The organism is Kamptonema formosum PCC 10802 (genome assembly GCF_000332335.1).
Classification (GTDB): domain Bacteria; phylum Cyanobacteriota; class Cyanobacteriia; order Cyanobacteriales; family Oscillatoriaceae; genus Oscillatoria.
The window spans coordinates 328,096-385,766 of sequence record NZ_KB235952.1 but is presented as its reverse complement, the minus strand read 5'-3'; the positions used below and the strand labels follow the sequence as shown (position 1 = coordinate 385,766).

Below are 57,671 nucleotides of genomic sequence, written 5' to 3'. Positions count from 1 at the left end.
CTCGAGCAAACCATCCTCAGCAGCTTTGGGCGAACCCTGCCCCGAGATCGCTACCCCGTCTGTTTCGCCCACCTGCGGATTTCCCCAGACCAAATCGACTGGAACCGGCACCCCGCCAAAGCAGAAATTTACCTGCAGAACCTCCCCCACTGGCAGGAAATCCTTGCCGGTGCCATCCAGCAAGCCCTCGGTTTGAGTCGGGCCAACCTGCCAAATGCCGGCCAGCAGCGCGTAGATCGCCTGCTCAAAGCCGCCGAAAGCCAAGGCGGTTACAGCGCCAGCCGTTCCGTGCAGCCCTCTCCCGCTGAAGCGCCCCCGCCCCTGACCCCACTTCGCGCCCTGGCCCAAGTGCACAACACCTATATCGTGGCGGAGCACCCCGCCGGCTTGTGGCTAGTCGAGCAGCACATCGCCCACGAGCGGGTTCTGTACGAGCAACTGCAGGACCACTGGCAGCTAGTCCCCCTGGAACCCGCCGCCATCCTCAGCCAGCTCAAGCCGGTTCAGCTCGAACAACTCCAGCGCATCGGCATAGAAATAGATCCCTTCGGGGAAGGGCTGTGGGCGGCGCGAAACGCACCGGCACTCCTGGCCAAGCGCGACGACTGCGCCGACGCCCTCCTGGAACTCAGCTGCGGCGACTTGCAAGCGGCCCAAGTGGCCACCGCCTGTCGCAGCGCCATCCGCAACGGCACCCCCCTGACTCTCCCAGAAATGCAGACTCTATTAGATCAGTGGCAGAGCACGCGCCACCCCCGCACCTGTCCCCACGGACGCCCGATTTATTTGTCTCTGGAGGAAAGAGAGCTCGCCCGCTTTTTCCGGCGCAACTGGGTGATTGGGAAGAGTCACGGGATTTAGTTTTGATTGTGAACCGCCAAGACGCCAAGAGCGCCAAGAAGAGAGAGGAGAGGTTTCGCACGCCGTTAAGAAACCCGGTTTCTCAGCAAGCTAAACTCCATCGAAAGCCGGCGGGTAGATAACTGTGCCGGTGACTCCATCCAGCGCCCCCGGCACCAGTTCCAGCACCATAAATGCCTCATCGGGAACGGGAAACGGGGCTGAAATTCCCTTCTCTATTGCCGGGAAAAAGCCAAAGCGAGTGTAATAGTTCGGGTGCCCCAGCACGGCGGCAACTTTGTGGCCCAGCCGCCGGCACTCCCGCAAACCCCGCCGCACAAGTTCAGAGCCAATCCCTTGGTTTTGGAATTCCGGACTCACCGCCAGAGGTGCGAGAGCCAGTGCCGGCGCATCCCCCTCTCGCCCCTGTATTATTATATCACTAAACAGCACATATCCAACCACTTCTCCATCTTTTACCGCCACCAGAGACAGCTCCGGATTGAAACTAGCCGACTCCCGAATTTTCTCCACCAACCTAGCTTCCCCCTCCCCAGCGAAAGCCCGCCGGTTAACCTCAAAAATAGCAGCCCAATCTTCCCCCCTCTCCCCTCTAATTACTAGCATCCTCTCCCCCTCTTCCTTGGCGTCCTACCCTGCGGGAAGCCGAGAAAGCGCGTCTATGGCGTCTTGGCGGTTCAATCATTCCTCCCCCTATCATAGCAAAATCCTCTCTCCGCTTCCAAACAATTAAGGATTGTAGTAAAATTGACTGGCCAGTTTTAGGCCGGCCCAATCGTCCCCTGCCGGCTGACTGACTAGATAAATCTGTTCCATGTCCCAGAACCTCAATCTGTACATAACCATTTGGGGAAAGTTTCTTTGAAGGAAATCATTCAGCTTTCTATATCTTTGGTACAGTCGCTCACCTTCTTCTTGCCTGCTATAACCGTTAAAAAGATAATCGTTCGGGTTTGGATACAATTCCCTAAACTGGCCCAAAGTGAGGAACCCCGACGAAAGCAGCGCTGCTTGGAGAGCCAATTTATCTGTAGCTGCGACTTCACAAACAATTTTGTGGTCGTAGGTGTGGTCATAGCTCCCTTCATAGTGGCCGTAGATACTTATGGGGGTCAGGTCTGATAAAATATTGTCAATTTCTCCTTTAAGCGAAAGAGCTGTCTCTTGTACCGCAGCCTTGAATTCTGAGTTAGGGCAAGGTTCAGTAACGATAATGTCTCCCAAATCGGGGGTCTCTTGAGGGACGGTAGGAGCGATGCAGAGCCAGTCCCCTGTTTCTGTCTCTCCTAAAATAACATAGCAAGCGAAGTCGGTCGAGCAGCATAACTTCAAAGCTTTTAACTGTTTAACTCGGCTCTGAATCAATTGGTAAAGCTCTTGATAGTATTCGGCTCTCAACTCGTAAGTTTCAGGATCTAAAATATTTTCGCGCTCCTCCCATTCGGGAGCGTAGGACTCATCGTCTTCCGTAGCGGTTCCCCTGCGCTCTATTTGCTGCCAGCTTTCCACAGCTACTTCTGGGTCGGTTAGGTGCATCCAGCCTTCTGCTAGCAGGAGATTCATTACATTAAGTGCGCCGTTTTCTGCCGAATCCCAGGCGAAAGGCTGCCAGGATGAAGCGTGATTGTATGGCAATATGCAAAACAATCGGTTTTCCAGAAAAACCTCTAATGTGCCGAGAAGCTGTACTGTTTTGGGATTCATAAAGTTACAGGATTGAGTTTTGCAGAGAGGCTTTGGCAGTGGCTCGCACAATGCGGTTGCTGTCCTGTGCGAGTGAGTTGCGAATGTCTGCAGGAGTGCCGGGATTCCCGGCGACGGCACAGCGCAAGAGCCAAAATAGAGACTGAGATCCCTGTCGGAGTGCGCTCGCCGGCGTTAGGGGGTGCGATAGGGCAACAAAGCGAACAAAAGCGTTGGGAGATTGGGCGTATTCCGAGAGTACGGTTGGCAAATCATCGGTGTTGGGATTGTAAATGCGGCTGAGCCCTCGCAAGGTTGGGCTGGGTTGAGAGGAAATAGGTTGAGGCAGCAAGTATCGCAGGGATTCTCGAAGAGAAGTTGGCGTGTTTGGGTTTTGGGCGGCGGCGCGGCGGACTTCAACTTTTTCATCCTGCGCTAGCTTTTCCAAGACAGCACCGGCTGTCTTGGGATTGGCAGCGAGGGCGACTCGCACGCCGGCATCCACATCTCGGCTGAGAAATTCCAGAGTAGTTGCCGGCGTGTTGGGATGGGCTGCCACTTTTTGGCGGATGTCTCTCTCCCTATCGCTAGCGAGCGTTTCCAGAAGCGAAATCGGACAGTTGAGGTGAGAAGCGAGCGCTCCCCGCACGGAAGCATCCTCATCTCCTGCTAGCTGCTGCCAAAGTTCAGGAGTCAGGTTGGGATGCTCTATCAAGAGACGGCGAATTTTAGGACTGGGAGCGACAGCTAAGCTGGCTAAAATCTGGGGAGTCAAGCTGGGATTGCTAACCAGAGCTTCCAGCACATCTTCAACCGTTGTGGGAGAAAACACCGGCTCGGAAAGCCGCCCCGTCTCTTCGAGCCTCACAATCTCCCTGAGCGCCAGCCTCTGCAAAACGAACAGAGGAGTGCGGGGATTGCTGGCAACGATACTGCGAATTTCGTTGATGTCAGCACCCGACATCACGCTTTTTAAAGCATCCTTAGAGGTGGGAGGTGCGCTCGCTTCACTTTCGCTAGACAGGGCAAGCAGTTCCAGCGCCGCCGGCGGAATATTGGGATTTTTCCCTACGTTATAACGAGTTGTAGAATCAGGATGGCCAGTCAGTCGCACGAGAATGTCCGGGGGAGTATTCGGGTTCGCGGCTACCGCACGCACGATAGAAACGTCAGAGTGGAAAGATAGTATTTCGAGAGCGCTAGCTGGAGTGTTGGGATGGGCTGCCACGTGATAGCGCACGGAATTATTGCTGTGAGAAGCCAGTCGAGCTAGAGTGCGGGCGATAATTTGGGAGCCTTTAACCGGATATTTCAGGAAATTCTCTAGTTGCTTTGCCGGCATCTGGGATACGGCGCGATCCAGAACGCTGCCTGGAGTATTCGGATTGCGGGGGCTAAAAATTCCTTCCGACAAACCCAAGCGTTCCAAAACCTCTACAGGTGTGTTGAGATTGCTCGATACTTTAGTTTTAACTTGGCGGCTAGTATCATTCGCTAGCTTCACCAAAATCTCTGCCGGTGTGTCGGAGTTTTCTGCAACGTATTCCCTGACCTGTTCCGACTCATCATTGGCCAGCAGTTCTAAAACTTGCGCGGGTGTTTGCCGGTGGGAGTCCTTGCGTGCTAGCTTGCACCGCACGGAAACGCTCGGATCGCGGGCGAGTTCCAGACGAATGCTGGCGGGCAAGTTTGGATTGTCCACCAACACGCGGCGAACGCTTTCATCGGGATGTTTTGCGAGCTGTTCCAGGATGTGAGCCGGTGTCAGAGGATTGCGGGCGGCGCTGTAGAGAGCGTTGCGGTCGCCACTTTTTAGCAGTTCCGCCAGTGCGTAAGGGCTATTCAGTCGGCGCGACACAAACTCGCGAGCCTTGGCATTTTTCTCATTTTCTTCTTTTTCAAGCAGGAACCGATAGCGCTCCTCAACCGGCAGATTTGGGTTGTCCAGCACCAAATCTAGCATAGAAACATTACTGTGAGTGCGGTTCTCATGCGGCTGTCTGACAAATCGAACCAACAAATCGGGGGGAGCTTTGGGATTTTCAGCGATAACCCTCAACACACCGTCATGTGGCTGAGGTCGGTCAGCAATTCGTCTGAGTAAGGATTCGGGAGCCGCAGGATTTTTGGCAATGGCCTGTTGCTGGCCTCGCTCTAAGAGTTGCTCTAGAATGTCGGCGGGAGTGCGAGGATCTTCTGCAATATCTGCTAGAGCAACACCCGCTGTAATGAGGGTCTGAAAATATGTCCGGCGTTCCGCTTCTGGAATGGCCGTATTATAAGCTATTGCCAGAAATATATCGAAATAGCTGTTGTAATAATCGCGCCCTCCAGGGGGCCCGATTAACTGATTATTTAACTGCTCTCGCACTCCAGCTGGAGTGTTAGGATTGCCGGCTAAGGCGACAGCTACAGAACGCATGCTATAATTGGTTTTTACGTCGCTGTTAAGGGATTCTAATATACCAAAAATAGTCCCCATGACTTTTAGGACTTTTTCTACCGGCAGTCCGGGCAAGACTTCCACCCACAGAGGGAGCGCTCGCTCAACCTCGCTACTGCTGTCGCTATCTTCTCCGAACAAATCCCATTCCCAAGCACCGGCTAACCTTTCCAGGATATCAGAATTTTGAATGACTTGCAGCCAACGCTCGACATCTACAGCGATATTCGCTGGATATAAAACCTCACGCTTCAGCTTGCAGATAATACGTTCCTCATCAGTTTCTTGGAACCAGTCAGCGTCTTCCGCACACTCTGATGCCAGAATTCGCCGAATTATCCGCAGGAGCTTGGCTGGATAAAACTCATTTCGCGCCATCGCTTCCAGAACAGACACGGGCGTGTGGATATCTTTTGCGACTTGGACTTGAATGACCTCGTCAGGATGAACCGAGAGTTCTTCTAGCAGAAGCAGTTTGAGCGCTTCAGGAGTTTTCGCATTTTGTGCGACCGCTAACTTAACCACTGGACTCGGATACTGGCTCACTCGCTCTAAAATTTCTCCTGTAACTTGCGGGTGTTTGGCGACATCAGCCAGAAAATACAGAGCGGCTTTACTAAATTCCTCACCAACTTCTAGAAAGTCAGAAGAGTCAAACTCGTTTATACTCTCTCTTCTCAATTCCTCTACATCGACTTCAGCCAATTGCGACAAAATCCATGCCGGTGTGTTCGGCTCCCTCAGGAGAAGACGCAGCAAACTGTATTGTTCCCAAAGGGGCTCCTCTGTCGCCGTTTCCCTAAAAAACCGCTCCAGAATGCTCGCCGGCAACTTCTTCCGCTCCCTCAAAATATCTTGGTGTCTCGGGAACAGGCGGTGCAGAATTTCCTCCGTTGCGTGTCGGTGCTCCGCTACAGCTTCCTGTACTGCTTTCTCTGGATGCTCCGCCAGCACAGCCAGTACAGATGCCGGTGTTTGCGGATTCTTGACAACAGCTAGCTGAATCTCGAATACAGGATCGCCGGCTAACTGCAGCAGCATGTCTGCGGGAGTCGCAGGATTTTGCGCCACTGCCAAACGCACCCACGCCCACCGGCTTTCTCCTAACATGGCGAGTTCCTCAGCATCCGCATTCCGATCTGCTGCAACCGCGTGCTGTCCCTCCACCAGCTCCATCAGCGCCGGCGGACAGTTGGGATTGGACTTCACTGCTAGGCGCACCGGCAATTCCAAATCCCCCGCCAATTGCGAAAGCACCACCGCCGGCGTTTCTGGCCATTGAGCTACTTGCAATCGCAGTTCTAGGGTTCCTTCCTGCGCCACTCGCTCCAGAAACTTCAGCCGGTATCGCACCGGCAAATAAGGATTGCCAAGTGCTTCGATCAGGCACTCAGCCGGCACCCACTCACTCAAGAAACAGTCCGGAACCGGCGCAAACTTCAGAAGCTCCACAGCAAGGCGGTCATTTTGTCCCAGTTCAGCCGCTCTCAGTTCCGCATCGAGAGCCTCAAGCCAACCTTCCGTCATTTCTCCCGCCAAACTTACATGGAGACGAGCCGCTTGACTCACCCCAGCATCGGAACTGCCGGCGAGAACTTCTAAAATAGTGCTTGGCGTGCCGGCATAATTGGCCAGCGCCAATTGGAACTCCACTCCCAGAGCGGTTATGGCTTCGGGATTGTTTGCCAAACGCTGCAAATCGGCTTCACTGAGCGGATCCGGTAACTGCATAAACTGTCCTTAGTTCTCCTAACCAGCATAACATATGCGAACACCTTCTTTAGGGCCCACCCTGAGGATTTGCTTTCCTCCGCGCCTCTCCCCCAATAATAGCACATCCCCAAAAAAAAATCAACTTTCAAGCCAACCACTCTCCCAATCTTCCTTGGCGTCCTACCCTGCGGGAAGCCGAGAAAGCGCGTCTATGGCGTCTTGGCGGTTCAATCATTTCTTTACCCCACCGGCTCAAGCCCCTGCACACTAGAATTGTACTGCCGGTGCACGCACAGCATATTCACAGAAATCGTCCTGCCAAACACATTGTCACGATTGCCCAAAAAATTGTTAGGATTGTAGTAGGTTGGCCGGTGCCAGTACATCGCGTACCCAATAGAGTCCAGATAGCGAATCAGAGCCGCAGCCTTCTCCCGCCGGTCATTTTCAACATAAAGCGCCGGCTTGAATTTCTCAACCGTATTGACAGCCCCCTGCAACACCTGCAACTCCATTCCTTCCACATCAATCTTAATCAACCGGCACTTTTCTAAAGCGAAACTGTCCAGCGTTCTCACCTCCACCGGCTCCCCTTCCAAATAGCCCCCCAGTGCCAGCCCCCCAAAATTATTCAGCTGGCTGTAGTTGAGCGGAGGCACGCGGATAGATCCAGGAGAGCTGCCCAGGGCGACGCTGTAGCAGTAAGTGTTAGTGATGCTGTTGAGCGCTATATTAGCGCACAGGGTTTGAAAAACAATCCGCTGCGGTTCAAAAGCCAGAACCGCCCCCCTCTCTCCCACAGCTTGAGCGAAGAAAACTGTGTGCGCCCCGATATTTGCCCCCGCATCTACCGCCACATCTCCCGGTCGGAGGATTTGCTTGAAAAGCTCAACCTCACCCTCGCTGTACTCACCATATAAATCGAGCGACCTGCCGATATAGACATCATTGACATTGTAAATCATAACACCGTACCGGCATTGTTTCAAGCGATTGAAACCGCCGGCAGGAAGTATAGGGGCGGGTTCGCCGGCAATATTTTTGGCATCGCCCACACCTGGAGAAACCGGCACCTCCCCACCGGCAGTCTGTTGCTGGGAGTGCCGGTGTTCTGAAACCAGCGCTTGCAGTTCCCCCACCACCTGTTCCAGCACGTCCTCCCAGCGATCCGCCCCAGACTGCCGGAACAGCCGCATAGTAGGATACCAAGGCGTGTCCGAGCGATTTTCCAGCCACCGCCAATCCGCGTGAAAAGGTAGCAGCACCCACACCGGCTTGCCCAACGCGCCGGCGAGGTGCGCCACAGCCGTGTCTGCGGAAATCACCAAATCGAGCTGTGAAATAGCTGCAGCAGTTTCCGCCAGGTCGTAAAGAGAATCTTTCAGATTGTACACCTTTTTTCGACTGTTTAGCAACTTAAGTTCTGCCGCCTGCAGTTCTTTCTGGAGACTGTAGAAAGTCACGCCAGGAGTGTCTAAAACTTTCTGAAAAAGAGACAGGGGGCAAGAGCGCTTTGCCGCCGTTTTATTGAGCGCATTCGCCGCCCAGACAGCCCCCACTCTCACACCGGCAGCCGGCGGGACCGGCAGTTTGAGCGTGGCGGAATCCGGCACAGATAAGTAAGGAATTTGAGCCGGCACTGTCTCCAGAGTGGTTTCCAGAATCTTGGGTAGGCTCATTAGCGGAGCCTGAAAGTCAAACTCTGGAAGCGGTTCCCCCCTCACTAAAATATCACCCACACCGGCAGCCCTTGCCAGCAAGCGCCGCAGAGATTTTTGATTGCACTCCACCACCACACGAGCGCACCGATCTCGCACCAGGGTAACATAGCGGATAAACTGAATCGCATCCCCCAACCCTTGCTCAGTGTGGAGCAAAATTGTCTTGCCCTCAGCCTTTGAACCATCCCAAAGCGGTTCAGATAAACCGCGAGACGGACAGTCTTTGTGCCGCAAGCGCCACTCATATTCAGAAAAGCCCTGCAGCAAATTGCCGGTGCGCAACAGCACATCCGCCCGCCCACAGCGAGCGTTAATATGATTGGGGTCAAGTTCCAAAGCTTTGTTGTAGTGATCCATCGCCTCTGCTAATTTGCCTTCCTCCTTTAAAGATGTGGCCAAACTGTTGCGGGCGTCCGCCCAGTTCGGCTTAAAATCCACAGCCTTCTGGCAGCAGAGACTCGCTTCGGCAAATTTGCCCCCACCGCCAAACAGAAGTCCGATATTGTGCCAAGCTTCCGCATAGTCTGGCTTCAGGGCGACGGCTTGCTGGTAGTGGCTAACTGCTTCTTCTACCTTTCCTTGCTCCTTTAAAGCCACAGCCAGATTGTTGTGAGCTTCCGCATTGTTGGGCATAAAGCGCAGGGATTGCCGGTAGAGAGTTATCGCCTCGTCTACTTTTTTATCGCGATAGGCAATCGCGCCCAGCAGCAACAGAGCCTCTGGACTTTCCGGCTGCAGCTCGATAACTTGCCGGCATATCGCCTCAGCCTCTTTTAGCCGCCCCGCATGATAATGTCCGCCAGCCATTTTCAGCAATTTGCTAGCCGAGGAACTGCCGGTTGCCGGTAAAATATTTTCCGTGTTATATTGGGGGGTTTCCCCATTTCCCGATTCGCTCATCTGTGCGTCTCTGTAATTTTTCAGCGCCATTGCCACTCGCTCAAACACCCCTGATCAATCACCCGGTTAGGACTGGCGGAACAGCCGCATCATGGGAGACTAGGGACTGTCTTCGCGCGACCGCACCCACCGCCAGTCGGGCCAAGTGAGCAACCGCCGTATCAACACTAATTACCAAGTTTAGCTCAGCAATGGCGGCAGCCGTATCGGCAAAGTATTCCAGCTGTTCGCTCAAGTCCTCTAACTTGACAGAATCCTGCAGTTGTGCTATCTCAATCGCCCCCTCTAGCTCGCCCTTGCTGCCGGCAATCGCCCCCAGGAGTTTCAGCGCCTCAACCGGCAGGGCGTCCATCCGCAGGACTTGCCGGCAAAGTTGCTCGGCTTCAGCCCAGCGTTGGGCTGAAGCGTGCTGTGAGGCGATTTCCAAAAGCCGCACGGTATTTGTTTCTGGGTTCCGCTCTGCCGGCATCCCGCTGTCCTGCTTTTCCTGAATGTTTCTTATGATTATAGTATGCCGGTCATGCCAGAAGGATGCTATCGCGTCCCACAACCCTTAGGACAATAGGCGCTGCAGTAAAACAAGATGATTTCAATCCAACTCCCACTCTCTCTTTCTCCCCCTCCCCGCAAGCGGGGAGGGGGTTGGGGGGTGGGGTTCTTCCCGGTAATATGAAACGTCAGAGAATTAGAAAGAATATGCAACCTCGAATCTTCGCGCTCCCACTTTTGCTCGCTCCCCTGTGGCTAGCAGCACCGGCATTCGGGGCAAATCCCAAACATGTCGAAACGTTGCGGCAAACCAACCGCTGCCCAAAATGCGACCTCAGCGGCGCTGATCTCAAAGGTGCTAACTTGCGGGGAGCGAACCTGAGTGAGGCTATCCTCAATGAAAGTGACCTCAGCGATGCTAACCTTGCCGGTGCTAACCTCCGAGGTGCCCAACTCCAGGAAGCCGCCCTCTGGAACGCGAATCTGGAAGGGGCGGACTTGGAGGCGGCTAAAATGCGGGGTGCCAAAATGAGGGCTGTTAAACTCAGGGGCGCTAACCTAAGTTACGCCCGACTCAAGGGTGCTAAACTCAGAGGTGCGGATCTGAGAGAGGCGAAGTTGCTTGCTGCTTTTTTGAAGGAAGCAGTGCTGCTGGAAGCTGAACTGAAACTCGCCAACCTCACGGGTGCGGATCTCAGCGGTGCTAAGCTCAGCGGCGCTAACCTGGAGGCTGCCAAGTTGGAGAATGCCAATCTGATTGGGGCTGATTTAAGCCAGTCTTTTCTGGCAGATGCCAGCCTCAAGGGTGCGGCGCTCAGCAATGCCAACCTCAGCGGTGCCTACATGCTGGGTGCGGGATTGGTTGCTGCCAAACTGGATGGCGCTGACCTCAGTCAGTGTAACTTGAAAAGCGCTAATTTGAGTTATGCGGATCTCACCGGCGCGAAGTTGAGGAAGGCGGATTTGACTAAGGCCGTTTTGAGTGTTGCCAAGCTTGCCGGTGCTGACTTGACGAGTGCTTTCCTCAGCAATGCCTACCTGTATAAAGCTAATTTGCAGCGAGCTAACCTCACCGACGCCCATCTGGAACGCGCTAACCTGACTGATGCCAATTTGGCGGGCGCTAATCTCACCGGCTCCAACCTTGCCGGTGCCAATTTAACCAATGCCAACCTCACCGATATCCGTTTGCGCCAGCCCTGAACTTTAGAGCATTTTTCATATTAGTGAGGCCGCCCCTCTCTCACTAATATGAACCTCACTAATATGAGAGCCGCTATATTTTCCTGTAAGGTGCGTTGCGCCGCAACGCTACTGCGCAATATTCCCTCTCGCCCGCAACAGCAAGTCTGAGAGAATGCCGGCAATATTCCAAGCATCATCCCCTCCCCGGTGGTGAGTGCCTTCCAGGGGAAGATTTAGCAATTCCAAGGCTTCTGCCATGCCAACTTCATGAGGCAAGGCGTGAGTGATGGCAAACAAATTCTTGACATTGATATGGGTTGGGCCAAAAGGATAGCTCACCTTGCGAGATTGGCACTGCCTTTCAAATTGCCGCCGGTCGTAATCCCCATAACTCGCCCAAACTCTCTCTTTAGAGAGATGCTGTTGGGTTAAAATTGAACAAGCCGTGGCAAAGGGAATCCCTCTGTCAACTTGCTCTGGCGTTAAAGTCGTCAGCTGGGTGCAGAACTCACTGACCCGAGAGCGTTCGGGTTTGACCAGGATACTTGCTTTCGGAAGTCGCTGTCCGGATGCGACATCAATCGCACAAATTCCTATCTCAATGATTTCGCTTTCTTGCCCCGCCGGCGGCGCTCCTTCCCAGCAGGTAGATTCTACATCAATCACGAGAATTATGTCAAGTTTTTTCGCCAAGTTGCCCTCACTTTTTGCCTTGATAGCTGGCGGCTATGCGCCACTTTCTCACCCTGACACGCCAGACGGGACGTTGAGTATATTTATCTAGCACAAGATGCCAGTTTCTTGGCTTCGCCCAGCTGGCTGCCGGTTTTCCCGCCTTTGGTAGAAAGCTTATTTTTGCACAGATAGCACGATCCCCTTTCAGTCATGCCTGGTGCCGCACTCAAACCAGCAATAATTAGTTAGGATAATCTTACCAAGAGCAACACTCAACCCTCCCTAAAAAAAATGCGCTGGCTACCCAACTCCCGAAGCTGGAATCACTGGCAATTGAAGCGCTCCCATCTGCGGCGCTATGGCCTCGCCGCAGTGGCTGTGGCGCTGGCGCTGCTGCTGGCACTCGCACTCAATCCGGCAATGCAGCGCAGCCCTACGCCCCTGTTTTTTGCCGCTGTGATGTTCAGCGCCTGGTATGGAGGCGTTGGGCCTGGACTGCTAGCCGGTGTCCTGTCCGCCCTGTGCGCTCACTACTTCCTGCCAGTGCCGGCATCCCCGCCGCACCTGACCGCTTTCAGCGACATCTTGCTGTTCGGCGTGTTCGTGGCGGCAGCGCTGCTGACCGGCTCGCTTTCCGCCGCCCGCCACAACGCTGAAAAAAAGCTGAGTTCCAGTGAGGAAAGCTTTCGCTGGCTGGTGCAAGGGGTCAAAGACTACGCTATTTTCACCCTCGATCCCAGCGGGCGCGTCGTTACCTGGAACGAAGGGGCAGAGCGCATCAAGGGATATAAAGCTGAAGAAATTATCGGGCAGCATTTCTCCCGCTTTTACACCGAGGAAGACACCGCACAGGGTAAGCCTGAATACTTACTGCAGGTAGCAGCAACTGAGGGTCGGGTTGAAGACAGGGGCTGGCGCGTCCGCAAAGACGGCACGCGATTCTGGGCGAATGTTGTGATTACCGCCTTGCGGGACGACGCTGGCAATTTCAGAGGATTCTCGAAAGTGGTGCGCGATATGACTTCCGAACTAGCGGAGGAAGAGCGCCAAAAAACCCTCAAAGAGCTGTCAGACATCAAATTTGCCTTAGACCAGTCCGCCATCGTGGCCATGACCGACGGCAAGGGAGTGATTACCTATGTAAACGAGAAGTTTTGTGAGATATCAAAATATTCCCGGGAAGAACTGCTTGGGCAAACCCATCGCATTATTAATTCAGGGTATCATTCCAAAGACTTCTTCAGGGAGCTTTGGCAGACAATTTCTAGCGGCAAAATTTGGAGGAACGAAATCAAGAACCGGGCAAAAGATGGAACCTATTACTGGGTGGACACGACCATTGTTCCGTTTCTGGACAGCCACGGACACCCTTTGCAATATTTAGCAATCCGAGCCGATATCACAGAGCGAAAGCGGGCGGAGGAGGAACTGCAAAAAACCCTCAAAGAGCTGTCAGACATCAAATTTGCCCTAGACCAGTCCGCCATCGTGGCCAGAACCGACCGGCGGGGAGTTATCAACTACGTCAACGACAAGTTTTGCGAGATATCCCAATATTCCCAGGAAGAACTGCTCGGCAGGACCCACCGCGTCATCAATTCAGGCCATCACAGCCGAGAATTTTTCACTCAACTTTGGGAGACAATTTCTAGCGGGAAAATTTGGAGGGGAGAAATCAAGAACCGCGCCAAAGACGGAACCTATTACTGGGTGGACACGACCATTGTTCCGCTGCTGGATGAGAGTGGGAAACCCTTCCAATATTTAGCCATCCGAGCCGACATCACCAAGCGCAAGCAGGCAGAGGAAGAGTTGAGAGGGCGGGCGCGACAGCAGGAGGCGCTCGCTCACCTCAGCCAGCAAGCGCTCGCCGGCACCCGCCTTGACGCGCTGATGGGCGAAGCCACAAGAAACATCGCCGAAACCCTGGAAGTGGAGTGCTGCCAGGTTTTAGAACTCCTTCGAGATGGGAGCTCCCTGCTGCTGCGAGCCGGCTGGGGCTGGCCGGAAGGGCTGGTGGGGCAGGCCACCGTAAGCGCCGGACTTGACTCGCAGGCGGGCTACACCCTGCTTTCCTCTGAGCCGGTCGTCATTGAAGACTTCCGCAGCGAAAGGCGATTCACCGCCTCCTCCCTGCTGCGCGACAGGGGCGCAATTAGCGGGATGAGCGTAATTATCTCCGGAGGCAACCGGCCTTGGGGCGTTCTGGGCGCACACGCGACCCAACACCGCACTTTCAGCCGAGATGACATTCACTTCTTGCAAACCGCTGCCAACATCCTGGCGGAAGCCATTCACCGGCAGCACTCAGAAGAAGAGAGAGCGCAGCTGCTAGAGCGCCAGCGAGTGGCTCGGGCAGAAGCGGAAGCTTCCGAGCGGTACTACCGGTTCTTGGCGGAAAACATTCCCCAGATCGTGTGGACGGCACGACCGGACGGATCTTGGGATTACTGCAACCAGCGGTGGCCCGACTGCACCGGCATGACTCCCGAGCAAAGTCAGGGCTGGGAGTGGCAGGGGGCGCTGCACCCAGACGACCGGCTGGGGAGTCTCGACGCCTGGAGTCGCGCCGTGCGCACCGGCGAGACGTTCCAAATGGAATACCGCTTCCGGCGGGCGTCAGACGGAACTTACCGCTGGCATCTCGGTCGAGCCTTGCCATTGCGCGACAGAGAGGGCAGAATTGTCAAGTGGTTCGGCACCTGCACCGACATTGACGACCGAAAGCGGGCCGAAGAAGAGCGCGCCCAGTGGCTAGAGCGCGAGCGAGCCGCACGCGCAGAAGCGGAAGCTGCAGCTGAGCGAGAGCTTCATGCGCGAACGCAAGCCGAAACAGCCAACCGCATCAAGGATGAATTTCTGGCGATAGTGTCCCACGAACTGCGCACGCCGCTGAACTCTATCCTCGGCTGGGCGCAATTGATGCGCACCGAGCAGTTGAACCAAGCTACTGTTACTAAGGCGCTGCAAACTATCGAGCGCAACGCCAAGCAACAGGTGAAACTGATCGACGATATCCTCGACGTCTCGCGCATCATTCGCGGCAAAGTTCGCCTGAGCGTTCAGGCGGTCAACCTGGGGCAGATCGTCGCCGAAGCCATTCAGACGCACCAGCCGGCAGCCTCGGCGAAGAATATTGCCATTCAAACCGCATTCGCTGAAGACGCCGGCACCGTCAGGGCCGATGCGGACCGCTTGCAGCAAATTGTTAGCAATTTGCTTTCCAATGCCATCAAGTTTACCCCCTCAGGAGGGCGCGTGGAAGTCCGGCTGGAGCCGGCGGGCAACCAAGCCCAGATAACCGTCAGCGACACCGGCATTGGTATAGATCCTGAGTTTCTCCCCCACGTGTTTGAAGGCTTCCGCCAAGCCGACGGCTCCATTACCAGAAGCCACGGCGGACTGGGACTGGGGCTGACTATCGTCCGCTACCTTGTGGAACTGCACGGCGGAACCGTTGAGGCGTTCAGTGAGGGGAAAGACTTGGGGGCAAGATTTACGGTGCGGCTCCCCCTGCTGCAAGTCAGCCGAGAAGAAGGGGTTGAGGACAGAGGGCAGCAGAGAGAAAATCACTTCTTCGCCCCCTCACCGTCTCGCCCCCTCGATGGCTTGCGGGTGCTCGTTGTTGACGACGATGCCGATACCTGCGACCTTATCGCCACCGTGCTGGCACAGTACGGCGCTTCGGTGAGGACCGCTTCTGATGCCAGTGAAGCGCTGCAAGTGATGGAGGTGATGAAGCCGGACCTGCTGGTGAGCGACATCGGCATGCCTGGAGAGGATGGCTATTCGCTGCTCCGCCACATCCGGGAGCGATCGGCGGCGGCTGGGGGAGAGATTCCGGCTGTGGCGCTGACGGCCTACGCCCGAGAGGAAGACCGCCGCAAGGCCATGCAAGCCGGCTTCCAAAAGCACTTGCCCAAGCCGGTCGAGCCGGCTAAATTGGCAGCAGTGCTGGCTAACTTGGCGGCGAAAATTAAGTAGCTCCTCAAGCCGGTTGAGCCGGCGTGCGTTGGCTGCAGCTATCGCCGGGATCGCCGGCAGCAGCCGGTAGCTCTTTCTAGCATATGGGGTATGGGGCATGGGGCATTGGGCCTCTGGCTCACGCGCATGATTTACCGCCGCACCTCACGCGCCTGAGTCTCACGCTCATGGGGCCGGCATCCCCAAATCCCGGCATCTCAAATCCCTATCCCAGCGTATACATCCAGCCATCCCTCGCGCAAATTCTCACAATCCCATCCCAAACCACCGGCTTCGATTCAAACCATATCCCCGGCTGGAAGTGTTCGGGCCTCTGCCTCACGCGCATGAGATGAGCGCGCCTCATCCGCGTGAGACTCGCGCTCATGGGGCCGGCACGCCAAACAATCAATCCCCAAATCCCCAAATCCCGGCATCTCAAATCCCGGCATCCCCAATCCCTATCCCAGCGCATACATCCAGCCATCCCTCGCGCAAATTCTCACAATCCCATCCCAAACCACCGGCGTCGATTCAAACGATATCCCCGGCTGGAAGTGTTCGGCTTGCTCTACTGTCAGGCGATAGAACTCTCCCCGAGAATTCATCAGGGCGTTTTTCTCGCCCCGCTTGGCCGGCTCCCAGTAAAGATTGAACAGGTAAACTCCATTATAAGTCGCCGCAATCAGTTTATTGCCGTCGGTGAATACCGGCGTGGAGATTGACCCGCCAATCAGCTTTTTGAAGACAATTAATGGCGTGTCGTACTGTTTGTTCAGCAGCGGTCCCCTCACCTTTTGCCCTGTGACCGTCGTTTGCGAGCCAATGTAGAGGTTTCCGTCTATCGCGCAGGTGGCAAACAAGGGGGGGATTTCGCCGGTGCGGTACTCGTCATTGAGGGCCGCTGAACCGATGACTCCCCCTTGCCAGTCGGCTAACCTGGCATTGCCGGTGGGGAAAAACCACTCCACACTTTCGGACTCTTTTTTGCTGGGATCGAGTTTCAGAATTCCGCCGTTACCTGGAATGTATTGCTTTTCAATGGCGCAAAAGAGTTTCTCGTCTTTGGAGACAGACACGCTTCCGTCCATATCCGAGCCGGTGTAGAAGTCCCAGACGATTTGGCGCTTCTCAATGCTAATCCCGTAGATGTGTCCGGAACCGGCGGCGATGAAAATTCTGTCCCGCAGGCGTGCCGGAGATGACTCCGCAACCAGATTTCCCCCATGTTTTCCGATATCTGCTGTCTCGTAAAGCTTGACCTCTGAGAGAATCTCTGGCTGGACGATTCCCTCTTTTCTCTTGGCGGTGCGGGCGGAGCGATTGATGAAATAGCCGATGCCATTTTCACCGGCATTGAACAAAACCCCCTCCCCCAAATCGATGGGACTGCTGTCGTTGTCCCGGCTGTAGCTGTCGGTTTTTCTAATGTTCAGCTTCCAGAGTTCCTTGCCGGTCCTGAAGGAAATGGCTCTGAAGCTGGGTGCCGGCGCGGGCGATAGCAGGGAGTTCTTGACACCCATCCGGCTTCCCTGTAAAATAACAATCTGGTTCTCCTCACTGGCCGTTGGGTCGATATAAACCGTTGCCGAACCTTTGATGATATCGTCAAACTTATACCGCCAAACGACCTCGTTAGTTTTAATGTCGATTTTGCGCAAGCTGTGGTCGAAGGCACCAATCGTCAGGTAGATTTTTCCCCTGTCTCTGGTGAGAGTGGGCTGTCCAGTCCACCCCGCACCGCTCCAGGTTCGATACCCCCTAAAGGCTGTTATGCCGCTTCCCAGGTTGAATCGGTCGAGGAGCTTCAACCCTTTAGGGGTGCCCCTTCCATAGAAGCGTCTCTGGTCATTTCCCAGAAAAGTCGGCACTAAAAGCTCTGTTTCTGGGGTGAGAGAAGCGAGAAGGTCAGCCATTTTACTGCTGACTGTTTCTGAGAGGTCAGGACTGACTGTGGAATTTCCTCTCAGAGGATTTTCTGGGACTTGAGCTTGCAGTTGTAATTGTTTGAACACTGAGGGAGTTATCGCACCGGCAAGCACCAGCCCGACAGCGCGTTTATTGAAGTTTCTTCGGGTAAAGTTCATAAGCTGGCAGATGGAAAGACTTGATAAGTTGTGAGAGATTGCATTTCGGGACAGACCCATGACTGCAAACAATGCTAAACTTGTTTCCAGGCAGCAGGCCCGATTTGATTCGCGCTTTGGTGCGAGAGTTCAAGAGAGGGGATTGCAGAAAAGATGCGGGAAGTGCGGCTGGGGAAAAAGCCTGTGAGCCTCTGTTCCCAGGCCGGGCCTGGGAACCTGAAATCCCCGCACCTTAAAGGTTCTAAGCTTGGGGGAGAAACTCCGTGCGAAATTGCTCCACAACCCTGTCTAGCCTGACAGCATGCGACGCTTTAAAAAGCAAGCAGTCGCCCGGAAGGACAAACTTTTTCAAACGCTCTACTAAAGCGGCGTGAGCTAGCTCACTGGCAATAACCCTCGTCTCTACGAAAGGGATGCCGGCAGCGCCTTGCGCCATGGCTTGCGCTTCTGCCTCATCCGCAAAAATGAAGAGGGCGTCGAGATTCAGCTGGCGTGCGGTCGCGCCGACGAGCCGGTGGAACTCCACAGACCGGTCGCCGAGCTCCCGCATGGTTCCGAGTACGGCAATCCGGCGTTTGCCAGGGGTTTGCGCCAGCAAGTGCAGCGCCGCCCGCACGGATTCCAAACCGGCATTGTAACTTTCATCCAAAATTACAATATCATTAGGCAGGTCGTAGCGCCGCGCCCGCCCTTCTGGCAGGACCACCGGCAGCCCTGCGGTGAGGGGCTCCCAGCTGACCCCGAGGAGTTTGGCCACTGCCAGGGCGGCTAGGTAGTTACTCGCATTGTGGCGTCCCGCCAGGGGCAGGGGAAGCCTCACCCCCTCGACTTCTAGGGTTTCGCTGTCAGTCAGCTCTCCGCGCAAATCCCCCCCTTCTAAGCCATAGGTGACCGTTTTGCCCTGCCAGACACTGGCGGCGGTTTCCATTAACAGCTTGCTGTCGTGGTTGATCACGGCGATGCTGCAGGGGGGCATTTCGGCGAGCAGCTCGCACTTGGCTCTGGCAATCGCTCCCTCAGAGCCCAGCAAACCGATATGGGCGGTGCCGGCATTGACGATCGCACCAATCGTGGGGCGGGCGATCCTGGCCAGCTCGGCTATCTGGCCCGGGCCGCGCATGGCCATTTCGATAACGGCAAAGTCGTGGGAGCGGGTGAGTTGTAGGAGGGTTTTGGGAACTCCAATTTCGTTATTGTAGTTGAGCTGGGTTTTTAGGACGCTGCCTCGGGTGCCCAAGACTGCCGCGATTAGCTCTTTGGTGGTGGTTTTGCCAAACGAGCCGGTGACGGCAATCACGGGAATTTGGAACTGGCTGCGCCACCAGCTGGCGATGGCTTGGTAAGCTTGCAGGGTGTCTTTGACCACCAGTTGCGGCACCGGCACGGGCAGGTGGCGATCGGTAATGGCGGCGAGCGCCCCTTTCTCGATGGCTGCGGGGACAAATTCATGGCCGTCAAAGTTTTCCCCCCGCAGGGCCACAAACACCTCGCCGGTCTTGAGGCTGCGGGTGTCTGTGGTTATACCGGCTGCCGGTGTGTCGGGTGCGACATCCTGCTCTTCAGCGTGCGTGGCCTCGATAATTTCGCTCAGCTGGGCTAAGGTGACACGAAAGGTGGTCATGGGGGATGGGTGGGATTTGAGATTTCAGATTTTAGATTAATGCAAAATCCAAAATCTAAAATTCTATTTCAGTGTCGTTTTGGGGATTTTCTGTCTCGCCTCCAGCGCCTGATGGGCATTGGCAGGCGTGGCTGGCGACACCCAATACCCGCTTTTTCTTTACCACGCTCTGGCCTCTGGAGTCAAGCCCCGGCGAGTGTATTTGCCACAGAGGAACCCTGACAGCGCGGTTTACGAAATTTTTACAGAAAATCCTTAGTTCCCTGGCGGATCTTTACGGTTTCTTTATTTACGGGCAGCCGGGGGTTGTGTAAAGTGTAATTAGCAACCGGACTGATTGTTGGCTGACAGCCGGCAACAGCGGCCTCTACTGCCAGAGGAACAGACTCGATCCATCGAGTTCAGGCCCGGTGGGGGAGGTGGCCGGTGCGGCAGGTGAAGGACTTCTGGAACACAGCAGGCCGGCTCCTTGGAAATGATGCACAGATCAGACGGCAGCGGCTGAGAGCTCATCAGGCAGTGAGGGGCCCGCATACGGTCGGGTGAGGGGACAGAAGCCTTTGGGAGGCAGGGCGTGCTTGACATCTGTCTGGGCTCCCTGAAGGGCCGAACCCTCGCCTGGGGCTCTCACAGGACAGGTCAGCCGGCAAGCGTAAAAACGCGACAGTTCGCGGAGTCCCTTTAAGATTCAGCGGGGAACTCGTGAGTTTTCGGATGCGTCCTTGGGGTGAAGACCGTTAAACTATTGATACTTATTTATTTAAAAGTCAGCACAGCGGTTTGTAAGCGTCTGCTGCTGGGTCGCTCAGAAGAAAATAAAAACTGAGTTCAACAGAAGTGGCGGTCGCAAGAGACCGGATACCAGAGCGGAGGTGCTAAGACCAGATGGATACTTTGACAGATCATTCTCAGAGCAGCAGGAAAGACAGTTATGATGAGCAGTTAATTTACAATTACCTGCTTTACTGGGTGGAACAAGAGTCGCCGTCACAGCTGATTGAGCGCTTCCGAAACTTGTTTATAGACAGTTGGGGGTATCGCGAGCCAGAAGTGGCAAGAGCTCTGGAACACCTGGCGGCATCGAAGCAGGCGGAACAAGAATTTAAGTTTGTTCTGAATCGCTGCTGCCACATTCTAATCAACCGCTGGCAAATGCTTCCGCAGACGCAAGGGAGCATTGCTGAGCTGATCGAGCTGTTTGACGGGTGCCGCACAACTTCTGGGGCTTACTCCAGGCACCACAAAGGAGCCCGCTGGCAGGAACTGGTGAGCCAGTTCGCCCAGAGCGAGCAGTACCTGACGCTGCGGCGCTTGGCGCAAGTGATGAGCCAAACCCCAGAGGCCAGCAGCAGCCAGGAAACTAGACCTCTGGGCACTTTGATCCGGCGGTATCCTTATTTATACGAGCATTGCTTGCTGGCTGAGGGCAGCACTTACGAACACCAGCAAACGGTCCGGCTTCTGCAAGCCCAGCGGCAAAAACAATTTGAGAGCAAGCTGTCACAGTATGTGACTTATCAGGTGCGCAAGGCGCAGCAGGCGCGCAAAGGGCTCGCACCGGCTGCCGGGCGGATTGTCCTGCCGGTGGAGAATCCCACCCTCCTCAGCGATCGGGAACTGTACGCATCTCTGAAACAATTTGTGGGGAAAGTTGAGGGGTCTTATACTTATCGGGACTTGGCTCACAGCTTTCTCACCCACACCAGCCAAACTCGCACCTACGGCACGTTTAAAAAGGAATTGTACGAATATCTGATTTCCTCAATAGACCCCGCATACGGCAAGCGTCAATTTAACGACCGCCTGTACAAGCAGCTGCAAAACACTCTTCCCCAGAGCGATTCTCAGAAGTTCAGCGATTTCCTGCTGGTGAGAACTTGCAGCCAGTTGCTGAATTTTTTAGTGGTGGAAAGCCCGCAGCGACCTAATCACTTTGTCTTGATTGACCTGATTTCCAATGTCGGGCCCGCTATCACCACCGGCTTGCTCCTGAAAATTGTCCTCCTCTGCCGCAAAGTTAAGCCCTATCTGGAACGGCGATTTTCCATTTTGTTTAACCACTACGAGTCTTCTACCCGAGACGCCGTGCACTGGTTGGTTAAAGGTCTGGAAAATGTCAATCTGGCTTTGAGCACTAACTTCGGTGCCGTTGACCTGTCTTTTATACGGTAGAATAATTTACGCAAATTTACGGGTGAATTAAGATTTTTTACCGCCAAGACGAGCCTGTGCGCCAAGAAAGAGAGGCAATATTTGAGAAGAGATTAAGCGGAAGGGGCGGGGCCCGGGGCAAGTGGCCGCAGGGGCAAAAAAAGCGCCGGCACGGCTGCCGGTGCGGGGAAGTGTGCCGGGGGAAGTGTGCCGGCTGTGCCGGCTGCAAACTGGCCAAAGCCCCGTGCGGGCTCCGAAAAGAAAGTGGCTGCGCCGGCAAATCCTTTCGCACCGGCTATTAAAATGGTTTTCAGGAGACGCTTTCAGCTGAGCTGGGGACTGGGGAGGGCCCAACGGCAAAAGACAAGTCTGAGATTGTTTCTCAGATATTTAGCGCCCGGCAGCGGTGCGGCGGTGCCGTCCAGTTGGGCGCAACCCGTGGCGCTCCCACTCGCCCGCACTCCCCCGCCCAGAAAAGCTGGCAGCGCCAGATAAGCAACTCAATTCCTTTTAGCAGTAAAGGTCAAGGAGAAACAATGACCCAAGTGGTTATCGGCGAAAACGAAAACATTGAATCGGCTCTGCGCCGGTTTAAACGTCAAGTTTCCCGTTCGGGAATCTTAGCAGATGTCAAGAGTCGCCGGCACTTTGAAACGCCGCTGGAAAAGCGCAAACGGAAGGCAAGTACGGCTCGGGGCAAGAGAGGTATGTCTTAAGAATATCTGTTACTTCAGCGGCTTGACGAATTCAGCTCGCTCAACCAGACAGCAACGAGCATTTATTTAAGAGTTAGTTAAGGCGGACTTAGGCGGATCTCGAAGTCCGCCTGTGCTTTGGAATTTGGCGTGGGGCACCGGGCATGGGGCATCGGGTTAACGTTGGCTCAGCCCCCAACCCCTAAACCCTAACCTGAGGTGTTAGGTTTTAGGTGTTAGGTGTTGGGTCTATTATCTAGCCCATAACGTTATGGGCTGGGTTTTAGGTTTTAGGTGTTCGGTGATATGTCTAACCCCTAACCCCTCAACCCTAACCTCTCAACCCTAACCCCTCAACCCTAACCTCTCAACCCTAACCTCTCAACCCTCACCCCTCAACCCTAACCCCTAACCCCTCAACCCCTAACCCCTAACCCCTAACCCCTAGTTTTGTCATCTTCTTTGCCTGAGTTTGAATTCTCACCCGACGCACAGCGTCAGAACGCGCCGGCTCCCGACCTGGCCCAGGAGCTGGACAGCGCCATTTTCAGCTTTACAGACATTCAGGCGGAACTGAACTACAAGCAGGCAAAAGACTCCCTGCGCGATTTGGTGGCTTCCCTGGACCTCACCCCGGAAGAGCGCGCCGGTCTGGAAGAGGAAATTGGCGGACTGTCCGCGATGCTGGACAAGCTGGAGCGCGATTGCGTGCAAATAGCTGTCTTTGGCATGGTGGGGCGGGGCAAATCCTCGGTGCTCAACGCCCTGCTGGGACAGCAGGTGTTTGAAACCGGCCCCCTGCACGGCGTCACCCGCACGGCGCAAACCCGTCAGTGGCAGCTTGACAGCGCTCTGGGAGGGGAATCCCCAACTGCCGGTGGCGAGCAGAATTCCCCGATTTCCTACCGGCTGTCCCAGCTGGAGGTGATTGACACTCCCGGCATCGACGAGGTGGATGGCCAGACGCGGGAAGCCTTGGCCCGTGAGGTGGCTGCCCGGGCGGACCTGATTTTGTTTGTGATTGCCGGCGACATCACCAAAGTCGAATACGAAGCCCTCTCCCAGTTGCGGGAAGTCGGCAAACCCATGCTGCTGGTGCTCAACAAGATTGACCAGTATCCCGATGCCGACCGCATGGCCATTTATCAGAAAATCCGCGACGAGCGGGTGCGGGAGTTGCTCTCCCCCGATGAAATTGTTATGGCCGCTGCGATGCCGGTGGTGGCCACAGCCGTGCGGCGTCCCGACGGCAGCCGGGGCGTCCAGCTCAGCCGGGGGAAGCCGCAAGTCGAGGATTTAAAGCTGAAAATTATCGAAATTTTAGACCGGGAGGGGAAATCTCTGGTGGCGATTAACACCCTGCTGTATGCCGGTGAGGTGAACGAGCAACTGGTGGGGCGGAAAATGGCCATCCGGGATGCCGGTGCTAACAAGATTATCTGGAATGCCGCGCTGACGAAAGCTTTCGCCATCGCCCTCAACCCCGTCACCGTGCTGGACATTCTCAGCAGCGCCGCAATTGACGTGGCGATGATATTGACATTATCCAAACTTTATGGTATAGAGATGAGCCAGCAGGGAGCGGTGGGGCTGCTGCAAAAAATCGCCCTGACGATGGGGGGTATCAGCGCCAGCGAACTGCTGGCAAATTTGGGGCTGTCCTCGCTGAAAGGGCTGCTGGGGCTGGCCACACCGGCAACCGGCGGGGCGGCGCTGGCCCCCTACCTGTCCGTGGCCATCACCCAAGCCGGTGTGGCCGGTGTCTCCTCTTACGGCATTGGCCAAGTCACCAAAGCCTACCTGGCCAATGGCGCGTCCTGGGGTGCCGATGGCCCGAAAGCTGTGGTCAGCCGGATTCTGGCGACTCTGGATGAGACTTCGATTCTCAGTCGCATCCGGGACGAGCTGCGGGAAAGGCTAACAGGAGTGCGGGGGAGTTCGGGGAGGAAGGGAGTTGAGGCAGAGAGGGAAGATTTCAATATTTAACTCAAGTTGCTACCTACAAGTCATTGCATCCAGATCCCCCCTTGCCCCCCCTTAAAAAGGGGGGCTTTGAGATTGTCCCCCCCCTTTTGTAGTGCCGGTGGCACCTTGCCCGCCCCGGTGAGGGGGGGATCTCGCCTGACTCACTTGTAAGCCGCAACTTGGGTTATTTAGTTATGAGATTGGGCATAGGGAAGTGGACGATGGGGCTTCGAGCGCTCCAGCATTTATACTTATCAAAAGTTGAAACCTTGACTGGGAAAGGAATCCATAATTTAGATGAGTTGGCCATGGACGGAGCGAATGGGCGCAGCAGGGCCGAGAAGCCTTAAAAAGCTGTCTAAAAAAAAACGCTGACAGAGTATTGACGATTTTGTATGCCCCTGCTAGTCTTGAACATGTCAGGGTTTGAAGGAAAATTTTAAACACCTGGTGGGGTTGACGAGGCAAAAGCTCCCTGCTCTGGCCTGTCAAGTGGAAACCGCCAGCACCCCACTTTAAAGAGACGGGGCGTCATGCCTCTGACCTTTAGGTGGCTGACCAGCTGAAGTCCCAGAAATGGGCAAAAAACATGAGGATAAGGTGTGCCTGTAATTTCATCTGACGTTGAGTGGGGTGATTCTTTACAGTACACGATGGTTGTATCTACCACAGACAAGGAAACAAACTAATCATGGAACAATTTTTGGAGACGCTAAAAAATTTCAATATCGATTTTTCAGGCATCCCGATTGGCAAAATTCTGATTACCTTTATCATTCTGACGGTAACACAGGTATTTAGGCGATTTTTTGCTGAAGTAATTATTAAACGTATTGAGTCTTTCACTAGCAAAACGAATAGTGAACTTGACGATCAGTTGCTTAAAATTGTCAAGCCATCCTTAAGCTGGATATTTCTGATTGCTGGACTGTGGATAGTTAAGGAGATATGGGCAGACAATATAGGGATGCAATTAAGTGAAACAATCAGTAAGGTTCTGAACTTAATTGTGATTTTGATTGTGGCTTATGTTGTTTATGGCTGTTCTTCCATCTTGGGGCAGATAATTGCTAACATCGTGTTGAGCACTGAAACAGAACTAGATGAGTTACTCAGACCCTTGATCCCGAAGATTTTTCAATCGGCAGCAATTATATTACTGACGATTAAAATCGGTGAGATATTTTTAGGGCAATCAGCAGCAGCACTCGTTGGTTTATTAGGTGGTGCAGGTATAACTTTAGGGTTGCTGTTCAAGGATATTCTTTATGACTGGTTCTGCACTATCATTATATATTCAGATGGCCTTTATAAAGAAGGTGATTGGGTGGGAGTGTCAGGATTAGAAGGGTTTGTTCAAATCATAAAAATCGGATTCAGAACCACAACGCTTCACATTGTTAAGTGGGGATCTATTATCAAAATGCCCAACTCAAGAATGATTTCAGGAATTGTAGAGAATTGGTCACAAAATCCTGGAGATGAGTTGAAGTGGGGGATAAATTTAATTCTCAAAATAGACGGAATTTCAGCAGAGAAAACGGCTAAGATTTGCTCGGCTATTGAAGAAATGCCAAAATCTATTACAGGGTTTTCGCCCTCTTGTATAGTTCGGTTCAAAAAAATTGAACAAAATGCCCGTGTCATTGATATTGTGGCGTTTGTTAATGATGATAATCTCTACTTTGAGGCGGAGAAAAATTTGAATTTAAGAATCTTAAAGCTCCTAGAACAAGAGGGTATTGATTCTCTGTATGTGGAGCTCCGAACAGAGCCGGAAAAATATAAACAGAGGCGACAAGTAAGCAACAATTAAAATTCTGGCGTGTTCGGCGTAGCCTATTCTGGGGATGAACCGGGAACCCCAACACCCTCCCGTCCCTTGTAGCAGTGCCGGCAGGGCGAAAAGCTCTTGAATCGAGCGTCGGCGGCGCAGCATAGTGGCACAAAAGCCGTTGTAGGGGCCGGTTGAGCCCACATCTCCACCGGCTGCTTTGCCGATTACTCAACCCGCCCTTAAACCCCACAGCAACAATTGCCGGGGCGCGTGAGGGCGGGAGGAGAGGCGAGAAACTTAGCAAGACTGTAATGCCGGTCGAGCAATCTGAGAAACCGAGTTTTTAGGTCAGAGAAACCCGGTTTTTCCCCTTGACTGTTAATAAACAACCGGCACTCTACAAGATTCCAGGGCGTGCAAAATTCTCCCACTCTCCCGGGAAGCCGTTACTCCCGTTCCTTGAACGAAGACAGCCACTCGCGCATCTGGGTGGCGGCGAGATCCCGACCGCCTAACCCAAAGGCAATGGCAATAGCTACGGCAATCGCGCCGAACAGCAGCCCAAAGGCTAAATTCACAATGTCACCGGCAATCCCCATCTGTTCGAGAGCCATTGCAGACACGAGGATGATGATGGCAATGCGAGCCGCCTGAGCCAGTATCCCCGCTTGGCGAGAGCCAGAGGAGGAAATCAGGTTGAAGGCGAGGTTAGCAAAGTACAGCCCGAGGGCAAAAACCACTAACCCAGCCAGAACGCGCCCAGCGATCACCACTAAGCCGGCGACAATTGCTGTCAGCGCCTCAATGTTTAAAATATTGATGGCGGCTACTGTGGCGAGCAGCAGGATGCCGACTTGCACCACAATCCCAGCTATTTCTGAAGGCGTCCGCGCCGGCACCACAGGGGGCTGAATGACGGTGGCGGGATCGTCCGCAAGGGGCGGGGCGACCGGCTGGCGGCGAGCAGACGGTGCCGGTTGCAATCCCAGCCAGTAGAAGATGTTATTGAAGCCAAAGCCGGTCAGGATATTGGTCACCAGATCCGCTACAAAGCGCCCGATAAAGTAAGCGATCGCCAGAATCAGCCCTGCAGTAAAAATTTGCGGGATGGCGTTGAGCATCTGCGTCAGCATGACCACTGCCGGCGCAGAGATGGCTTCAATTTCCAGGGCGTTGAGAGCGGCGATGGCGGTCGGGATTAAGATCAGAATGTAAACAATTGTGCCGCCAATCCAGGACAGGGACTGTCCGCCGGCAGTCTGGTTTACGCCCAGTTGCGCTCCCAGCCGGTCGGTGCCGGTGGCTGCTAGCAGGTTCGTCACCAGCCGGCGCACCACTTGCGCCAGCAACCAGCCGGTGCCGCCAATGATGATCGCTTTGAGAATCTTGGGCAGCGCTGCCAGAATTTGATTGAGCAGGTTCTGAATCGGTTCGAGCGCCTGCTGCAGCCCCAGGGTGTCCAGAACTGGTGCCAGAAACAGCAGCAAGATGAACCAGTACAGGGCGTTGGCCAGGGTTTCGCTCAGCAGCAGGGGGGTTTGTGCGGGAGCCGCGCCCACTTGCTGGTTCAAGCGCTCGTCCAAACCCAGTCTCCGCAACCCCTGGGACACCACTATCTTGGCGACAGTGGCTATAGCCCAGGCTACGCCCAGCAAAATCAGCGCTGCGGCTAATTTGGGCAAGAAGCCGGTGACTTGGTTGAGAAATGTGTTCAGGGGTACGGAAACCGCCTGCAGCTTCAGCTGGTCGAAAAAGGCAACCAGCACGAAGATCATCACGATCCAGAAAACGGCACTGGCAACCCATTTCTCCACCGGCGGCGCTTGCGCCCCCGCTGCGGGGCGACCGGTGATCCAAGCGGCGAGCCGGTTGTCGATGTCCGTGCGCTTGAGCAACCCCCCGATGATGGCGGCTGCAACGATTGCCACTATCCAGCCAATCACCAGGATGGCAATGGCAGTGACGAGATTGAGCAGCACGGATGGGCCAATTGTGCCGAGTGAGCGGCTAAATTCCACCAGCCAGGTATTCCAAGGCTGAGAGGCTGCCGGCACTTTCTGGGCCAGCACTCCGCCCGCTAGCACGGGGATCGTTTGTATGCTACTTTCCCACGGTATATTCATGGTTCTCTCAGGGTAAAGTCAGTTTCACAGCCAAAAATCCGAAAATGGTGATAATACGCCTATAGCTTGCAGTTATAATGTCAATAAGTCAAGTTTTCGAGCAAACAATTCAAATTAATGCTAGCGCCACTGTGGTGGAGCGCTGTATCGCAGATCGCGCTTTGATGCACCGGTGGCTGAATCCAGCGCTGCGCTGCGAGCCGGTGGGGGAGTGGAGTACGGATGTTGGGGCGCAGAGCCGGTTTGCGATCCAGATTCCGCTGTTGCAGCCGGCTCTGCACAGTGTGGTGGTGGAGCGAGAGCCAGGGCTTATTGTGTGGCAGTTCGAGGGATTTTTCACCGGGCGCGACCGCTGGGAGTGCCAGCCGGCGGGCAAAGGAACGCAACTGCTCAACCGCTTTGAGTTCGAGATTCCCAATCCCCTGATCCGGTTTGGCTTCAATCGCTTTGCCTCTACCTGGACGCAGGAAGACATGCGGGCCCAACTGCGCCGGCTCAAGCGCGTGGCTGAGGAACTATAGCAGTATTCACTTAGATTAGGACATTAATGGCATGGGGCATGGCGCATGGGGCATGGCGCATGGGGCATGGCGCATGGGGAAGACTCACAGATGCACGCTCAATACGATGGTGCGATGATGTCATGCATGCGTGATGCCATGCATGCGTGATGCCCGATGCCCATGTCCTAAACTAACTGTTTATTGCTATGGGGGTTGGGGGTTAGGGGTCAGGGGTTGGGAGAAAAGCTGGCAAGCTGTTATGCTTTTAATCGGCTTGTTATAGAGAGGGTAAAATAATCCCGAGCTGCATTAATAGGGGCATCATGGCAACTGTGGCTAAAGCAGATAGCGCAAATTAAATGCGCAGCATCTTAAGGGGCCCAATCAAACCATCCCAATCCCCTATCTCCTATCTCCAATCCAAAATCCAAAATCCAAAATCCAAAATCCAAAATCCAAAATCTCTACGCCCATAGCCCAATCACCGCTGGATGTCAGAGCGCAGGCGCGCGACTAATTGGCGGATGTCACCGGCATCCTCGGCCTCCGGCACCTGGGCCAAATACGCCTCCAGATCGTCGATGGCTTCTTGCGCGTAGCCCAGATGGTCGTGGAGGATGCCCCGATCCCGCAATTCAGTGAGGCTATCGGGAAACAGCAGCAGAATCCGGTCTACCACTTCCAGAGCTCTGGGGGCGTCGGTCTGGGTGATATAGATTAATTTAAGATTGCTGAGCATGCGCTCCAAGAACTGCCGGGGGCTGACAGGTTCGAGAAATTCGGGCAGCAGGGGGACCGGATGGCCATATATTTCCCAGAGGAGTTCTTTGCAATCCTCTGGAAAGAGGATTTCACCGGCATTGAAGGCGTCAACCCAGATGCCAGCATCTTCAAAGTCGGGACGGATCAGGAAATGTCCGGGCATGCCTACGCCTACCATTGGGAAATCGATGCGCCGCGCTATTTCTAGGTAGACGAGGGACAGGGTGATGGGGATGCCGGTGCGCCGGTCCATCACCTGGTTGAGGAAGCTGTTGCGGGGATCGTAGTAATCAGCGTTGAGCCACTCCCCGCTCGCTCAGAGACGGGGATTCAGGCTAAGAATTGGGCGCAGCTTTTCGCCCTAACTTTTTACGGTTGGCTATCTGGCTGCACTTTCTATGCTTTCGGGAGAACCGCTCCGAGGGAGAATGAGACTTCCTACTTTCGGACTCGCCTACTCGTTTCGCGGCTTCTTGATATTGCTTCCATGCCTCCACAAGGAACGGCTCCGTCCCCCGATAACTATTACTAGCATCCTGCAATGAAAGCTTGTCATCCTCATCAACGTATCTACTCAGGTAAGCGCTAAATAAATCCCGGTGCATCACAACTCCTGTTACATCACGATGAACTCTCTCGGATAATTTCTTCTTAATCCGCTCACCATTCAGATGAGTTTGTGATAGCGCTGTCTTCTGAGTAGAAAACTTATAGAATGAACCGCCAGCGTTCTCAGCTTTACGTTTCAATTCAGATTGGACAAAACCTGGGGACTTAGCAGCTATGGCTTTACCATAACGCTTCTGCCAGCCTTTTATCGATACCTTCTCGGTTTTGATATTCTTGCCATGCCTAAGTATCTCGTTAACCACCTTCCGGTTTTGGGACTTTGCATAAGCAGCTTTTCTACGTTCTAACTCACGTTTCTTACGGGAAACACACTGGTATCTCTTGGAATTATTCCACTTGGATTTACCCTTTTTACACTTCCCCTTCTTGAGGACAGTCTTGCGCCCTCGTTTTCCTTCAAAGTCAGAATTGTAGTTATCGGGGTTATTGGCACGTCTAGACCTCTCCATCTGACGCTGTAAGGCTTTTATCTCACGCTCATAGGTTGGCACTCCCTCTGCAAATGGTAATAATCCCGCACCGCTATCTCCCACAAAGGCAATATGGGATATGTTGAGGTCTAGCCCAACTACTCCATCAGAGACAGAGTTTTTCTCTTTCTGGTACGGCACTCCTTCATTAATTAACTGAACATACCAGCGACGCTTACCATTAAGCTCACGCCACAATACACGGACATACTTAACCTTAGAGGTAAGGCCGTGCAAGATTACCGGATTATCCCAGTCAATTATTGGCGTTAGCTCTAACTTACCCCAGACAAACTGGTTATCCTTCCAGCGGATACCCTGTTTGTTAGTCTTACCCTCTACTGACTTAAACCTAGTGGGGACTTTATATCGTACCTTTTTGGCAAGTCCGAATAGGACTTTCTCGCTAGCTTTAAACGCACGGGTGGCTAACGTCTGTTGAGTATTGGAATCTACTTTTTTACCTATCCACTTAGATTTGTTAGCGACAGTGGTAGCATACGCCTGAATGTCGTAGTCTGAATAGCGATATTGTTTACGAGCATCACCAAAAGCTAAATTTCTTTCCGATTTTTGTTCTCTAGGTATTTTCTTGGCTGCTCTGTAGGCATCAGAGTTGCGCAATAGTTCCATTCGCACCATCGCTTCATTCAAGCAGGCGTTGTACAGTTGCCGCGCCGCTTGAAACCGGGACCGCAATTCGGCATCTTGCTTGCTGTCTAGAACCAACGGTAGTTCCGTGATGAACGATGTTGTCTTACTCCTAGCCAATATTAATCACCACCAGCTTTTGTCTATCGCGCTACACTATCAACAGTAGCAACAAGCGCTTAGGACTGTCAAGGGGTATATGTGAAGAATTATGAAGGCGACAAGCAGGCAATATAGGCACAACAACCACTCTGTCGGTTCGGCGACGGTACATCCAGTCTGGATACCTAAACGCCGGAAACCAGTTTTAATAGGAGACGTAAAGTTTAGGCTGAGTCAGATATTAACAGAGGTGGCAGCAGAGAAAAAGTGGATAATAAAGTGCATGGAGATAGCTCCAGACCACGTTCACTTATTGGTTGAACACGATCCAAGCACCCCTATCAACTCAATAGTTAAAGCATTTAAGGGGCGCTCTTCAAGATATTTGCGGCAGGAATTCCCGCACCTGCTTAAACTCCCTACTTTGTGGACTCACGCATATTTCTACGACACAACCGGGAAGGTAAGTTCAGCCATTATAGAAGCGTACATTAACGATCCGCATCATTATAAGTGACGGCATAAGTGACGCCTGATAAATCAGGCGAGTCGTCTTTCCGCCCCGATTTGAAAATGCGGGGCTACCAGAGTCCCGGTCTTCTTTCGGTGTGGGCCATTTTGGTTGTCCCCTGTTTTTGATGTTTGCCTAAAAGCTCTAGCATCCCTGAGTTCTATAGCTCTGGGCTTCCGGGACAGGTGGGGAAAGCTTAAAATTGCCTTTGGTTTCTGGACTGGTTCTGATGCAGTCTGGTGCTTTCCAACCTGTCAGGAGCTGTTTTAAAGCTCTTGATAGGGATTAAACTTTTAGAATTTTTATTTACAACAACAATCGTAACACACCCTGGGGTAAGGTGCAACCCTTGGGGAAATTTTTTATGATTCCTTAAGGAAAGCAGGCACCGGCTTGTGCTATGGTGTGGCGGCGGGGTGCCTGCCGGCTTGGAGAGCCGGTGTTGCAGTGGGGCCTGCCGGTGTCAAGTTTAGAGCGGTTTTCATCCAAAGTGAGGTACTGAGAAACCCGGTGAGCGTAGGGGCGGTGCCACCCACGGAGACCGCCCCTTCCGGGTTTCTGGCACGCAATCGAACAGAAAACCGCTATAGCCTTCCTTCACGGGGGCGGTTCATGGCCAAACGAACGCACCGGCGTTCGTAGCAGACACCCGTGGCACATTGGCCCAGCCCCTGGGGCTAGAATGTGCGCCCACGTTTTTAGAGAAAGCCGGGTTTTGGAATTTCTTAGGGTGGGGTTAACACGCATCAGCTGGGTTGGGCGTAGAATGGGGTAGAAGCTAGGAGTTAGGAGTCTTGGATTCGCGACTCAGAGCTTAAAAGTGACAACCAGCGTATGAGATGCCAGCGAAGTACAGCGAAATTGAAAAGCGCCTGTGGGCAGCTGCCGACCAGCTGCGGGCCAATTCCAAACTGAAGCCGTCGGAATATTCGGTGCCGGTGCTAGGGCTGATTTTCCTCCGCTTTGCCGAGTACAGGATATTACACTGTGCGGCGCAGCGAGAGAAAGTGGGGTCGGGGTTCAGGATGTGCCTGCCGGAAGTGGCCCGTTTCTCCAAACTGGCGAAGCTGCCAAAAACAGTGGACATCGGTCAGGCGATCGACGACGCCATGCACGCGGTGGAAGCGGCGAACCAGCAGCTGAAAGAGGTATTGCCGAAGAACTATCACCGGCTCGACAGCGACATCCTGGTGGCGCTAATCGAGAACTTCCAGGCGATCCCGATGGACATAGAAGGGGACGCCTTCGGGAAGATATACGAGTATTTTCTGGGGAACTTCGCGATGAGCGAGGGGCAGAAGGGCGGCGAGTTCTTCACCCCCACGTCGATTGTGAAGCTGATTGTGGAGATCATTGAGCCCTACCACGGGCGCATTTTTGACCCAGCGTGCGGTTCCGGGGGGATGTTCGTGCAGAGTGCGTCGTTTGTGGAAAAGCGCAACCACAACCCGAGCGCGGAAATTAGCATTTTCGGGCAAGACAAGATTGCCGAGACGGTGCGCCTGTGCAAGCTAAATCTGGCTGTGCACGGGCTGGTGGGGGACATTCGCCACTGCAACACCTACTACGAGGATGTCCACAGCAGCACCGGCCAGTTTGACTTTGTGATGGCCAATCCGCCGTTTAATGTGGACAGGGTGGACAAGCAGCGCCTGAAAGACGACAGCCGCTTTCCGTTTGGCCTGCCGAGGGTGGATAATGCAAATTATCTGTGGATTCAGCTAATCTACAGCGCCCTGAAAGAAACGGGGCGGGCGGGGTTCGTGATGGCAAACTCAGCTAGCGACACCCTGCTCTCGGAACAGGAGATCCGCCGCCAGCTGATTTTGAGCGGGGCGGTAGACGTGATGATTGTGGTGGGGCCATACTTTTTCTATACGGTGCGGCTGCCGTGCACGCTGTGGTTTTTGGATCGGGCCAAGGTGAGGACGCCGCGCCGGGATAAGGTGCTGTTTATTGAGGCTCGGCACATCTTCCACCAGAGCGATCGCGCCCACCGGCAGTTCAATCCGGCGCAGATAGAGTTTCTGACAAACATCGTGCGCATGTACCGGGGCGAGGATCTGGCGACGGGTAAGGGCGGCGAGGAAATGCTGCGCAAGATGTTTCCAGAGGGAGTGTACACCGATGTGCCGGGGCTGTGCAAGGTGGCAACCCTTGCAGAGATTGAGGCGCAAAGCTGGAGTCTCAACCCAGGGCGCTATGTGGGCGTTGCAAAGACGCAGGAGGAGGATTTCGACTTTGCCGAAAGGCTCGAAGAGCTGAATGAGGAACTGGTGAAGCTCAACGCCCTTGCGCTGAACTTTCAGGAGCGGATTGCACAGAGTGTGGCGAAGTTGCTGGAAAAAAATGCGGGGGTTTGATATAATGTCGGCACGTCAGTTTATTGCGGGTAGGGGCGGGTTGATTCATCACCCAAGCTACCGGCAGTAGGGGCAGGTTTAGAGATATACTGTGCTGCCAGCAGATAGGTCGGGTTAACTCGCCTTCGCAGGGGGTGAGCCCGACGCTGCAAATTTATAAAAATCGATGCAACGGGAGAGTTATGACTTCTCAATTGATGGAAACGGCAAAGACTGAATGGGTGCAGCGGCGGCTCGGGGATGACTGTACAGTGGGCGACGGCACTCACGCCAGACTGGAGCGGCTGGATACCGGGGTGCTGTATGTGACGGCGAAAAATTTAAAAGAGAGTGGGTTGAATTTGTGGAAGGTGGGGCACATTTCGGAAGCGGATTTCAACAAGTATTTTCGCCCTGACACAAGGATACCCAGCCGACCGAGAGCTGGGGACGTGCTGATGGGGATTATTGGCACGATTGGCATCCCTTATTTGATGAAGCCTAAAGACCAGTTTGGCCTGTCTAGCAGTGTGGGAATTATCAGGCCAAATCAAGAGGTTTTGTGGCCGGCATATCTTTATTACTGGGTGAAAGGTGAGGTGTTTCAAAATGCCTTGCACGGTATAGTGGGGGGGGTGGTACAGCCGTATGTCAGCATGCAGGGGCTGAAATCCCTGCCGCTGAGATACCCGTCTCTGGAGAACCAGCGCAAGATTGCGGAGGTTCTCTTGGCGTATGATGAGTTGATTACGGTGAACTTGCAGCGGATGAAGTTGCTGGAATCAATGGCGCGGACGATCTTTCGGGAGTGGTTTGTCTACTTGCGCTTTCCGGGTTGGGAAGGGGTGAAGATTGTGGACTCGTCGGTGGGGCGAATTTCTGAGAGGTGGGAGATTACAAAGATTGGTGAGGCGATGGCGACGGTGAGTGGGGATACGCCTTCGACGAAGAAGCAGGAATACTGGGAAAATGGGGATATGACTTGGTTTACGCCGACGGATCTGACGAATGCCGGTACGATGTTTATTTCGGAATCGGCGCGGAAGGTTACGGAATTGGGCCGGCGCAAGAGCAAGACGCGGGTGTTTCCGCCGTATTCGGTGATGGTGACGAGTCGGGCTACTATTGGGGTGGTGGCGATTAATTCCAAGCCGGCTTGTACGAATCAGGGGTTTATTACGTGCATTCCGAATGAGCGGCTGTCGCCGTATTTTCTTTATTTTTGGGTGGAGGAGAATAAGGACAGGATTAGCAGTCTGGCGTCGGGGGTGATGTTTAAGGAGATTTATCTGAGCAATTTTCGCAAGGTGCTGATTGCTGTGCCTGATGAGCCGACTCACCGGCAGTATGTGGCGCTAGTAGAGCCGGTGTTCAAGCAAATAGAGGTGTTGCAGGAGCAAACGAGCAATTTGCGGCGCACGCGGGATGTGCTGATGTCTGGGTTGCTGTCGGGGAAGTTGGATGTGGCGATGGACTGAACCGGCACTCGTAAGGTGTGAGGGAGGGGGGGATTGAACCGCCAAGACGCGCCTGAGCGCCAAGGCGGGGGGAGAGGATTAGGGAGGGGCTAGAAGCTGTTGCCAGGTGGGGGGGATTTCGGCTGGGTTCTGGCAAATTACCGGCAGCCAGGTGGCGCAGGGGTATTCGTCTTCTAGTCCTTGAAGTCTTTCTCTCGCTTCTCGCACGGAGGAGTAAAGGGATTTGCCACCGGCAAAGGCTGTGAGGAAGTTTTTCAGGAAGTCTTGCGCTACTATGTCGGGGACATCTTGGCGCATGACGATGATTTGCGGAATGTGTTCTTCGGCTAGCTGTCGCGCCAGCCCTAAACCGTCACACGAGTTGAAGATGGCGAGTTTTAAGCCCCGCTCAATGGCTTTTTTGAGGGCGTTTTTTAGGTCAGCAACTGACAGTTGGCTGTTGGGAGCGCTGTGATTGATGCAGATGTGCCCTGTTTGTCCGTCCGCATGAGAGGAACTGTGCCCTGCAAAGAAGAGGATGTCCCAGCCTTGTTCGTCCCACAGTTGCTCGCTGACTTGCCGGCGCTGGGGTTCTGGGAGGAAGACGGTTTCGGCGTCGGGTAAGTTTTGCAGTAAGGCGCGATCAGCTTCGATGTCAATTCCGCTGCTGTTGCCGAGAATGGCTAGGATTCGGATGCGAGTTCGCGGGGGGGCTGATTTTTCTGCTCGGTCGCTAAAGGGGGCGCTCAGGGCTACTTCTGCTTTGCGGTAAGTGTCGAAAAAATCCCAGAGGTGCCAGGGAAGTTGCCGCAGGATTCCTTCGGCTTGTATGATAACTCGCAGTTCGTCAGCCGGCTGGAATTTTTCGCGCAATTTATTTTGGATGGGGCGAAAGGTGTCGGAGTTTAGCCAGGTGTTGAGTCGCTCACCTAACTGGTCGGATAATTGGCGAAATTGCGGTTTTGAAACATTGGCGGCTTGATTGGGATCAGCACTGACTCGGAAGCTGAACCCCAAAGCGTCGTACATTGACTTCCACCGGCGGTAGAGTTCGGGAATGTCTGGAGCGGGTGGCAGTTTGCCGGGAAATTGCGCCGGCAGGCGATCGTCAGCCCAGATCAGGGCGCTGGCTGCTGGAAACCCTCTCTCGAAGTCTCCGTCGCCTAAGGTGAGGATAGCTAATTTGCCAGGGCCTTTATTTTCCCGGCTTGCGGTGCCGGCAAAAGAGTTGGGATTGAGCGCTGTCGCTAGCATGGTTTCTAGGCTGCGAATCCGGGCGTCTTGTTCGGCTAGGAGCAAGCCTATATCGTTTTCAGGCAGAGATTTCAGGCGGTTGTAGTCTTCAAAGTATTCGGCGCTCAGTTGGGAGCGATCGACTCCTCCTGCTGTTTTGGCTCTCAGCAAGAATTTATCTAGCCCTCGTTTTTCCATTGCCACGAGTTCTAGATCGGCTTCGGGATGGTTTTCTGCGAGCCGCTTGAAGGCAATGGCAATAGAGCGGGGGTCAACGCCTTGGTTGTGGTAGAGGTCAAGGGTTTTAAAGATGGGGGCGATAAAGTCGGCAAAGTCGCCCTCTCGAAAGACTTCGTTTTTATTGTCAGGTTTGCGACAGGCATCGGGATCGTCTTTGGTGGGCAAGCGCATGTAAATATACTCGCAAGTCACTCCATCCAGTTTGGTTCCCACGGTGATGCCCCAGTCTTCGATGTAAGCTCCGGTGAGGGTTGCGCCGGTGAAATCTGCATTGTCTAGCTGGGTTTGTACGAGTTTAGCGTTAGACAAGTTCGCTGACTGCAAATTCGCTTCGCTGAGATTGGCTCCAATAAAGCTGGCATAGTCTAAGTCAGCGCCGCGCAAATTCAATCCTTGCAGGTTCAGCCGGTCGAAGTTTTTGTCTCGCCCATTTCCTGTAATCACCAGCAGCCGCACCGGCGCGTCTTTTAAGTAAGTTGCCCAAATGCGGGATCGGTCGAGTTTTTTGGCGTGCGAGAAGCAGGTGCGCGTCAGGGTTGCGCCGTTAAAATTTGTGTTTTTGAGTGTCGCCGCACTAAACTCTGCATCTGTGAGGTTGGCGTCGCGAAAGTTTGTCCCGCCGGTAGCAGCCAAGAAAATTCCTATCCGTCGGGGTAAGGCAAATTTTTCATCGGCTGCTAGAGAGCGAACTCCCACATATACGCCTAGCGCCGCCACACCGCAAGCTCCCCCGACAGCAACAGTTCTGGCGATAATTTCCGCCCCACTTCCAGCAAAAGCCCAGGCGATAGAATAGGCCCCTACTTTAGAGTAAGCTACAGTGACCGATTTGGCTACAGACGCTTTTCCGGGTGGAGCGCCAATACCGGCTTTAGCGACCATACCCGCTACATACCAAGCAACAGAGCCAGCAAAAACCCAGTAGAATGTGCTTACAAAAGCCAGCGCCGCACTCAATGTTTCAGAGCGGGCTACGGCTCCCACTACAACCACAGCTATAGCTCCAGTCAGGGTTCCAACTACAACCCAAGCCACCGTTAAAGCTGCAACTCCTGAGCCGGCTAACGCTCCTGTTAAAGTGCCAATTATCGCGACGGCTGCGGATATGGAAACTGCGCAAGCTACTAAACCTGATGTGTATCCCTGTAGCACCGTGACGGTATAGTAGATTGCTAGCGAGACGGATAAAATGCCGGCGGGGATGACGGTGTATTCTCGGGTGAATGGCGGGCTGACAATTCCTGATGTCATAATTCCCGCTAGCCCGGATGCCGCTCCTGAAAGCGCTGCTAGGAAGAATGCGAGGGCTACTAAAAGTATTGCCCACCGGCGCTGCAATCCGGCTTGCGAGTGCGATAGGTTTGCGCCGGCGAGGTTGGTGCCGGTGAAGTTTGCGCCTCGGATGTCTGAATTCGAGAAGTTTGCGCCGGCTAGGTTTTCCCTTTTAAAGGAGCGCCCTCGCAGATTTTGTCCGGAGTAGTCTTGTGTCATGTTTTGTTACTGCTGAAACAACTGGATGGGGCCAGAAACCGGGGTTCGGGAATACACCTGGTTTCTACTCCCCTATGTAACGAAATATCGCCGCACAATTTCCGCCCCACCCACAGCTATTTTAACAGTAAAACGCTCTCCCGGATGCCCTGTCAATTTAAATTGAATTAAGCTGTCTGCTTCTGTGGCTGGGATTGGCCAGCTGTTTCCTATTTCATCTAGCACTGTGAGTGTCAGGTTTTTGGGCAGATAGGTTTGGCTGCCGGTGGGGCGCACTTGCAGGATAATCGGGATTGTCTGTTCGGATTCGAGCATTACCGCAACAATTAAAGCTACAGGATGTTCGGCCAGCTGCAATGCCAAGGCAGTGGCATTAGCCCCTCTAGCTGCAGCGGATCTAAAAGCCTGATTTGCTATTTGTGCGCCAAAAATCTCTTCAATAGTTTGCCAGCCGGCTCGCAGTGCTTCATCTAAGTTTTTTTGCAACCACTGGCTCAATTTTACGGCGGCTCGGCGCACATCTTCAACAAGAATACCCAGCAACTCCGCCAGCTCCCCCGCTTTGAAAAGAGTCTCAATGCGCTCAAACCCTTCTGGTGCCCCTTGCAAAACCAGGATGACGCTGCCTTTTTCTATTTTTACCAGTGTCAGGGCGTCATCCAGCGCCAGTTCCCGCAAATGGGTGAGGATAGCTTCCACCCGTTCCTTGCGGGCGTCATCAATGGTGGCGCTCCACACCAGCTCCCACCTGACTTGCGGTTTGGGACTGGGACTGCGATCCGCCACTTCTTCCCAGTTCAGTTGTAGAACCTGGCAGAACGCTTTGAAAACGTTGGTGTCAATGGGATCTTGTGCGTACAGAAAACGCCTCCAAGTGGCCAAGCTGACACCGGCGGCAAAGATGCGCCCCGCTGCATAGCTTTCGGCTTCCCAGTCGGTGTGGGCGTCCAGAATCTTGCTCGCTTCCCACAGCCACCGATCGTCCTCCACCGTCCATCCTTTTTCCCTTCTTGCTTGTCTGATTCTTTCGAGTCCCTGCTGAGAAGCCATGAGAGACGGCATTTTACACCCCACCTTAGCACTTGTCAAGTATCAATTCTATACCGGTCTGTCACCGATCGGAAAATGAATCTGGCGCAACCCTTGCGAATCAAAGATTCTAGAGATGTGAGAGAGAGCTGGCTTCTATTGCCGGCGGGAGAGAGAATCCAGCTTTTTGCTTTTCCTTTCTTCCTGACGGGTGCATAAATAGCAAGCTCCTTTCCGAAAAAATGATGTAGCAAGCGCAGTTGGCCAACTCGCTTCTCCTCTGTTCTGTCAGGGATTGACTTTGAGAGAGAAACGAGCCATGAAATCCAGGGTTGTTGTTTTACCAGCACTTATATTTATAATAATCCAGATCGCTCTGATTTCGGCTGTGTCACGAGCAGCAGCTCTTGCCGCAATCGCAGGTAAGTCCCAGATTGAAGGCAAAGAACTGTTGGAAACGCCGGCTCCCGAACCCTGCAAGGACGAAGACGGCAATATTATTGTCTGTCCTCCCTGAAGGAAGGAATCGGCGCTGCACAGCTGGCGCGGAGGGGGAGTGAGAGGGGATTTCCCTTCTCCTCCAGAAATCCAGGCGTAGGACAGGCGTCTCGCCTGTCCTTCTAAAACCTAGCTGCCAAGCGTTGCTGTGCCAGATCGTACCACAGATCCTCATCTGGTTTGCTCTTATCTGCATATTGCCGGCAAATTTCCCATTCCGCCAGCGCAGTTTGCGTTTCCCCTTGCGCTTCCAGCACTTGGGCGAGCAAACAGTGAGCGGAAACTCGCCGGCTGTCTAGCTGAATCGCAGCTTGCAGGTGTTCTTTCGCCTCCGCGTAGCGACCTTGGCCAAGTCTCGCCCAGCCCAAGTTTTTGATCAGGGAGTATTTCACTCGGTCGTCTCTCACCAGCTGCAGACCTTTTTGCAGCAAGTCAGCCGCTGCATCAAAGTTTTTATCGTGTCTAATATATAAGCGACTCAGCTGGCTGTAAGCAGCGGCGCTTCCCAGAAGTGCGGCTTTCTGGTAGTGGGATCGGGCGCAGTCAAAATTTAGCACTTGTTCGCAAAGTATTCCTTTGTTGTAGTTGGCTCCGGTGTTGTCTGGGTCTAGTTTGAGCGCCCATTTAATATCTGACGAGGCTTCGCCCGGTTTATTGGCGAGGTGATTTTCAACTCCGAGAGCGTTGAGCCTCCTGGCGAGTTGGGGGAAGGCAAACTGGATGCCGGTGAAGCCCAGCAACAGCAGCCCCGCTAATCCAAACCCAAATTTTAAGCGATTCTGCTTGCTATTCCGCTGTCGGGGCGGGTCTTGCGCCCGCCCGGGTTCGAGGTTCGCCAGACGCTGCAAAATCGCTTGGGTATTTTGCGGGCGCTCGTGTGGAAAGATTGCCATCAGCGAGTCAATCAAATCAGCAAGTGCCGGCGATACCTGAATCGCAGCCTCTCGCCAAATTAACTCCCCTGTCATATCGTTTAGGGGAAAAGTGTCAGGATGTTTTCCAGTGAGCAGGTGGACAAAGGTGCGTCCCAAGGCGTGGAAATCCGATTGGGGAACAGCTTTGCCTTTTAATTGCTCCACCGGCGCGTAACCGACTGAAAATAACCCCGTCACTTCCTGATCGCCGATTTTGAGCAGGTAAGTGTTCGTCACTTCCCTGACTGTCCCAAAGTCAATCAATACTAGCTGTCCGTCAGGTTTCAGCATGATATTTGAAGGCTTGATGTCCCGGTGGAAATATCGGTGCCGGTGCAGCTCATGCAATATTCCCGCCAGCTGTTTCAACCAGTCAAGGGCTTGCTCTTCCCTGAGGGGCGGGTGGTTCTCGCTGTTCGCGATCCACTCCTCCAAATTTTGTCCGTCAATTTTCTCCATCACCAAGCAGTGCAGGGTGCCGGCATCTACTGTGGCGGTAAAATATCCGTCAGGCTTGACTTTGGGAATGCCCGGATGATTTAGCAGCCTTAAAACTTCAGCTTCTCGCTGAAAGAGGGAGATGGCTTTTTCTTTTGTTTTTGGATCGCAGAACTTTTCCAGATTCAGAACCTTGAGAACTTTTGGCGCGCCCCGGTCATCCACTTCAAAGATGTGGCCAAAGCCTCCTTTCCCCAGGGGGCGCACGACGCAATAGCGATTTTGCAATACCAGTCCTGGCTGAATCATATCAATTTTAGATTTGGGATTTGGGATTTGGGATTGAATAAGGCAGCGCCAACCCTTCTCACACAGAAAATACTGTCTATTTCAACTTAATATTATAGGGAATCGCACCGGCTTTTTGCGTTCCGGGGCAGGAGCCACGGAACGCACCTGTAAAGCCCTGTCGCTGCCTTGTTTGTTTGGCGGGAAGCGAGCAGTCTGAGAGCTGCTCGCACCGGCTTTCTGTTTAGCTGTTCTGATTTATAACATATTTTCTCACTGCCGGCAAGAGGGTGAAAAGAGCTTCTCCGTCTTCTGTGACTGTTTCAATCAGCGAGCGCCATCCCAAAGATTTCAGCGCCTCGGTAAGTTCCTCGCACGAGACGTAGGAGGAAATGCCCTCTCGCAATCCTGTGCGGGAAACCGGCTCTCTTGAGAGGGCCAGCTGGTACATGACCTTTTTTTCTAATTCAGAAAGGCGCTGGAACTGCTGGGCCAAGACTTCTCGGATGTCGCCGAGAAATGTGGTTTCCCTGAGAAAGACCGAAGATTTGTTGGCAAATACGTCTTTAATTGTGGCCGCAACTATACGCAAGGCTAGGGGATGGCCGCCATAACGGTCGATTAGGTTGGCCCATTCGGCTTCTTCAACTAAATCTCTCTCTCTGAGGATTTCCCATGCGGCAGGCTTTTCCAATCCCTTGAGCTGTAAAGATCGAACGGGGTTTCTATTGCCCTCCCAGATAGCAATTTCTCTGGATTTTTCCGTACTGGCGAGCAAGAAGCAGCTTATGTGGTCTGACAGTCCTGCCACTTTGAATAGCTCCGTATAGTCCTGATAGCCCTCTCGGTATTTTCCCACAAACTGACCGGCAGCCATGAGGTTTTCGACGCCATCCAGTATCACGAGAGTGCGGTGAGTTCGCAGAAAATCCAGCAGGTCAGATAAAGTGGTTTGAGGGGGCTGCCGGTCAGACAGAAATCCGAGTAAGGAAGCCAGGAGTTGTGCGCGGGGTGGGGCGTTTGAGAGCGATCGCCAGATGACACATTCAAACTCATTCTGAATCTGCTGAGCCAACTTTGCCGCCAGAGACGTTTTGCCAATTCCGCCGGTGCCGTAAATGGCCACGAGCCGGCACTTGTCGCCCACAACCCACTGTTTCAGCGCCGCCAGTTCGCCGGTGCGCCCGTAGAAAAGGGAGACATCCGGCGCTTTCTCCCAGTCGTAATACCGCTGGGGGGATGACTTTCTATATCCAGCTGCTTCCAGCCAGGGAACGATATCTTGCCAGGAGTTGAGCTTTTTTCCTGTCAGCGTTTTGATATATCGATACAGGGTTGCTGACAGCTCTGCTTCTACTCCCCTGGCGTCCTTGTGCAGCCGGCGAGCGATTTCGGCGGGACTGCAACCGCAAAGCAATCCACAGAGATGGAGCTTTTCAACGGCTGTCAGCCCTCTTGTTGGGCGAGATGCCACTTCTTGTTTTGCAGACGCCAAATCTGCGTACAGCCTTTGTAAATCCCAGTGATTTGAGGCGTCTGCAAATTCTTCATTTGGATTGGGGGGGGATTCCATTGCTGCGAGTCCTCAGGCATTTCATAACTTAAATCCTAACGAAATTCCTAACGTAGGTTATGGGATGACCGGCAATTACCTAAGTTAGAGTGTGTTTGCGCACAAATTAAACCCAATAAGCTGTTATCGCGAGAAATCGAGATAGCACAGACTGGCTTGGCCAACTGCATTGCAGCTGGTTTGAACAATGATTAGCATACAATGGAAAAAATGTCAACGAGAACCGGCACACCAGGTAACGACTTCCTCAGTCAATCCCCAGAAGCGGACACGATTCTGGGTTTAGAAGGGAAGGATACTTTAATGGGCCATGAAGGGCATGACTGCCTGAATGGCAACCAGGGCAATGATACGGTGTGTGGGGGTGAGGGCAATGATACCGCCGGCGGCGGCAAAGAGGCAGACCAGATGTCTGGCGAGGGCGGTAACGACATTGTTTATGGCCAATTGGGCAAGGATACGGGACTGGGGGGCGACGGCGATGACTTGGTGTTCGGCAACCAGGGAGATGACTTGCTCTTTGGCAATGGAATGACACGCTTTATGGTGGCCAAGACAGTGATACGCTGCGGGGGGTAAAGGCAATGACCTCCTTTATGGGGATAGCGGGAATGACTTTCTCTATGGGAACTTGGGTGCGGATACCCGTTCCCGGCGGGGATGGAAATGACAGGTTCTCTATCAGCACCAGTGCCGGTGGGGCGGCGCTGGCACAGGCGGATGTAATTGCGGACTTTAAAGATGGCCAGGATTTAATTGATGTCGCGCCAACACCGGCCACCCGCGCCCACGCCAGAACCGGCCACCGGCACCCACTTCTCCGACTGGGGGTAGCGACTAGATTGCCGGTGGGAGTGCGCCGATTCCCACCACCGGAACCGACACCTGTGACTGGGTGGATAATGCCGGTGGAGCGCTATTTTTTAGATTTTTTCAGCCTGAGGAGGCTAAACTTATGGCAGTAGACCTATACTCAAACCTTCCGGGAGACGGTCTGGAATCGGAAGAAGTAAAACTTTACAATTTAATCAATGAGTATCGCGCTCAAAATGGGCTGCCGGCGATACCCGCTTCCAAAGCGCTCACCACCGTTGCCAACCGCCACGTGCAAGATGTGGCAGAAAACCTTGATTACGTTAATTCGCCCCAGCGCGACTCTATCAGCCCACATTCCTGGAGTGACGCTGCTTATGACCCTAACAATCAAAGCACTTGGCCTAATATGTGGCAGGCTCCCCAACGGTTAAACACCGGCTATCCGGGGAACGGTTACGAAAATTTTGTCTGGACAGCGGGCAGTTCAATCTCAGCAGAAGAAGCCCTAGAATCCTGGAAAAACAGCCCCGCCCACAACCAAGTCATCCTGAATCAAGGGATTTGGCAAAACCGGCAGTGGAACGCTTTAGGCGTCGGCATTTATAAAGGATATGCAGCTTTGTGGTTCGGCGAAGAAACTGACCCCACCGGCACTCCCGCCGAAAGTGCCCAAGGAACAACGCCCGCTGACCGTGTTATCGTCGGTACAGATGGCAGTGAAACACTCACCGGCACTACCGGCACTGATACAATAATAGCGCTGGGAGGCAATGACACCGTAATCGGCGCAGCAGGCGCTGATGTTCTCAGTGGAAATGCCGGCAGTGATTACATCACCGGCGATGGCGGCGACGACATTGTTGTAGGCGGTCAAGGAGATGATATCGTTATCGGAGGTGCCGGCAATGATTTAATGGTTAACGGCAATAAAGGCAGCGACCAAGTGTTTGGCGGTGACGGCAACGATACGGTAAATGGCGGTAGAGACAATGACTCCCTTTTCGGAGAAGCCGGCGATGATTGGCTCTCCGGAGATTTGGGCGCAGACACCCTGATTGGCGGTGCCGGCAGTGATGTGTATTTTGTCGGAGGAGACTCCACTGACATTTGTTACTACGACGATACAGAAGATTATCTCGGCTTAGCCGGCGGTTTATCTTTCGAGCAGCTGAGCCTCTCTCAAGGCGCGGCTGGCGCACAGATTCTCAATCTTACCACAAATTCAGTCCTGGCTGTACTGCCCGGAGTGGATGTGTCCCTACTCGATGCCGGGGATTTTATCTCAATATAAATAGATTCGGGTTGCCTCCAGCTTCAGGGCGTATCCTCAATAGGTGTGCCGGTGACGGCTTATAGGGGTTTTCATCCGAGGTGAGGTACTGAGAAACCCGGTTTCTTAAAGAAACCGGGTTTCTGGCATGTACTTCATCCAACTGAAAACCGCTATATTGTAGAAAGGAAGCAGTCACGATGAACTTCGCACACCGCCACCAATGAAAAGTTGGCTGGAGCGCGGGAGATCAGGTAGGGCTAAAGCCCAACTACGAACCTTTTCAAGGCAGAGCCGTTCTCTGTGCGAGCGATCTGCCAACTTGTGCTATAGTATTAGTGCGCTCACCCAGAGAGATGAGGGTGCTCTGGCTTGTGGCGGAGTTCGTCGGGAGAGGCAATCCCCAACCGCCACAGAAGCCGGTGAGACGAAAGCAAGCATCTATCTATCCAATAACACATCATCTAAATGTCCCCCGCAGTGGTGTGCGCCGGCGTCTCGTCTGCGCACACTCCCGCGCCGGTGAGAAAACGGAGGGGGGAGTTAGGGTGCGAGATTATTGCAGCGCGGCACAGATCGCGAGGGTGCCGGCTGTAAGTTGCGTGCATTTACCGACAAAACGCAAAACTTTCTCCCCCTGAGGAGCCATTTCTTGTGAACGAAAACTTTATCTATCGCCTTCTAGCGCGCACCAATTTATATCGCAGCCAGTTTGGTTTGGCCCCACTGACGTTAAATGCCCAGCTGACTGCATCCGCCCAAGATCACAGCCGGGATATGGCACTCAATGACTTTATCGGGCACCAAGGAGCGGATGGATCATCGACAAACGACCGCATCAATCGGGCCGGCTATAAATACTCATTTGCTGGGGAAAATGTTGGTTGGGGCTACTCCAACCCTGAGGAAGTCGTAGACGCCTGGTTCAACGAAACTCCTCCCAACGATGGTCACCGGCAGAATATTCTCAATCCCAATTATAAGGAAATTGGGATTGGCTACTACTTGCTAAAAAACGATACCGGCAGCCAGAATTGGCACCACTACTGGACACAGGATTTTGGCTCGCCCGTCAATGGTCAAGTCAATCCGGTGCCGGCACCCAATCCCACCCCAACATTTACTGGATCTCCTGTTCATCTCCGCACAGAGGGCAGTGATGCGTTCACCGGCACCACCGGCAGTGATATAATACTGGGGCTGGGAGGCAACGACACTCTTAGCGGCGGTGCCGGCGATGATTTTGTCAGCGGAAATGCCGGCAGTGATTCCCTCAGCGGCGATGCCGGCAGCGACGTTGCTGTGGGAGGTCAAGGAAATGATACCCTTACCGGAGGTGCCGGTAATGATATCATGGTTAACGGCAATAAAGGCAACGATATTGTCTTCGGCGGCGACGGCGACGACACGGTGAATGGCGGCGCAGGTAATGACTCTCTTTTGGGAGAAGCCGGTGATGATTGGCTCTCCGGAGACTTGGGTGCCGACACCCTCACCGGCGGTGCCGGCAATGATGTGTATTTCCTAGGAGGAGACGCGACAGACATCTTTTACTACAGCGATGCAGAAGATTTAATTGGCCTAACTGCCGGTTTATCTTTCCAGCAGCTCGGCTTCTCTCAAGGCGCGTCTGGCGCACAGATTATCAATCTTACCACAAATTCAGTCCTGGCTGTACTGCCCGGAGTTGATGTTTCCCTACTCGATGGAGGGGATTTTATCTCGATTTAAATCCGATTTTGCCTCCTTTTATAGCAGTTTTCAGTGAAGTACATGCCAGAAAACCGGTTTCTTAAAAAAACCGGGTTTCTCAGTACCTCACTCAGATGAGAGCCGCTATATCTTAACCGCAGATTAACGCAGATTAACGCAGATTAACGCAGATGCAACCGCCATCTACTTCGCCGTCTATCAGCGTCTATCTGCAGTTGACATTACCGAGCCGCCTCCCGCACTCTTTGCTCCAACTTCCAGACAACAGCCGTCAATACCGCCGCTACACAAAGAATCGCAGCCGCAATCCGAAAAGTACCCCCCACCCCATAAACTAGCGCCTCAGCCGGCGCGGCAGTGAGATTGGCAGTTTGCGGCAAACCGGCACTGCTGAGGCTCAAAGCCGCAAACAAAGCGCCCATCAGCGGCAAACCGGCTGTTTGCCCTAAGGTGCGCGACAGTGACATCAACCCGGAAGCGATGCCCAGTCTTTCTTTCGGCACACTTCCCAAAATTGCGCTGTTATTCGGCGACTGGAACATCCCCAACCCAATCCCAAACGGCGCAATCCGCACAATATACCCCAGTTCAGTCAGCCTCCCGTCAAAGGTACTGATGAGCAGGCACCCCACCACCATCAGCAACAGCCCGATTAAACTGATTATACGCGAGCCAAAGCGGTCAGACAAAGACCCAGAGAAAGGTGCCACAATCCCGCCCAAAACTGGCGAAACCGCCAGCAGCAAACCGGTACGCTGCGCCGGATAGCCCAGCGCCAATTCCAAGAAAAAAGGCATAATAAAAATAGTGCCGGCGATTACCACAAACACCAGCACCGCCATCAGCAAGCTCAAGCTAAATTCGGGGTTGCGAAACATTTCCAGGTTGAGCATCGGCTGGTAGATGCGAGCTTCAATTGCCAAAAAAGCCGCCAAGCTTAGCGCTGAAATGGCAAGCAGCGTCAGGGCTTTGCTGCTGCCAAAACCTTCGAGCTGCCCTTGCGTCATCCCCAGCGCGAAGCAAAGCAGCATCACCGTTGCGATCGCCGCCCCCAGCCAGTCAAAGCGCTGGTGAGTGCCGGCTCCAGCCAATGCCGGTACGAAACGCACAATGATGAAACTGGCAAATATCCCCACCGGCACGTTCACCAAAAATATCAAACGCCAGCCGGAAAGCCCTATCAGCAGCCCCCCCACCGTGGGACCGAGGGCGATTCCCAGCGACACCGCCGCGCCAACAATCCCCAGCGCCCGCCCGCGCTCTGATGCGGGGAAGACTTCAGCAATTATAGCAGAGCCTAGCGCCGAAATAAACACGCCGCCCAGCCCCTGAAGCGCCCGAAAGCCAATCAGCCACTCAACACTGGGAGAAATCCCGCACAGCAAGGAGGCGATTGTAAACAAGATTAAACCCCTGAGGTACAGCCGCTTTTTGCCAAACATGTCGCCCAACCTCGCTGCGCCGAGTACCAAGGCGGTGAGAACGAGCAGGTAGCTCAAAACTACCCACTGGATAGTGGCGAAGTTCGTGCGGAGTGTGTTAGCAAGAGTTGGGAGGGCGATGTTGACGATGCTGGTGTCCAAGGTGAACATCAGCACGCCCAGCCCCACGCCCAGCATAGCCCACCATTTTCTCGATGCCGCAGTTTCTGGAGGCGGAGGAGCGGATGGCGGTGGATTGTTTCTCATGGTTGAGTTCTATATAATTGTTATAAATAACTTTAACCCAGCCACGCCACCCCCAACCCCCATCGCCAGACGGAAAGAGGATTCATTCGGGTGCGTGTCACTTTTGAATCCGGGATCTTGTAGAGACCACTCCTGTAGCGGTCTGCTCTGCAGAACGCACCCTATAGGTTATAATAATAAGAAAAAAAACTGGTATGAAAAACCTGGCCAAACAACTGACCCTATTTTTTTCCGCCGGCTCTTTAGGAGCGCTGGCGAACAGTCTGGCGCTTTGGCTGTTCGGCGCGTTAGGACTCACCGCAGCGCTTGGGGCGCGGATCTCACCGGCACTCACCCCCGAATGGCTCTACCCTCGAATTGTCTGGGGCGGATTGTGGGGATTTCTCTTCCCGATCCCAAATCTCCCGGCTCGCCCTCTCATCAAAGGGCTGCTGTTGAGCCTCGCCCCAACAGTTGTGCAGCTGTTTGTCGTGTTTCCTTATAAAGCTAATCAGGGGATGATGGGATTAAATCTCGGGCTCACAACCCCGCTTTTTGTAATTTTATTCAACGCCATCTGGGGAGTGGCTGCGGCGTACTGGATAAAGTATCTCCGGGAAGTGCCTTAGGAGTGGGGTGCGTTCCTGCGGAACGCACCCTACTTTCTCTATAGTACAGAGAAACCCGGTTTCTTAAAGAAACCGGTTTTCTGGTACTGTTAATCAACGGTAGGGGCAGATTTGAGATAATCGCCCCCACAGCCAAACATCCAGGCATCAATCCAGCGCCGCATATAATATTGGTGTGCCGGTGGCAGAGTTTTTAGCCGGGGTTCCAGCGCCTTTCCGAGGGGAGACAGGGCGCTGTAAATGCCGAGGTTAATGTAATGGCGCAGCCAGTCGAGTAAAGCGATCGCTCCCACTTGCGGGATGATTTTGGCGACTAATTGAGGGTGCGCCAGTGCTGTTTTGAACAGGGTTTGCGACAGCGCCGGAAACTGCACCACGTCTTGCAGAAATGGCTTGATCACCGGCTCTCCCAGCCCTTCCATCACCGCAAACACCCCAGAGAGGAGCCGGTTAATCGCATCGGGGTCAATGTTCTGCCCGACACCGGCAGTCATCGCCCGCTGGAACAGCCAAGTTACTGACAGGTTTGGCTGGTAAGGTTGCAGCAGCGCCAGTGCCGGCTGGCTCAATTCTTCTGCGCGCAGCGCCTCGTCAATTCCAGCAGTTAAGCGCGGCAAATGGCGCAGCATCGCCCCAAACCCGCCAAAACTCACGGGAGACTGGCACCCGCTGCTGTCGCCTACCGGCAAAATGCGGCTCCAAGGCATTTGCAAAGGGCTTTGCCGGTAGGAGGGAAACAAGCCAAATAGCGCCCGTTGAAATTGCAGCCGGTCAATTCCCACGCCTTGATATTGGGGCAGCAAACGCAGGTACTCCTCAAAGAGAAACTCCAAACTGAAGCGTTCTGGGTGAGCGTCGAGGTAGGTAAATAAATAGGTGGTGCGCCCGTCTCGCGCTGGGAAGGCTTCCCAAAAATACTGGCACTGGTGCTGCACCGGCGTGAGGGAAGCGATCAAATCGCCGGTGTCATTTTGGGGAAAGCCGAGGGCGCAACTGCCGACAACTAAGCAGACGCCATCGGGTTTTTCTCCCCGCCGCGCCTGCCGCACAATGGGGGAAAAATGACCCATCGCATCAATTAACAGCCGCGTTTTGAAATTGCTGCCGCTGCCCGTATTTATTATAACACCATCTGGGTGAACTGCAGCTGATTCAAAAGGCGTATTTTCAAACAGTTGCCCGCCGGCTTGCAGGAATCGCGACTTGAGGGCGTCGAGGAGAAATACTGGATCGACGCCGATATTTAAAACATCTCGCACCCAGATTTCTGGGCCATTGAGAAAGCTGACGCGGGCGGGGCTGTACGAGGATGCGATCGCTTGCGACAGCTGGGCGTCTGCCAGCAGGTTGAGTTCCAGAAACACCTCCAGCTCTTTGCGGGAGATGTTCCACTCTTGGGCTCTGCCGCGCAGAATCCCCCGCTCGAGCAGCGCCACTCTCCACCCCCGCAGCGCCAAAGCGGCACCGATGAAAATGCCCAGAGTGCCACCGCAGATTGTGATGTCCCAGTCGGCTTCTCCCAGAGGCTGCAGGCTGTGTTGGACCGCCACCGGCACCGCTGCCGTATTTTCTCTGAGAGCTTGCCAGAGGCGGTCAGCGCGTCGCAGCCCTCCCAGGACGTCCCCGGGCAGTTGCGAGAGTATTTGCTCTGTTTGGGTCATGACTGTTGGTGGGTAGACGGTTGATTTTATCCTAAAGTAGAGGAGCTGGGGATGGGATGCGCTTCCGCCCGTGGCGCGTTGTGCCGGTGGCGTGCCGGCTGGCCCCTGTGGCCGCAGGGAGCCTGTGGGAAAATCCGTTTAAATAATTTTTTATCTCATGGGTGCCGGGGTTCCGGGGTGCGGTGTTGCGGTGGGGCGGGCGGTGGGGCATTAGCCCAACTACAAACGGGGCGGTGGGGCATTAGCCCAACTACAAACGGCCCACCGGCACCTCTAAGGGGTGGGATATCTTCGCTTTAACTTTTTTTAAAAATACCCGCACACATCCGAAGAAAGATGCGCGATTAAACTATTAAACCTGAAGCCCGACGCTCGTTTAAAGTCCCACAAAAAGATTAAACAGCTGGCTGGCTCGTGCAAAAATACAAGGAGAGCGGACTGTATGCCTGTCGAGCAATTGTGCTTATGCCGGAGAGCCAAGTGAAAGATAGTGAAAAAACCAAACAGCAGCTGATTGACGAGTTGGGACAGCTGCGCCAGCAGGTTCATCAACTGCAAGCCCTAGCACCGGCTCCCTCTCTGGCGGTGGCGCAGGAATCGCAGGGGGTGCCGGCAGGTTGCAGGGCGTTTCAGATCCAGGTTGCCGGTGTTAACCTGGAATGGAATCTGGAGCGGGGGACTTGCACCATCGAGAGCGCTCCGATGACCATGATGTGGCTGGATACGACGATAGCGAGTTTAATGGCCGGCGTGCGGGCGATGGTGGGCACCAAGCGGTTTGGTTTGGCGCTTCAGAGTGAAGGGCGCAATAGCGTTGAGAAAGACTGGCAGGTGATTTCCCAGTTTGAGGATTTCCAAACGGGATTCGCCGCCCTCGCCAAGGTTGCCAGTGTGGGAGGCTGGGGGAATTGGCAGCTCGTCGAGCTCGACCGGCAGCGCCAGGAAGCCCACTTCCGGATCGGCGACAGCTGGGAGGGGCGCTACCAAAAAGCCCTGGGCGAGTGCTGGGGAAGCGGGCTGATTGCCGGCAAAATGGCGGGACTGTGTTCCAAGCTGTTCCAGACGAACTGCTGGGCTACGCAAACCGCTTTTATTGCCAATGGGGATGAGTGCGACGAGTTTTGGGTGCGCCCTTGCGATCGCTCCATCGAAGAAGAGATCGAACAGCTGCTGGAAACAGACGGAGCGAGCCGCGCTGATATGGCGGTGGCGCTGACTAAGCTGCGCCGGGAAATCAGCGAGCGCCGGCGGGTTGAGGAGCAGCTGCGCCACAGCGAAGAAGCCCTGCTAGCAGCGAATCAAGAGTTGGAAGTGCGAGTTGAGCAGCGCACAGCCCAGTTGAGGAAAGCTTTTGAGCGGCTGCAGCAGGAAATTGGCGAGCGCATGCAGGCGCAGGAGGCGCTGCAAAAAAGTGAGGCTCGCAATCGAGCTTTTCTGAAAGCCATCCCGGATTTAATGCTGCGCATGAGCTCTGATGGCACCTATCTGGACATGATGGAGGCGAAAGGGGTTCGCGCCGCAGTCCCCGCTAGTGAATTGATCGGTAAAAATGTCGGCGTGCTGTTTCCGCCAGAGTTCGCTCAGCAGTCGCTCGACGCCATCCGTGCGGCGCTAACTTCTGGGGAGACGCAAATCCTGGAATACCAGCTGCCGCAGGGGGGAAAAATGCGCGATTACGAGGCGCGGATTGTTGCCAGCGGGGAAGATGAAGCGCTGGTGATTGTGCGCGACATTACTGAGCGCAAGCTTTCAGAAGAAGCGCTGCTGCGAATTAGCAAAGCGGTGGAAAGTTCCAGCGACGCGATTGGCATGGCGGATGCCACCGGCACCCACATTTATCAAAACCGGGCGTTCTCCCAGGTGTTTGAATACGAAACCGTCGAGGAATTCAACGCTGCCGGTGGCATCCCGGCTGTCTTTGCCGACCTAGCTGTGGGGCGGCAGGTTTTTGAGACAATTATGAGTGGGAATTCTTGGAGTGGGGAAGTTACGAAGCGCACCAAGAGCGGTCGCCGGATACAGGTTTTAACGCGGGCTGACGCCATCAAAGATGCCGAAGGCAATATTGTGGGTCTGATCGGCATCACGACCGACATCACAGAGCGCAAGCGGGCAGAAGCGCAATTGCGGCAGCAGGCGCAGCGGGAAGCCCTGATCTACCGTCTGGCGAGCCAGATTCGCAACTCCCTTGACTTGGATACTATCCTGCAAGCGGCTGTCAGCGAAATCCGCAACCTGCTACAGATTGACCGCTGTCATTTCGTCTGGTTTCGATATGATGCCGCCCCCCCTTACGCCCAAGTCGTCTGCGAAGCGAGAGACTCAGCTTTTCCTGATTATACGGGGTATTATTCCTTTGAACAAGTGCGTCTGTTTGCCGATCTGTTCCAGAATTTGGAAATCCTCCACTGCGATGATGTCACAGCATTTCCCGACCGACAAATGCGGCATTTACTGCTCAGTCTAGGCTTCACCTCTGTGCTGGCAATGCCCCTGCAAACCCAAAGCGGTGAAATTGGCTCGGTCAGCTGCGGGCATCACAGTGAAATTCGCCCTTGGAGTGAGAGTGAGGTGGAGTTGATGCGAGCGGTTTTGGCTCAGCTGACGGTGGCAATTAACCAAAGCCGGCTCCTGGCCCAAACCCGCGCCGCCGCAGCGGAAGCCCGTGCGCAAGCGCAGCAGCTAGAAGTTACTCTGCGCGAGCTAAAACTCACGCAAACCCAGCTGATTCAGAGCGAGAAACTCTCCAGTTTGGGGCAGCTGGTGGCCGGGGTGGCCCACGAAATTAATAACCCGGTTAATTTTATCTACGGCAATCTCACCTACGCCCGCCAGTACACGGACGATTTACTGAAGCTGGTGTACCTGTATCAAATGCAATACAGCCCCACACCGGCAATCCGAGAGGAAATGGAAGCGATCGATTTAGAGTTCATGATGGCGGATTTGCCCAAACTGCTGGATTCGATGAAGGTGGGAGCTGAGCGGATTCGCGAGATTGTGCTTTCGCTGCGCACGTTCTCGCGGCTGGATGAAGCGGAAATGAAAGAGGTGGATATTCATGAGGGCATCGACAGCACGCTGCTGATCCTGCAAAACCGCCTGAAGGGAAAGCCGGACCGTCCTGGCATTCAGGTGATTAAAGACTATGGCAAACTGCCTTTAGTTGAGTGCTATGCCGGTCAGCTGAACCAGGTATTTATGAATTTGCTCGCCAATGCGATTGACGCCCTGGAAATGCGGCATGGGGCAGAACCGCAACACGCCACGCCCAGCAGTAAGTGCCCTATGATTCGGATTCGCACTTCAATAAGGCGCGGGGGAGAAGAGCAATTACCAGCGCCCCATGCCCAATCCCCCACGCCCAGCTCCCAATTTGTTGTGATTTCTATTGCTGACACCGGCCCGGGGATGGCGGAGGAAGTGCGGTCGAGGATTTTTGACCCCTTTTTTACTACGAAGCCGGTGGGCAAGGGCACTGGCTTGGGGCTGGCGATTTCCCACTCTATTGTGGTGGAAAGGCACGGCGGATCGCTGACTTGCACTTCAGCGCCGGGACAGGGGGCGGAGTTCGCGATTTCTATTCCGGTGCGCCAGAAGTAGGGTGCGCGTCAGCTACAGATTTCTGCTAAACTGTAAGTAATACCCTCACGAAACAGTAAACCATGAAGACAAGACAATTAGGCCGCAGCGGGTTAACCGTCTCAGCAATCGGTTTGGGTTGCATGGGGATGTCGGAGTTTTATGGCAACCGGGATGATGCTGAATCTATTGCCACCATTCACAGAGCGCTGGATTTGGGGATAACCTTTCTTGACACCGCTGATTTGTATGGGCCATTCACGAATGAGGAGCTCGTCGGGCGAGCGATTCGGGACCGCCGCGAGGGCGTGACTGTCGCGACCAAGTTCGGCTTTGTTAGAGGTGCGGACAAAAGTTTTCGCGGGCTCAGCGGGAAACCGGCATACGTGCGGGAGGCGTGTGAGGGAAGTTTGCGCCGGCTGGGTGTGGGAACCATTGATTTGTATTACCAGCACCGAGTCGATCCGGAAACGCCGATTGAGGAAACTGTCGGGGCGATGGCTCAACTGGTTCAGGAAGGAAAAGTGAGGTATTTAGGACTTTCGGAAGCCTCGCCAGCAACCCTGCGCCGCGCGTGTGCGGTGCATCCCATTGCCGCACTGCAGACTGAGTATTCCCTGTGGAGTCGCGATCCGGAAGACGAAATTTTTGCCACCTGTCGGGAACTCGGCATAGGCTTTGTTGCTTACAGCCCTCTCGGACGGGGATTTTTGACCGGCCAAATCAAAAGTTTCGATGATTTGGCGGCTGATGATTACCGCCGCTACGCGCCGCGCTTTCAAGGCGAAAACTTTCAGAAAAACCTGGAAGTGGTGCGGCGCATTGAGGAAATAGCTGCCGAGAAAGGGCGCACGCCGGCACAGCTGGCTCTGGCATGGGTGCTGGCGCAGGGCGAGGATATTGTTCCCATTCCGGGCACGAAGCGGCGACAGTATTTGGAGGATAATATCGCTGCGGTGGAAGTGGATCTGACGCCAGAAGATTTGCAGCGCATTGAGGAAGTTGCGCCCAAGGGGGTGGCTGCCGGTGAGCGCTATCCAGAATCAGCAATGCGTTTGATGAATCGCTGACGCAATGGGTATGGGGCAATGGGCATGGGGCATGGGGCATGGGGTTAATTACTCGTTCCCAGGCTCCCGCCTGGGAACGAGACTCTGGAGGCTCTGCCTCCTTTCTTCAACAAGCAGCATTATAGCGGTTCTCAGTTGGATAAACTATGGCCCAGAAACCCGGTTTCTTTAAGAAACCGGGTTTCTCAGTACCGAATGCGAATGTCCGAATTCAGCTCGGTGGCAGCCAGTGGGAAAGCAATTCCTTATCCAAAGCTTGGTTAACTTTGCTGAGAGCGGCTAAAGGGAGCCGGTGCTGATTCTTGCACCACCAAGCGGCGGAGGTGATTTGATAGCTTTGCGCCTGGATGTATGAGAGGATTTTAGGAGGAAAAGTACCCGAGTTCTTTTGTTGAGCGATTTCCTCGACAAATGACTCCCTAATTTCTAAAGCGATTTCTACATCTTTTTGCGTTCCTTTGAGAGGGGGTGCCGGCTCCACTGATTTGCTGTCGAGTCCTTCGGGCAGCCGCGCTTCTTTCAGGGTGAGCAACATCCTGTAAGCGTCTATTAGCAAACTCTCAATGGCTGCTAATTGGCTCCTCACACCCTCCACTAATGCCCGCACCTCAGCAATCTCAACATAGTCTTCTGTGAGAGCCAGAGTAGCTTTTTGATTGTACTGGGCGAGGGGATTGTGTTTAACTTTTACTGCCGGCAGCTGTCTCAATTGAATCTTTAGTGTTTCGTAAAGGTCTGGCAGTAAGGTAGTGATTCCAGAAAAGTCTGAAGAGGCGAGAACGTCTTTGATTGCCTTTTCCGCATCTTCTAGCTTCACCCGTTCCGGAGCCAGCTCTACATAAGAGCCCAGGACAGTATCCGGGTTTATTTTGATTCTTCTGGTAGGTAAACTGTTCAGCTTTTGATTGATTTCTTCAATAAACATGAGATTTTTACCGGCACGAACTAAGGTCAAGGACAGTTGAGCGTCGCACCCGCAGCATCGGGGATTGACAGCGAATCATCCTTTGAAATATAATAGCACAAATCCCAATATATCAGCTTATGCCCCTGATATTATAGCGTTCGTGTAAATTTCAGAAACCCGGTTTCTTAAAGAAACCGGGTTTCTGGGAACCCAGCGGTTGCGCAAATCATTTAGAACTGCTATGTCACCGACCGGCAGATAGCCGGGGGTAGGGTGCGTTCCCTCTTAGGGAACGCACCCTACGGGTTCCTGGTTCACCCACCGGCAATCCCAAATCGCGGTTACGGTTTGGGAGGAGATAATTCCCCAAATTTAGGGGACCACCACCCACCCCGCCGGCTCTCAAAAAACGCCACTTCTTGGCAGCTAGTTCGCTTAGTTTCGGGGTTGGAACAGCGCCACATGACTTTAGTTTGCCCCTCCCTAGTGTACTCGTAGCGCTCCATAGGGGTGCCGCACAGCGGACAGGGATACTCTGCTGCCGGTGATGCCGGTGATGCCGGTGAGTCGGGTTTGGGTGTCTGTGTGCGTTGCGAATAGGGGAGTTCGTAGCTGCCGGTTTTTACATTCAAGAACATCACCGCCCCACACCCATTTTGCATCTTATCGCAGCTGAGGAAGTGGTCGGCTTTCATTTTTTCTGACTTGGAGAAAACCTTTGTCATCGGATGTCCGCAGTGGGGGCATTGGACTCCTGCCGGCTGTGCCGGTGGGGTGCTATTTCCCTGACTGGGAGAGGAACTCGCCGGCTTCTTCTTTTTCGTTTTGGCTGGGGTTTCACTGTCTTCGCTCGCAAAGGAATTCACCGGCTTTGCCTGAGATAGCTCCCCAAATTTAGGGGACCACCACCCCCCCCGATAGGTCAGAAAAAAAGCTACTTCTTGGCAGCTCGTCCGCTTAGTTTCGGGGTTGGAACAGCGCCACATGACTTTAGTTTGCCCCTCCTTAGTGTACTCGTAGCGCTCCAGAGGGGTGCCGCACAGCGGACAGGGATACTCTGATGCTGGCGGTGCCGGCGGTGCCGGTGAGTCGGGTTTGGGTGTCTGCGCGCGTTGCGAGTAGGGGAGTTCGTAGCTGCCGGTTTTTACATTCAAGAACATCACCGCCCCACA

The 57,671-nt window shown here is 54.0% G+C and carries 38 protein-coding genes and 1 pseudogene (2 of these 39 only partly in view); 20 read left to right on the top strand and 19 right to left on the bottom strand.

Annotated elements, in window-relative coordinates; genetic code table 11:
• On the top strand, nt 1–861 hold the 3' portion of the coding sequence (gene mutL, locus OSC10802_RS0137865) for a DNA mismatch repair endonuclease MutL (protein WP_026099166.1). 831 nt of this gene lie to the left of the window's left edge; only the last 861 of its 1,692 coding nucleotides appear in the window; its start codon lies beyond the left edge, outside the window; it ends in the stop codon at nt 859–861.
• Between the two features lie 90 nt (nt 862–951).
• Here the strand turns inward: mutL and OSC10802_RS0137860 are convergent, their stop codons facing one another.
• The 5 genes from OSC10802_RS0137860 to OSC10802_RS53815 all read right to left on the bottom strand — a co-directional run bounded on the left by OSC10802_RS0137860 (nt 952) and on the right by OSC10802_RS53815 (nt 9,790).
• Nucleotides 952–1,467 (bottom strand): GNAT family N-acetyltransferase, encoded by a 516-nt coding sequence (locus OSC10802_RS0137860; RefSeq protein WP_017721970.1) that lies wholly within the window; start codon nt 1,465–1,467, stop codon nt 952–954.
• A gap of 123 nt (nt 1,468–1,590) precedes the next feature.
• Entirely contained in the window at nt 1,591–2,565 is a 975-nt protein-coding gene (locus OSC10802_RS0137855; protein WP_017721969.1) for a hypothetical protein, read from the bottom strand.
• A 4-nt stretch (nt 2,566–2,569) separates the two neighbouring features.
• Complete coding sequence (locus OSC10802_RS0137850; protein WP_017721968.1) at nt 2,570–6,718, bottom strand: hypothetical protein; 4,149 nt, start codon at nt 6,716–6,718, stop codon at nt 2,570–2,572.
• Nucleotides 6,719–6,939: 221 nt separating this feature from the next.
• Nucleotides 6,940–9,351, bottom strand: a complete 2,412-nt coding sequence (locus OSC10802_RS45320; protein WP_082218506.1) for an FkbM family methyltransferase — start codon at nt 9,349–9,351, stop codon at nt 6,940–6,942.
• Nucleotides 9,352–9,379: 28 nt separating this feature from the next.
• On the bottom strand, nt 9,380–9,790 hold the full coding sequence (locus OSC10802_RS53815; protein WP_026099165.1) for a glycosyltransferase family 9 protein: 411 nt from the start codon (nt 9,788–9,790) through the stop codon (nt 9,380–9,382).
• Nucleotides 9,791–10,017: 227 nt separating this feature from the next.
• Between OSC10802_RS53815 and OSC10802_RS43700 the strand changes: the two genes are divergently transcribed.
• Nucleotides 10,018–11,013 (top strand): pentapeptide repeat-containing protein, encoded by a 996-nt coding sequence (locus OSC10802_RS43700; protein WP_017721966.1) that lies wholly within the window; start codon nt 10,018–10,020, stop codon nt 11,011–11,013.
• Between the two features lie 108 nt (nt 11,014–11,121).
• On the opposite strand, the gene OSC10802_RS0137830 is transcribed toward OSC10802_RS43700, so the two are convergent.
• A complete protein-coding gene (locus OSC10802_RS0137830; RefSeq protein WP_026099164.1) occupies nt 11,122–11,688 on the bottom strand; it encodes a 3'-5' exonuclease in 567 nt (188 codons plus the stop codon).
• A 273-nt stretch (nt 11,689–11,961) separates the two neighbouring features.
• On the opposite strand from OSC10802_RS0137830, the gene OSC10802_RS45315 reads away from it, so the two are divergent.
• A complete protein-coding gene (locus OSC10802_RS45315; RefSeq protein ID WP_017721964.1) occupies nt 11,962–15,654 on the top strand; it encodes a PAS domain S-box protein in 3,693 nt (1,230 codons plus the stop codon).
• Between the two features lie 440 nt (nt 15,655–16,094).
• On the opposite strand, the gene OSC10802_RS0137815 is transcribed toward OSC10802_RS45315, so the two are convergent.
• Both OSC10802_RS0137815 and OSC10802_RS0137805 read right to left on the bottom strand, forming a co-directional pair.
• Nucleotides 16,095–17,720: an outer membrane protein assembly factor BamB family protein gene (locus OSC10802_RS0137815; protein ID WP_017721962.1), complete on the bottom strand. Its 1,626-nt coding sequence runs from the start codon at nt 17,718–17,720 to the stop codon at nt 16,095–16,097.
• Nucleotides 17,721–17,961: 241 nt separating this feature from the next.
• The gene (locus OSC10802_RS0137805) at nt 17,962–19,341 is read right to left on the bottom strand and encodes a UDP-N-acetylmuramoyl-tripeptide--D-alanyl-D-alanine ligase (RefSeq protein ID WP_017721960.1); all 1,380 of its coding nucleotides are present in this window, start codon (nt 19,339–19,341) and stop codon (nt 17,962–17,964) included.
• Between the two features lie 885 nt (nt 19,342–20,226).
• On the opposite strand from OSC10802_RS0137805, the gene OSC10802_RS0137800 reads away from it, so the two are divergent.
• The 5 genes from OSC10802_RS0137800 (at nt 20,227) to OSC10802_RS0137775 (ending at nt 25,968) form a co-directional block, all read left to right on the top strand.
• On the top strand, nt 20,227–21,513 hold the full coding sequence (locus OSC10802_RS0137800; RefSeq protein ID WP_017721959.1) for a Sll1247 family protein: 1,287 nt from the start codon (nt 20,227–20,229) through the stop codon (nt 21,511–21,513).
• 121 nt (nt 21,514–21,634) lie between these two features.
• Nucleotides 21,635–21,823, top strand: coding sequence for a hypothetical protein (locus OSC10802_RS43690; RefSeq protein WP_155969255.1), 189 nt, complete (start codon nt 21,635–21,637; stop codon nt 21,821–21,823).
• A 205-nt stretch (nt 21,824–22,028) separates the two neighbouring features.
• Nucleotides 22,029–22,208, top strand: a complete 180-nt coding sequence (gene rpsU, locus OSC10802_RS0137790) for a 30S ribosomal protein S21 (RefSeq protein WP_017721957.1) — start codon at nt 22,029–22,031, stop codon at nt 22,206–22,208.
• Nucleotides 22,209–22,706: 498 nt separating this feature from the next.
• Nucleotides 22,707–24,173, top strand: coding sequence for a GTP-binding protein (locus tag OSC10802_RS0137785; protein ID WP_369797152.1), 1,467 nt, complete (start codon nt 22,707–22,709; stop codon nt 24,171–24,173).
• Between the two features lie 670 nt (nt 24,174–24,843).
• Nucleotides 24,844–25,968 carry a mechanosensitive ion channel family protein gene (locus OSC10802_RS0137775; RefSeq protein WP_017721954.1) on the top strand — a complete coding sequence of 375 codons (1,125 nt, stop codon included), beginning with the start codon at nt 24,844–24,846 and terminating at the stop codon, nt 25,966–25,968.
• Nucleotides 25,969–26,375: 407 nt separating this feature from the next.
• Here the strand turns inward: OSC10802_RS0137775 and OSC10802_RS0137770 are convergent, their stop codons facing one another.
• Nucleotides 26,376–28,052 carry a mechanosensitive ion channel gene (locus OSC10802_RS0137770; RefSeq protein ID WP_026099163.1) on the bottom strand — a complete coding sequence of 559 codons (1,677 nt, stop codon included), beginning with the start codon at nt 28,050–28,052 and terminating at the stop codon, nt 26,376–26,378.
• A gap of 77 nt (nt 28,053–28,129) precedes the next feature.
• On the opposite strand from OSC10802_RS0137770, the gene OSC10802_RS0137765 reads away from it, so the two are divergent.
• On the top strand, nt 28,130–28,573 hold the full coding sequence (locus tag OSC10802_RS0137765; RefSeq protein ID WP_017721952.1) for an SRPBCC family protein: 444 nt from the start codon (nt 28,130–28,132) through the stop codon (nt 28,571–28,573).
• A gap of 463 nt (nt 28,574–29,036) precedes the next feature.
• On the opposite strand, the pseudogene OSC10802_RS43680 reads toward OSC10802_RS0137765, so the two are convergent.
• Both OSC10802_RS43680 and OSC10802_RS0137755 read right to left on the bottom strand, forming a co-directional pair.
• A pseudogene (locus OSC10802_RS43680) lies at nt 29,037–29,612 on the bottom strand (SirB1 family protein); the annotation flags it as partial.
• A 40-nt stretch (nt 29,613–29,652) separates the two neighbouring features.
• Nucleotides 29,653–31,146, bottom strand: a complete 1,494-nt coding sequence (locus tag OSC10802_RS0137755; RefSeq protein ID WP_232731918.1) for a transposase — start codon at nt 31,144–31,146, stop codon at nt 29,653–29,655.
• 133 nt (nt 31,147–31,279) lie between these two features.
• Between OSC10802_RS0137755 and tnpA the strand changes: the two genes are divergently transcribed.
• The 3 genes from tnpA to OSC10802_RS0137740 all read left to right on the top strand — a co-directional run bounded on the left by tnpA (nt 31,280) and on the right by OSC10802_RS0137740 (nt 35,501).
• Nucleotides 31,280–31,687 (top strand): IS200/IS605 family transposase, encoded by a 408-nt coding sequence (gene tnpA / locus OSC10802_RS0137750; RefSeq protein WP_017721949.1) that lies wholly within the window; start codon nt 31,280–31,282, stop codon nt 31,685–31,687.
• 833 nt (nt 31,688–32,520) lie between these two features.
• Nucleotides 32,521–34,044, top strand: coding sequence for a type I restriction-modification system subunit M (locus OSC10802_RS0137745; RefSeq protein WP_017721948.1), 1,524 nt, complete (start codon nt 32,521–32,523; stop codon nt 34,042–34,044).
• A 182-nt stretch (nt 34,045–34,226) separates the two neighbouring features.
• Nucleotides 34,227–35,501 carry a restriction endonuclease subunit S gene (locus OSC10802_RS0137740; RefSeq protein WP_017721947.1) on the top strand — a complete coding sequence of 425 codons (1,275 nt, stop codon included), beginning with the start codon at nt 34,227–34,229 and terminating at the stop codon, nt 35,499–35,501.
• Nucleotides 35,502–35,579: 78 nt separating this feature from the next.
• Here OSC10802_RS0137740 and OSC10802_RS55370 read toward each other — a convergent pair whose 3' ends face one another.
• Together OSC10802_RS55370 and OSC10802_RS0137730 are read right to left on the bottom strand one after the other, a co-directional pair.
• A complete protein-coding gene (locus OSC10802_RS55370) occupies nt 35,580–38,444 on the bottom strand; it encodes a pentapeptide repeat-containing protein (RefSeq protein ID WP_017721946.1) in 2,865 nt (954 codons plus the stop codon).
• A 72-nt stretch (nt 38,445–38,516) separates the two neighbouring features.
• The gene (locus OSC10802_RS0137730; RefSeq protein WP_232731917.1) at nt 38,517–39,506 is read right to left on the bottom strand and encodes a DUF1822 family protein; all 990 of its coding nucleotides are present in this window, start codon (nt 39,504–39,506) and stop codon (nt 38,517–38,519) included.
• 286 nt (nt 39,507–39,792) lie between these two features.
• Between OSC10802_RS0137730 and OSC10802_RS55365 the strand changes: the two genes are divergently transcribed.
• Nucleotides 39,793–39,990: a hypothetical protein gene (locus tag OSC10802_RS55365; RefSeq protein WP_017721943.1), complete on the top strand. Its 198-nt coding sequence runs from the start codon at nt 39,793–39,795 to the stop codon at nt 39,988–39,990.
• A gap of 103 nt (nt 39,991–40,093) precedes the next feature.
• Here OSC10802_RS55365 and OSC10802_RS43670 read toward each other — a convergent pair whose 3' ends face one another.
• On the bottom strand, nt 40,094–41,632 hold the full coding sequence (locus tag OSC10802_RS43670; protein ID WP_017721942.1) for a serine/threonine-protein kinase: 1,539 nt from the start codon (nt 41,630–41,632) through the stop codon (nt 40,094–40,096).
• A 223-nt stretch (nt 41,633–41,855) separates the two neighbouring features.
• On the bottom strand, nt 41,856–43,184 hold the full coding sequence (locus OSC10802_RS0137715) for an NB-ARC domain-containing protein (protein ID WP_017721941.1): 1,329 nt from the start codon (nt 43,182–43,184) through the stop codon (nt 41,856–41,858).
• 201 nt (nt 43,185–43,385) lie between these two features.
• Between OSC10802_RS0137715 and OSC10802_RS56260 the strand changes: the two genes are divergently transcribed.
• From OSC10802_RS56260 to OSC10802_RS43650, 4 genes are all read left to right on the top strand, one after another.
• Entirely contained in the window at nt 43,386–43,763 is a 378-nt protein-coding gene (locus OSC10802_RS56260; RefSeq protein WP_052334396.1) for a calcium-binding protein, read from the top strand.
• Between the two features lie 32 nt (nt 43,764–43,795).
• Nucleotides 43,796–44,149, top strand: a complete 354-nt coding sequence (locus tag OSC10802_RS56255; protein ID WP_304412237.1) for a hypothetical protein — start codon at nt 43,796–43,798, stop codon at nt 44,147–44,149.
• On the top strand, nt 44,140–45,291 hold the full coding sequence (locus tag OSC10802_RS45300) for a CAP domain-containing protein (RefSeq protein WP_017721939.1): 1,152 nt from the start codon (nt 44,140–44,142) through the stop codon (nt 45,289–45,291). Before OSC10802_RS56255 ends, OSC10802_RS45300 begins: the two co-directional genes overlap by 10 nt.
• Before the next feature lie 633 nt (nt 45,292–45,924).
• Nucleotides 45,925–47,001 (top strand): CAP domain-containing protein, encoded by a 1,077-nt coding sequence (locus OSC10802_RS43650; RefSeq protein WP_017721938.1) that lies wholly within the window; start codon nt 45,925–45,927, stop codon nt 46,999–47,001.
• A gap of 203 nt (nt 47,002–47,204) precedes the next feature.
• Here OSC10802_RS43650 and OSC10802_RS0137685 read toward each other — a convergent pair whose 3' ends face one another.
• Complete coding sequence (locus tag OSC10802_RS0137685; RefSeq protein WP_026099160.1) at nt 47,205–48,671, bottom strand: MFS transporter; 1,467 nt, start codon at nt 48,669–48,671, stop codon at nt 47,205–47,207.
• Between the two features lie 194 nt (nt 48,672–48,865).
• Between OSC10802_RS0137685 and OSC10802_RS0137680 the strand changes: the two genes are divergently transcribed.
• Complete coding sequence (locus OSC10802_RS0137680) at nt 48,866–49,279, top strand: hypothetical protein (RefSeq protein ID WP_017721936.1); 414 nt, start codon at nt 48,866–48,868, stop codon at nt 49,277–49,279.
• 89 nt (nt 49,280–49,368) lie between these two features.
• Here the strand turns inward: OSC10802_RS0137680 and OSC10802_RS0137675 are convergent, their stop codons facing one another.
• Nucleotides 49,369–50,940, bottom strand: coding sequence for an NAD(P)/FAD-dependent oxidoreductase (locus tag OSC10802_RS0137675; RefSeq protein ID WP_017721935.1), 1,572 nt, complete (start codon nt 50,938–50,940; stop codon nt 49,369–49,371).
• Nucleotides 50,941–51,405: 465 nt separating this feature from the next.
• Between OSC10802_RS0137675 and OSC10802_RS45295 the strand changes: the two genes are divergently transcribed.
• Both OSC10802_RS45295 and OSC10802_RS0137665 read left to right on the top strand, forming a co-directional pair.
• A complete protein-coding gene (locus tag OSC10802_RS45295) occupies nt 51,406–54,543 on the top strand; it encodes an ATP-binding protein (RefSeq protein ID WP_052334394.1) in 3,138 nt (1,045 codons plus the stop codon).
• Between the two features lie 62 nt (nt 54,544–54,605).
• A complete protein-coding gene (locus OSC10802_RS0137665) occupies nt 54,606–55,592 on the top strand; it encodes an aldo/keto reductase (RefSeq protein WP_026099159.1) in 987 nt (328 codons plus the stop codon).
• 211 nt (nt 55,593–55,803) lie between these two features.
• Here the strand turns inward: OSC10802_RS0137665 and OSC10802_RS0137660 are convergent, their stop codons facing one another.
• Nucleotides 55,804–56,517 (bottom strand): hypothetical protein, encoded by a 714-nt coding sequence (locus tag OSC10802_RS0137660; RefSeq protein ID WP_017721932.1) that lies wholly within the window; start codon nt 56,515–56,517, stop codon nt 55,804–55,806.
• A gap of 323 nt (nt 56,518–56,840) precedes the next feature.
• Nucleotides 56,841–57,671: the 3' end of a type I DNA topoisomerase gene (gene topA / locus OSC10802_RS48440; RefSeq protein WP_017721931.1), read on the bottom strand. The gene runs 2,124 nt beyond the window's last position; 831 of the gene's 2,955 nt are visible here — the last part of the coding sequence; the start codon falls outside the window, past its right edge — the gene reads right to left on this strand; its stop codon occupies nt 56,841–56,843.

Bases quoted from the DNA above. Each gene is read 5' to 3' on its own strand.
- OSC10802_RS45300 (WP_017721939.1), top strand. From the start codon at position 44,140: ATGGCAGTAGACCTATACTCAAACCTTCCGGGAGACGGTCTGGAATCG.
- OSC10802_RS53815 (WP_026099165.1), bottom strand. From the start codon at position 9,790: ATGCCGGCAGAGCGGAACCCAGAAACAAATACCGTGCGGCTTTTGGAA.
- OSC10802_RS45320 (WP_082218506.1), bottom strand. From the start codon at position 9,351: ATGGCGCTGAAAAATTACAGAGACGCACAGATGAGCGAATCGGGAAAT.
- OSC10802_RS0137800 (WP_017721959.1), top strand. From the start codon at position 20,227: ATGGATACTTTGACAGATCATTCTCAGAGCAGCAGGAAAGACAGTTAT.
- OSC10802_RS0137855 (WP_017721969.1), bottom strand. From the start codon at position 2,565: ATGAATCCCAAAACAGTACAGCTTCTCGGCACATTAGAGGTTTTTCTG.
- OSC10802_RS0137660 (WP_017721932.1), bottom strand. From the start codon at position 56,517: ATGTTTATTGAAGAAATCAATCAAAAGCTGAACAGTTTACCTACCAGA.
- OSC10802_RS0137680 (WP_017721936.1), top strand. From the start codon at position 48,866: ATGAAAAACCTGGCCAAACAACTGACCCTATTTTTTTCCGCCGGCTCT.
- OSC10802_RS43700 (WP_017721966.1), top strand. From the start codon at position 10,018: ATGCAACCTCGAATCTTCGCGCTCCCACTTTTGCTCGCTCCCCTGTGG.
- OSC10802_RS45315 (WP_017721964.1), top strand. From the start codon at position 11,962: ATGCGCTGGCTACCCAACTCCCGAAGCTGGAATCACTGGCAATTGAAG.
- OSC10802_RS0137740 (WP_017721947.1), top strand. From the start codon at position 34,227: ATGACTTCTCAATTGATGGAAACGGCAAAGACTGAATGGGTGCAGCGG.
- OSC10802_RS55370 (WP_017721946.1), bottom strand. From the start codon at position 38,444: ATGACACAAGACTACTCCGGACAAAATCTGCGAGGGCGCTCCTTTAAA.
- OSC10802_RS0137665 (WP_026099159.1), top strand. From the start codon at position 54,606: ATGAAGACAAGACAATTAGGCCGCAGCGGGTTAACCGTCTCAGCAATC.
- OSC10802_RS0137715 (WP_017721941.1), bottom strand. From the start codon at position 43,184: ATGGAATCCCCCCCCAATCCAAATGAAGAATTTGCAGACGCCTCAAAT.
- OSC10802_RS0137815 (WP_017721962.1), bottom strand. From the start codon at position 17,720: ATGAACTTTACCCGAAGAAACTTCAATAAACGCGCTGTCGGGCTGGTG.
- OSC10802_RS56255 (WP_304412237.1), top strand. From the start codon at position 43,796: ATGACTTTCTCTATGGGAACTTGGGTGCGGATACCCGTTCCCGGCGGG.
- OSC10802_RS0137850 (WP_017721968.1), bottom strand. From the start codon at position 6,718: ATGCAGTTACCGGATCCGCTCAGTGAAGCCGATTTGCAGCGTTTGGCA.
- OSC10802_RS45295 (WP_052334394.1), top strand. From the start codon at position 51,406: ATGCCGGAGAGCCAAGTGAAAGATAGTGAAAAAACCAAACAGCAGCTG.
- rpsU (WP_017721957.1), top strand. From the start codon at position 22,029: ATGACCCAAGTGGTTATCGGCGAAAACGAAAACATTGAATCGGCTCTG.
- OSC10802_RS0137770 (WP_026099163.1), bottom strand. From the start codon at position 28,052: ATGAATATACCGTGGGAAAGTAGCATACAAACGATCCCCGTGCTAGCG.
- OSC10802_RS0137805 (WP_017721960.1), bottom strand. From the start codon at position 19,341: ATGACCACCTTTCGTGTCACCTTAGCCCAGCTGAGCGAAATTATCGAG.
- OSC10802_RS0137860 (WP_017721970.1), bottom strand. From the start codon at position 1,467: ATGCTAGTAATTAGAGGGGAGAGGGGGGAAGATTGGGCTGCTATTTTT.
- OSC10802_RS0137675 (WP_017721935.1), bottom strand. From the start codon at position 50,940: ATGACCCAAACAGAGCAAATACTCTCGCAACTGCCCGGGGACGTCCTG.
- OSC10802_RS55365 (WP_017721943.1), top strand. From the start codon at position 39,793: ATGAAATCCAGGGTTGTTGTTTTACCAGCACTTATATTTATAATAATC.
- OSC10802_RS43670 (WP_017721942.1), bottom strand. From the start codon at position 41,632: ATGATTCAGCCAGGACTGGTATTGCAAAATCGCTATTGCGTCGTGCGC.
- OSC10802_RS0137730 (WP_232731917.1), bottom strand. From the start codon at position 39,506: ATGCCGTCTCTCATGGCTTCTCAGCAGGGACTCGAAAGAATCAGACAA.
- OSC10802_RS0137775 (WP_017721954.1), top strand. From the start codon at position 24,844: ATGGAACAATTTTTGGAGACGCTAAAAAATTTCAATATCGATTTTTCA.
- OSC10802_RS0137765 (WP_017721952.1), top strand. From the start codon at position 28,130: ATGTCAATAAGTCAAGTTTTCGAGCAAACAATTCAAATTAATGCTAGC.
- OSC10802_RS56260 (WP_052334396.1), top strand. From the start codon at position 43,386: ATGGAAAAAATGTCAACGAGAACCGGCACACCAGGTAACGACTTCCTC.
- OSC10802_RS0137685 (WP_026099160.1), bottom strand. From the start codon at position 48,671: ATGAGAAACAATCCACCGCCATCCGCTCCTCCGCCTCCAGAAACTGCG.
- OSC10802_RS0137745 (WP_017721948.1), top strand. From the start codon at position 32,521: ATGCCAGCGAAGTACAGCGAAATTGAAAAGCGCCTGTGGGCAGCTGCC.
- tnpA (WP_017721949.1), top strand. From the start codon at position 31,280: ATGAAGGCGACAAGCAGGCAATATAGGCACAACAACCACTCTGTCGGT.